This is a genomic window from Nonlabens sp. MB-3u-79 (genome assembly GCF_002831625.1).
In the GTDB taxonomy this organism is placed as follows: domain Bacteria; phylum Bacteroidota; class Bacteroidia; order Flavobacteriales; family Flavobacteriaceae; genus Nonlabens.
The window spans coordinates 1,906,201-1,963,871 of the sequence record NZ_CP025116.1; the positions used below are offsets into that span (position 1 = coordinate 1,906,201).

The 57,671-nt window shown below is 38.0% G+C and carries 45 protein-coding genes and 1 tRNA gene (2 of these 46 only partly in view); 23 read left to right on the forward strand and 23 right to left on the reverse strand.

Annotated features, from left to right (window positions below; genetic code table 11):
- Positions 1 to 1,658, reverse strand: the 5' portion of a protein-coding gene (locus CW736_RS08410; RefSeq protein WP_101013530.1) for a transglycosylase domain-containing protein. 691 nt of this gene lie to the left of the window's left edge; the window shows 1,658 of its 2,349 coding nt (coding positions 1-1,658); its start codon is at positions 1,656 to 1,658; the stop codon falls past the left edge of the window.
- Positions 1,659 to 2,385: 727 nt separating this feature from the next.
- Between CW736_RS08410 and CW736_RS08415 the strand changes: the two genes are divergently transcribed.
- Positions 2,386 to 2,766 carry a hypothetical protein gene (locus CW736_RS08415; RefSeq protein ID WP_101013531.1) on the forward strand — a complete coding sequence of 127 codons (381 nt, stop codon included), beginning with the start codon at positions 2,386 to 2,388 and terminating at the stop codon, positions 2,764 to 2,766.
- Positions 2,767 to 2,784: 18 nt separating this feature from the next.
- Here the strand turns inward: CW736_RS08415 and CW736_RS08420 are convergent, their stop codons facing one another.
- Positions 2,785 to 4,095 carry a dicarboxylate/amino acid:cation symporter gene (locus CW736_RS08420; RefSeq protein WP_101013532.1) on the reverse strand — a complete coding sequence of 437 codons (1,311 nt, stop codon included), beginning with the start codon at positions 4,093 to 4,095 and terminating at the stop codon, positions 2,785 to 2,787.
- A 219-nt stretch (positions 4,096 to 4,314) separates the two neighbouring features.
- Positions 4,315 to 4,917 carry a WG repeat-containing protein gene (locus tag CW736_RS08425; RefSeq protein ID WP_101013533.1) on the reverse strand — a complete coding sequence of 201 codons (603 nt, stop codon included), beginning with the start codon at positions 4,915 to 4,917 and terminating at the stop codon, positions 4,315 to 4,317.
- A 325-nt stretch (positions 4,918 to 5,242) separates the two neighbouring features.
- Here CW736_RS08425 and CW736_RS08430 point away from each other — a divergent pair, with 325 nt between their 5' ends.
- From CW736_RS08430 to CW736_RS08455, 5 genes are all read left to right on the forward strand, one after another.
- Positions 5,243 to 6,184: an aldo/keto reductase gene (locus CW736_RS08430; RefSeq protein WP_101013534.1), complete on the forward strand. Its 942-nt coding sequence runs from the start codon at positions 5,243 to 5,245 to the stop codon at positions 6,182 to 6,184.
- 765 nt (positions 6,185 to 6,949) lie between these two features.
- Complete coding sequence (locus tag CW736_RS08440) at positions 6,950 to 7,159, forward strand: hypothetical protein (RefSeq protein ID WP_101013536.1); 210 nt, start codon at positions 6,950 to 6,952, stop codon at positions 7,157 to 7,159.
- Between the two features lie 77 nt (positions 7,160 to 7,236).
- Positions 7,237 to 7,527 (forward strand): arsenate reductase family protein, encoded by a 291-nt coding sequence (locus CW736_RS08445; RefSeq protein WP_232735325.1) that lies wholly within the window; start codon positions 7,237 to 7,239, stop codon positions 7,525 to 7,527.
- A gap of 9 nt (positions 7,528 to 7,536) precedes the next feature.
- Entirely contained in the window at positions 7,537 to 9,645 is a 2,109-nt protein-coding gene (pta, locus tag CW736_RS08450) for a phosphate acetyltransferase (protein WP_101013538.1), read from the forward strand.
- A 14-nt stretch (positions 9,646 to 9,659) separates the two neighbouring features.
- Positions 9,660 to 10,847 carry an acetate/propionate family kinase gene (locus tag CW736_RS08455; RefSeq protein ID WP_101013539.1) on the forward strand — a complete coding sequence of 396 codons (1,188 nt, stop codon included), beginning with the start codon at positions 9,660 to 9,662 and terminating at the stop codon, positions 10,845 to 10,847.
- On the opposite strand, the gene CW736_RS08460 is transcribed toward CW736_RS08455, so the two are convergent.
- Together CW736_RS08460 and CW736_RS08465 are read right to left on the reverse strand one after the other, a co-directional pair.
- Entirely contained in the window at positions 10,840 to 12,807 is a 1,968-nt protein-coding gene (locus CW736_RS08460) for a heavy metal translocating P-type ATPase (protein ID WP_101013540.1), read from the reverse strand. The genes CW736_RS08455 and CW736_RS08460 overlap by 8 nt on opposite strands.
- 22 nt (positions 12,808 to 12,829) lie before the next feature.
- On the reverse strand, positions 12,830 to 13,030 hold the full coding sequence (locus CW736_RS08465) for a hypothetical protein (protein WP_157810913.1): 201 nt from the start codon (positions 13,028 to 13,030) through the stop codon (positions 12,830 to 12,832).
- A 269-nt stretch (positions 13,031 to 13,299) separates the two neighbouring features.
- Here CW736_RS08465 and CW736_RS08470 point away from each other — a divergent pair, with 269 nt between their 5' ends.
- The 9 genes from CW736_RS08470 (at position 13,300) to CW736_RS08510 (ending at position 25,639) form a co-directional block, all read left to right on the forward strand.
- Entirely contained in the window at positions 13,300 to 13,719 is a 420-nt protein-coding gene (locus CW736_RS08470) for an HYC_CC_PP family protein (RefSeq protein WP_101013542.1), read from the forward strand.
- Between the two features lie 144 nt (positions 13,720 to 13,863).
- Positions 13,864 to 17,664 (forward strand): efflux RND transporter permease subunit, encoded by a 3,801-nt coding sequence (locus CW736_RS08475; RefSeq protein WP_101013543.1) that lies wholly within the window; start codon positions 13,864 to 13,866, stop codon positions 17,662 to 17,664.
- 31 nt (positions 17,665 to 17,695) lie between these two features.
- On the forward strand, positions 17,696 to 18,142 hold the full coding sequence (locus tag CW736_RS08480) for a four helix bundle protein (RefSeq protein ID WP_232735326.1): 447 nt from the start codon (positions 17,696 to 17,698) through the stop codon (positions 18,140 to 18,142).
- Positions 18,132 to 19,427, forward strand: a complete 1,296-nt coding sequence (locus tag CW736_RS08485; RefSeq protein WP_101013544.1) for a TolC family protein — start codon at positions 18,132 to 18,134, stop codon at positions 19,425 to 19,427. Before CW736_RS08480 ends, CW736_RS08485 begins: the two co-directional genes overlap by 11 nt.
- Positions 19,428 to 19,437: 10 nt before the next feature.
- A complete protein-coding gene (locus CW736_RS08490; RefSeq protein ID WP_101013545.1) occupies positions 19,438 to 19,689 on the forward strand; it encodes a heavy metal-binding domain-containing protein in 252 nt (83 codons plus the stop codon).
- 210 nt (positions 19,690 to 19,899) lie between these two features.
- The gene (locus CW736_RS08495; protein ID WP_101013546.1) at positions 19,900 to 22,416 is read left to right on the forward strand and encodes a heavy metal translocating P-type ATPase; all 2,517 of its coding nucleotides are present in this window, start codon (positions 19,900 to 19,902) and stop codon (positions 22,414 to 22,416) included.
- Positions 22,417 to 22,428: 12 nt separating this feature from the next.
- Entirely contained in the window at positions 22,429 to 23,016 is a 588-nt protein-coding gene (locus tag CW736_RS08500; protein ID WP_101013547.1) for a DUF2911 domain-containing protein, read from the forward strand.
- A 1-nt stretch (position 23,017) separates the two neighbouring features.
- Positions 23,018 to 23,716, forward strand: a complete 699-nt coding sequence (locus tag CW736_RS08505; protein WP_101013548.1) for a PepSY domain-containing protein — start codon at positions 23,018 to 23,020, stop codon at positions 23,714 to 23,716.
- A 192-nt stretch (positions 23,717 to 23,908) separates the two neighbouring features.
- Positions 23,909 to 25,639 carry an efflux RND transporter periplasmic adaptor subunit gene (locus tag CW736_RS08510; RefSeq protein ID WP_101013549.1) on the forward strand — a complete coding sequence of 577 codons (1,731 nt, stop codon included), beginning with the start codon at positions 23,909 to 23,911 and terminating at the stop codon, positions 25,637 to 25,639.
- 98 nt (positions 25,640 to 25,737) lie between these two features.
- On the opposite strand, the gene CW736_RS08515 is transcribed toward CW736_RS08510, so the two are convergent.
- The 4 genes from CW736_RS08515 to CW736_RS08530 form a co-directional block, all read right to left on the reverse strand.
- A complete protein-coding gene (locus tag CW736_RS08515; protein ID WP_101015084.1) occupies positions 25,738 to 25,959 on the reverse strand; it encodes a DUF2892 domain-containing protein in 222 nt (73 codons plus the stop codon).
- Between the two features lie 138 nt (positions 25,960 to 26,097).
- On the reverse strand, positions 26,098 to 29,292 hold the full coding sequence (locus CW736_RS08520; protein WP_101013550.1) for an efflux RND transporter permease subunit: 3,195 nt from the start codon (positions 29,290 to 29,292) through the stop codon (positions 26,098 to 26,100).
- Between the two features lie 134 nt (positions 29,293 to 29,426).
- On the reverse strand, positions 29,427 to 30,503 hold the full coding sequence (locus CW736_RS08525; RefSeq protein ID WP_101013551.1) for an efflux RND transporter periplasmic adaptor subunit: 1,077 nt from the start codon (positions 30,501 to 30,503) through the stop codon (positions 29,427 to 29,429).
- Positions 30,504 to 30,560: 57 nt separating this feature from the next.
- Positions 30,561 to 31,871: a TolC family protein gene (locus CW736_RS08530; protein ID WP_101013552.1), complete on the reverse strand. Its 1,311-nt coding sequence runs from the start codon at positions 31,869 to 31,871 to the stop codon at positions 30,561 to 30,563.
- Positions 31,872 to 32,008: 137 nt separating this feature from the next.
- Here CW736_RS08530 and CW736_RS08535 point away from each other — a divergent pair, with 137 nt between their 5' ends.
- Positions 32,009 to 33,007 (forward strand): metal-dependent hydrolase, encoded by a 999-nt coding sequence (locus CW736_RS08535; RefSeq protein ID WP_101013553.1) that lies wholly within the window; start codon positions 32,009 to 32,011, stop codon positions 33,005 to 33,007.
- Between the two features lie 88 nt (positions 33,008 to 33,095).
- On the opposite strand, the gene CW736_RS08540 is transcribed toward CW736_RS08535, so the two are convergent.
- The 6 genes from CW736_RS08540 to CW736_RS14050 form a co-directional block, all read right to left on the reverse strand.
- Positions 33,096 to 33,350 carry a DUF202 domain-containing protein gene (locus tag CW736_RS08540; protein WP_101013554.1) on the reverse strand — a complete coding sequence of 85 codons (255 nt, stop codon included), beginning with the start codon at positions 33,348 to 33,350 and terminating at the stop codon, positions 33,096 to 33,098.
- A 38-nt stretch (positions 33,351 to 33,388) separates the two neighbouring features.
- Entirely contained in the window at positions 33,389 to 33,760 is a 372-nt protein-coding gene (locus CW736_RS08545; protein WP_101013555.1) for a rhodanese-like domain-containing protein, read from the reverse strand.
- Positions 33,761 to 33,876: 116 nt separating this feature from the next.
- Positions 33,877 to 35,283, reverse strand: coding sequence for an MBL fold metallo-hydrolase (locus CW736_RS08550; RefSeq protein ID WP_101015085.1), 1,407 nt, complete (start codon positions 35,281 to 35,283; stop codon positions 33,877 to 33,879).
- Between the two features lie 127 nt (positions 35,284 to 35,410).
- A complete protein-coding gene (locus CW736_RS08555) occupies positions 35,411 to 36,211 on the reverse strand; it encodes a sulfite exporter TauE/SafE family protein (protein ID WP_101013556.1) in 801 nt (266 codons plus the stop codon).
- 57 nt (positions 36,212 to 36,268) lie between these two features.
- Positions 36,269 to 36,895 (reverse strand): Crp/Fnr family transcriptional regulator, encoded by a 627-nt coding sequence (locus CW736_RS08560; RefSeq protein WP_101013557.1) that lies wholly within the window; start codon positions 36,893 to 36,895, stop codon positions 36,269 to 36,271.
- Positions 36,896 to 36,925: 30 nt separating this feature from the next.
- On the reverse strand, positions 36,926 to 37,147 hold the full coding sequence (locus CW736_RS14050) for a hypothetical protein (RefSeq protein WP_157810914.1): 222 nt from the start codon (positions 37,145 to 37,147) through the stop codon (positions 36,926 to 36,928).
- Positions 37,148 to 37,339: 192 nt separating this feature from the next.
- Here CW736_RS14050 and CW736_RS08565 point away from each other — a divergent pair, with 192 nt between their 5' ends.
- The 4 genes from CW736_RS08565 to CW736_RS08580 all read left to right on the forward strand — a co-directional run bounded on the left by CW736_RS08565 (position 37,340) and on the right by CW736_RS08580 (position 44,006).
- Positions 37,340 to 37,738: a hypothetical protein gene (locus CW736_RS08565; protein WP_101013558.1), complete on the forward strand. Its 399-nt coding sequence runs from the start codon at positions 37,340 to 37,342 to the stop codon at positions 37,736 to 37,738.
- A gap of 76 nt (positions 37,739 to 37,814) precedes the next feature.
- Positions 37,815 to 42,149 carry a CusA/CzcA family heavy metal efflux RND transporter gene (locus CW736_RS08570; protein ID WP_101013559.1) on the forward strand — a complete coding sequence of 1,445 codons (4,335 nt, stop codon included), beginning with the start codon at positions 37,815 to 37,817 and terminating at the stop codon, positions 42,147 to 42,149.
- A gap of 10 nt (positions 42,150 to 42,159) precedes the next feature.
- Complete coding sequence (locus tag CW736_RS08575) at positions 42,160 to 43,305, forward strand: efflux RND transporter periplasmic adaptor subunit (protein ID WP_101013560.1); 1,146 nt, start codon at positions 42,160 to 42,162, stop codon at positions 43,303 to 43,305.
- A 2-nt stretch (positions 43,306 to 43,307) separates the two neighbouring features.
- Positions 43,308 to 44,006: a VIT family protein gene (locus CW736_RS08580; protein ID WP_101013561.1), complete on the forward strand. Its 699-nt coding sequence runs from the start codon at positions 43,308 to 43,310 to the stop codon at positions 44,004 to 44,006.
- 147 nt (positions 44,007 to 44,153) lie between these two features.
- Here the strand turns inward: CW736_RS08580 and CW736_RS08585 are convergent, their stop codons facing one another.
- From CW736_RS08585 to CW736_RS08600, 4 genes are all read right to left on the reverse strand, one after another.
- On the reverse strand, positions 44,154 to 44,996 hold the full coding sequence (locus CW736_RS08585) for a M57 family metalloprotease (protein ID WP_101013562.1): 843 nt from the start codon (positions 44,994 to 44,996) through the stop codon (positions 44,154 to 44,156).
- A 585-nt stretch (positions 44,997 to 45,581) separates the two neighbouring features.
- Positions 45,582 to 45,657 (reverse strand) — tRNA-His (locus CW736_RS08590).
- A gap of 119 nt (positions 45,658 to 45,776) precedes the next feature.
- Positions 45,777 to 46,493, reverse strand: a complete 717-nt coding sequence (gene bshB1, locus CW736_RS08595; RefSeq protein WP_101015086.1) for a bacillithiol biosynthesis deacetylase BshB1 — start codon at positions 46,491 to 46,493, stop codon at positions 45,777 to 45,779.
- Between the two features lies 1 nt (position 46,494).
- Positions 46,495 to 47,652 (reverse strand): trans-sulfuration enzyme family protein, encoded by a 1,158-nt coding sequence (locus tag CW736_RS08600; RefSeq protein ID WP_101013563.1) that lies wholly within the window; start codon positions 47,650 to 47,652, stop codon positions 46,495 to 46,497.
- Positions 47,653 to 47,768: 116 nt separating this feature from the next.
- Here CW736_RS08600 and hutI point away from each other — a divergent pair, with 116 nt between their 5' ends.
- Positions 47,769 to 49,019: an imidazolonepropionase gene (gene hutI / locus CW736_RS08605; protein WP_101013564.1), complete on the forward strand. Its 1,251-nt coding sequence runs from the start codon at positions 47,769 to 47,771 to the stop codon at positions 49,017 to 49,019.
- A gap of 6 nt (positions 49,020 to 49,025) precedes the next feature.
- Positions 49,026 to 50,045 carry a formimidoylglutamase gene (locus CW736_RS08610; protein ID WP_101013565.1) on the forward strand — a complete coding sequence of 340 codons (1,020 nt, stop codon included), beginning with the start codon at positions 49,026 to 49,028 and terminating at the stop codon, positions 50,043 to 50,045.
- Between the two features lie 310 nt (positions 50,046 to 50,355).
- On the opposite strand, the gene CW736_RS08620 is transcribed toward CW736_RS08610, so the two are convergent.
- Both CW736_RS08620 and CW736_RS08625 read right to left on the reverse strand, forming a co-directional pair.
- Positions 50,356 to 52,173: a cytochrome-c peroxidase gene (locus tag CW736_RS08620; protein ID WP_198519311.1), complete on the reverse strand. Its 1,818-nt coding sequence runs from the start codon at positions 52,171 to 52,173 to the stop codon at positions 50,356 to 50,358.
- Position 52,174: 1 nt separating this feature from the next.
- Positions 52,175 to 53,641, reverse strand: coding sequence for an alkaline phosphatase PhoX (locus CW736_RS08625; protein WP_101013567.1), 1,467 nt, complete (start codon positions 53,639 to 53,641; stop codon positions 52,175 to 52,177).
- A gap of 261 nt (positions 53,642 to 53,902) precedes the next feature.
- Here CW736_RS08625 and CW736_RS08630 point away from each other — a divergent pair, with 261 nt between their 5' ends.
- Positions 53,903 to 54,697, forward strand: a complete 795-nt coding sequence (locus CW736_RS08630; protein WP_101013568.1) for an MBL fold metallo-hydrolase — start codon at positions 53,903 to 53,905, stop codon at positions 54,695 to 54,697.
- 240 nt (positions 54,698 to 54,937) lie between these two features.
- On the opposite strand, the gene CW736_RS08635 is transcribed toward CW736_RS08630, so the two are convergent.
- Together CW736_RS08635 and rplS are read right to left on the reverse strand one after the other, a co-directional pair.
- Positions 54,938 to 57,160 carry an NADP-dependent isocitrate dehydrogenase gene (locus tag CW736_RS08635; RefSeq protein WP_101015088.1) on the reverse strand — a complete coding sequence of 741 codons (2,223 nt, stop codon included), beginning with the start codon at positions 57,158 to 57,160 and terminating at the stop codon, positions 54,938 to 54,940.
- Positions 57,161 to 57,399: 239 nt separating this feature from the next.
- Positions 57,400 to 57,671 carry the 3' portion of a 50S ribosomal protein L19 gene (rplS, locus tag CW736_RS08640; RefSeq protein ID WP_101013569.1) on the reverse strand. The gene runs 82 nt beyond the window's last position, so 272 of the gene's 354 nt are visible here — the last part of the coding sequence; the start codon falls outside the window, past its right edge; the stop codon is at positions 57,400 to 57,402.

The window sequence follows — 57,671 nt, forward strand, 5'->3', positions numbered from 1 at the left end:
ACCTCTGGAATATCAGAGGTAATGCCCATTTTTATTGCTTTTTTGATCGTATTTGGAACACCTACCTGTAATTGCAATGCTGCCGATACGGTATTCACACTATTAGCCAGCGCACCGTGTAAACTATAGCTGCCGCCATAGCTGCCGTTGCTGTTTTTGGGTTGCCAGTCTTCGTATTTACTATATTTACGAAGGAAGTTGTCGTAAAAAGTGCAGGGATCAACACCTTGCTCCAAGGCCGTGAGATAGGTGATAGGTTTGAATGTAGAGCCTACCTGGTTTTTACCTTTAATGTTATCTATTTGCGAGAATCCATAATCAATACCGCCTAAATAGCCCATAATGGCACCGCTACGGCTGTTCATGGCAAGAATCCCCGTATGTAGACGTACTAGGGAACTTATCATACTATCTTGCACGGACTGTTGTCGCAGTTCAAATCCTTTTCCTATTTCCCAGTATTTTTTGGCTTCAGGTTTTTGGAGGTATTGGTTTATTTCGTTTTCTGTTTTCCCTTCTGCAAGCATTTTTTTTACAATGGGTTGAATGGACATAAGGTTTGCAATAAAAGCTTGTTTCCCACCTTGGGTGGTGGTGTTGGTCCAGTTCTTATCCATCAGTTTTTGCAATTTGGCCATTTGTCGTTCCATAGACTGCTCTGCATATTTTTGAATATGAGGCTGCAGCGTTGTGTAAACTTGTAAACCGTCTAGTTCCAGGTCATAGACTGCTCCGTCAGTTCTGGGGTTGTTTGCTGCCCAAGAATTAAATTCTGCTCTTACGTAATCTTTATAATATCCAGAAAGGGAGGAGTTTTTTTCCGCGGGACGGTATTTAAGAGTCAACTCTGTTTTTGCAGCATCAGCCTCCTCTTGAGTAATAGCGTTATTTTTTACCATTTGTGCCAGAACAACGTTTCTTCGGTTTGTCGAGTTGATAGGGTTTTTTCTTGGATTGTAATAGGTCGGTGCTTTAAGCACTCCTACCAGTGTTGCACATTCTGCAAGGCTTAATTTTGCTGGAGTCTTACTAAAAAACCGTTGAGCAGATTTCTCGATTCCGTATAGGTTTTCACCAAAGGATACGGTATTAAAATACAGTAACAGCAGTTCTTCTTTGGTATAAATGTTCTCTAAACGTTTTGCTATAATAAGTTCCCGCATTTTATTAATGGGCGTGCTCAATAGCCACATTTCTTTGCGTCCAAAAATATTTTTTGCGATTTGTTGGGTAACAGTGCTACCGCCGCCTTTTCCTTGTTGCATTAAAATAGACTTTACAAAAACTCGGGCATAACTTTTATAGTCGATACCTGAATGCTCGTAAAATCGCACATCTTCTGTGGCTACTAAAGCCTTTATTAGATAAGGGTTTAATTCTAAGGAGTCAATATTGCTGCGATTTTGAAGATAGAAATAAGCGATAGGCTTTTTATCACTACCATAAACTGTAGATGTTACAGGATTTTCAAGCTTGGCCAATTCCGTCTCATTGGGTACATGACCGAATATCCCTATATAAGTACCTGCAAATAAAATCGCAACAAAAGCAAATCCTGAAAGCATCAAATAGGCTAAGCACACAAATGGATGCTTTTTCAAATAATTGAAAAAGCTCGTTGCTTTAGCGGCTATTTTTTGTCGAAATGTTGTTGCCATAATTTGAAAGTTCTAAACGAATATTTAAAACGAATTTAGCTTGTTTTACGGTAATAAATTAAGATAATAATTCCTATTGTTTTTATTTAATATAGGAACTATTCAAATAAGAAGTATCTCCCTGTTTATATATAAATAAACCCTCCACTACCAACTAATTCAGGGTTTTAGATACCGTAAAAGAGAATCTTATTTCCTGATTAGCTAAACAACTAGACCTCTTAATCCAGCTATGGACTGATTTAAAGTAAGCTTATTACTACGCTGAAAGTGGCGACCTGCATACAGGAAGGGGGTCTTTTGGTTAGTCCATTAAATAATTACTAAGCACGGCTACGCAGATGGAGCTTTTTTTTTAAAATAATAATAATGGAGTACCTGTTTTTTCACATATTTTCTACATCTATCAATAATCTTAATTTCCATGATTTAAGTCATAGGTGCTCTTTTACGTAATAGCTAGCTTTACATATGAGGTGACAAAAAAAAGGCATCTAGTCACACGGCTTTTACTGCGCAGTATCAGCTCATTTATTAAGGGATAAAAATATAGACCGAAACAAACACTTAGCTCATGAGATTGATTTTCACCATTTTAATGTGACCTAATTGTTCACCTCTGGAAACATCCCTTTAGAAAATCAAATCACATACTAATTAAATTGGATAAATTCATAATAGACACGAGGGGAGTTGCTAGGTTGTAGAAATATAAAATATATAAAAAATGAAAGCACAAAAAACACTAGGCATTTGGATGGATCATGCTACGGCACATTTGATAGATTTAGAGTCTACAAAAAACAATCACTCGATAGTATCAGGTTTTACTTTTGATACACAAGAAGAGGCCTTGAGTAGAAGTGAAAATCTGATGCATAACAAAAGAAAGCAAATGCGTGAAGCTTACTACAAGGAAATTGCAGCTGCTATTTTAAAATATGACCATGTGCTTCTATTTGGTCCTACCAATGCAAAAACAGAACTGTACAATTATGTGAATGCCGACTCAGGTTTTAAGAATATAAAAATAGTAACTATAGCGGCCGATAAAATGACCGATAATCAGAAGCTTGCTTTTGTCAGAAATTATTTTCAACGGGCATAATACATTTGATCATATTACTTATTTGACATTTAATTTTGTCCCATAAAACTTGTCAAATATCAGGCATGCAGTCAAATCACCAGTGACATTAACTGCAGTTCTAAACATACCCAAAATACGATCAATGCCTATGATGACAATTAGGCCATCAATAGGAATACCGGCGCTCTGAAGCACCGATGCAAGAATAATCACGCCTCCTCCAGGAATTGCAGGTGTTCCTATAGAAGCTGCTACCACAGTAAAGGTGATGAGTAGAAGGCTCATTACAGACAATTCAATACCATAAGCTTGTGCCATAAATATAGTGGTTACACATTGGAACAATGCGGTTCCATCCATATTGATGGTAGCACCTACAGGGATGACAAAGTCGCTGATATGAGAGGACACTCCTAATTCTTCATCAGCTGTTTTCATAGAGATGGGCATTACTGCTGCAGAGCTTGCTGTAGAAAACGCGAGTAGTTGTGGCTCTTTGATTGCTTTTAAAAACAATAGCGGATTTTTCTTAGTGACTGCCGATACTAGTATCAAATAGAATAGCAATAATACGAGCAGGCCTATAATAACCACCATCATGTAATACCCCAAGCCTAGGAATATTTCAATACTGGTTCTGGACAGTAAAGCTGACATTAAGCCAAAAACAGCGTAAGGAACGAGCATCATAGCCCAAGAGACTACGATCATGCATATTTTTTGAATAGCTTCAGAAAACCGAATGATGGGTTTTGCTGTTTCTGGTCGAAGTTGAGTAATGGCTACTCCTATAATGATAGTAAAAATGACCACACCCAGCATTTCTCCCGTTAGTATAGATTCCATCGGATTACTAGGAATAAGGTTGGATATCGCGTTCGGAATATTCCCGATAATGTCAGTTTGTTCGTCAGGTACTATTGGATTTTGACCACTATTAGGAAATCCACCTAGTTCAAAAACATATTGACCAGGTTTTAAAATCAGCGTTAGTAAGACTCCAATTACTATAGCTATGGAGGTGGTAAAAATGAAATAGAACAACAGCTGGAGTCCAAAAGTTTTGAGATTATTTGATGTGTTTCCTACAATTCCAGTAATTATGGATGTAAAGATTAGTGGAATCATAATCATTTGAACCATCCTCATAAAAATTTTACCAGGAAGGTCCAACCAATCAGCAATCAGCAAACTAATGTTTTCTGGAACTATTCCTGTCGATGGATTGAGTAGAACTCCAATTCCAGCCCCTAATAGGAGTCCGATAATTACTTGAAGCCATAAACGACCTTTAATAAGTTGATCTAAATGAACGGATAGGTTATTAAGAGATCTGAATTCTATCATATTTTTATTCTTCTTGTTTGATAACAGTATCAAAACATCCGTTTTTACATGAATTCGGATTGGAATCACTTCCCAAACAGTCCTTGTAAGAATTAGTGCGACAGACTTTTAACTCCGTTTTACTAATAATATTTTCATCTTTAGAGGTTGGCTATTTCCGCTTTCGCGAAAGCGAAATAAACAACAGATAAAGAGATCCTTATCACCTTTTAGTTATCCTTATTCTATTTTTAAAATACTAAACTTGTCATTATCCTCTCTAACCAATATGAGGTGAGAGGAAATAAATTTAGAGTGAATAACGGGTATGTCTTGTTGTGATTTTAATTTGTAATACAATAAGTTATGGGGTCCACGGATGTGCATTGCCATTTTGTTGGTAGTAGTGATAATTAATTCATGATAACTATAACTCACTATATTCTTACCTAGTACGTTGGTGCCAATGACCTCTGTTTTGTAAGGCTTAATAACCCTTGCAAAACCATGTTCAAAGGCTGTGGCAACTATATATTCTGTCGGGATAAGGGTTTCACCTTTGGTATTTATATAACCGTAATAAAAGATGTTTTCTCGTTCTTCTTTAATCAGGCAAAGGCCGTTACTAAATATCGGAGATTGCTCAGGGGTAGCCGCAATGTCTTTTCTAAAGTCGATGACTAGTGTTCCATTGCTATCTATAAAACCCCAACTATTATTTTTGCTTACAGCCATAAGTCCTTCATGAAAATCACCTATTTTCTCTATATTTTCAAGTTGTTGTGCACTGGTAGAGTCCACTGAACAGAAAAGGAATACCAACATTAATGTAAGAGCTCTCATATTTTTATTTTTAGTGTTTCTATTTGGGTGAAATTAAGACGCTATCTGATCTAATAAAATGAGGAATATCAGTTGGATTTAGGGAAATACGTTATTTAGTGAACAGGAATGGGATGTTAAAAACGGCTGTTTAGGGGGCTTATACACTATTTATATGCGTTTCGGTGATGTTGGTAATGCTGTTTACAAGAGTACGCAGCACCTTTTGAAATAGGCATGTTTTTCTAAAGAGGAAAACTATATAAATTAACAATTAACTTTGTTTCTTCTTTCACTTGATTTAAAAACGCTAAGCACCTCTTATAAACCTTAACCTTAGGCAAAAATGAAATACAATACCTACACCAAAAAGTCTACATTAGTTTCTGAAATTGGTTTAGGAACCTGGCAATTAGGTAAACATTCTGGTTGGAAAAGTATGTCTGAAAAACAAGCCATTGATCTGGTACGTTCCTCTGTAGAATTAGGAGTGAATTTTTTTGATACGGCACCCAATTATGGTCTTGGGACAAGTGAGATAAGGCTTGGAAAAGCCTTACATTCTTTTGATAGAAGTAAAATAGTGATCAACACAAAATTTGGCCACAGCGTTTCAGGAAAGACCAATTACAATTCCAATTATATCCGTGAATCAGTAGAGGGAAGTTTGAAAAGATTGCAAACAGATTATATAGATTCTGTGATCATGCACAGCCCTCCTTCTGAATATTTAGATGGAAATAAAAACCCTCATTATGAGGTGTTAGAAGATTTAATGGAAGAAGGTAAAATCAATGCGTATGGTGCTTCCCTTGATACCTACAAGGACATGAAGCTATTTATGGATACCACTAACGCTAAAGTTATTGAGGCATTTTTTAATATACTGCATCAAGATACGGCTTCCGCATTTGCTTTGGCGCAAAAAAAGGAGGTTGGAATTATCGCAAAAATCCCTCTAGATTCTGGATGGCTTTCAGGGAAATATAATGCAGCAAGTACCTTTAGCGGTATCAGAAGTCGGTGGTCAAAAATGGATATCACCAACAGAAGTGATTTGATACAAAAAGTAAAACGTATCATAGACCGTGAAAATCCTTTAGCACAGTCAGCGCTTTCATTTTGTCTGGCACATGATGCTGTTTCAACCGTTATCCCAGGCAATACTTCCATTGATCAGTTAAAAAGTAATTTAGAAAGCGTCGATCAACCCATGCCTAAAGAATTGGTTAAAAAACTGGAGGATTTTTATCAAAATGAAGTGAAGCCTCTTCATCTTCCCTGGTAAATAGAAGGAGACTTGTTGGAGTTCTTATTTTTTCTAACAATAATAGCAGCCTACGGGTTGTAGAGTAGATAAATTAATATCGCTATAAATACACTAAGCCATTTAGATTCATGAGTTGGTTATCAAAAAAAACATATTGATCGAGTACACCAAGATAATACTATAGAAGAACTATTGGAATACATATAAGGGATGGTTCCCTTACCTTATGTGATATATGTCATATGATAGGGTAAAGGTTGCTGCTACATTTACTGTCTAAAATGTCATATGATGAATGATTTCAGAAATATATCAAAAGACAATTATAGTCAAGAAGGTGCCTGGCAAAAACTATACGTTCTATCAGAACAATGGAAATCAAATCTTTTGTTTTATAAAGATGATATTAGATTTTTACACCACCTTATCGATACATATTCCCTGTGGATTTCAAAAAATGCCCGTATTGAAAGGATGCAAGAAATGTAGGTCAACTTACTTAAAGTAGATCAAGAATGTGCTTTATTATTGGAAAGAACCATCTGTCAATTACAATATCTCGCCCAATCTAATGATGATCCTTTTAGACATGATTCACATCAATTTAGAGTCGAACATAAATTTTTTTAAGATGAGCTTGTTCCATTGTTAAAAGACTGTAAAACGAATCGGAAATAAGTTTTAAGATTACAGAATATATCATTGAGGGAGAAGAACTGCTGAGGCAACTTAGCATCATTTCTCAATAAGTTTTATCCATAAACTATTAATATACGCCTAGCTATGAAAAATCTTCATCATCTACTATTAGAAATAACAACACTTACGACTAAAATTGAAACAAATTATCCAGAGCTCTATCGTTCTTTAGATGAAAACCCTATGACTCTTGCCAACTCTAGTCATCCTCATGTGGATCGGGAGGCAATGGAAGAGTATTTAGAAAGTCTAAAGCAATTACTTCGACATCATGTAGAGACTCATAAAAATTGATCATGGGAGAAATAGCAAAATCAAACCGGCAAATAACACTGTTCTTTAGCTCAAATTCTTCGAGAGCAAAACAAACTTTGGCATATGCTAAAGCAGAAGGATTGCCCATTCAAGAAATTGATATTCTAAAAACAAAACTCACTGGAACCCAAATAGTCGAGCTTGCCAGTAGACTGCATCTAGAAGTAGCAGACCTCGTTAACCAAGAACATCCAGCATATTCATCTATTTTTGAACATCACAAATTATCTACAGACGATTGGATTAAAATGATACAGCATAATCCCCAGATCATGAAACAGCCTATTGCTTTACGAGGAGATACTACCATCTTAGTAGAAACCCCCGCAGATATCATTAAAATCTAGATCGAGTACATGACGAATAAAGCAACTAACAAAGCTATTTATATTGCCACCACATCTTCTAATAGTGGGAAGTCCATTGTATCTATAGGATTGATGCAATTACTCTTAAAGAAGGTCGTTAAAGTAGGCTATTTTAGACCGATAATTGATGATGTGGAACCTGGGAAGCTAGATAATCACATCCATACGATCACCTCCTTTTTTAACCTAGACATTAAATTTGAGGACGCGTATGCTTTTCAACGAAGTGATGTATTACGTAAAATAAATGAGGATAAAGATGATGAAATCATCAGTACTATTATTGATAAATACAAAGCTATTGAAAAGCGTTTTGATTTTGTCATTTTAGAAGGGACCAGTTTTTCTGGACAAGGATCTATGATAGAACTGGATATTAATGTAGTTATTGCAAAAAACTTAGGTATTCCAGCGATTATTTTGGCTAGTGGAGAAGGAAGCACTCTGGAAGGATTGGTCAGTGATCTTAAAATTACTTATGACTCTTTTAAGGACAGGGATGTGGAAGTTTTATCTGTGATAGCTAATAAAGTAGAGCCAGAAAATCAAGCCGTTATAGTAGCCGAATTAAAAAAACAGTTGCCTTCTAACGTCATCGTAAATGCGATACCATTAAACCCTATTCTTTCTAATCCGTCTATCAAAGAAATTGTCGATGAGCTCCAGGCCAGGGTTCTTTTTGGAGCATCTCACATCAATAATCAAGCAGGAAGTTTTAGTGTAGGAGCCATGCAATTGCGTCATTATCTCACGCATCTAAAGGAAAATACTCTGGTGATTACACCCGGTGATAGAGCCGATATTATACTGGGAGCTTTGCAAGCAAATAGTTCAGTTAATTATCCTTCGATATCAGGCATCGTACTTACAGGTGGCCTTTTACCAGAAGAGTCGATCATTCAACTGATCGAAGGCCTTGCAGAAGTAGTTCCCATCATTTCAGTACAAGGTGGCACTTTCTCGGTAGCCAATCGTATAGGTACTATAAAATCACAAATCTACGCTCAGAACACACAAAAGATTGAAACCTCTATAAAGGATTTTGATACGTATGTACAAGAAGATGCGCTGGTAGAACGTCTCATCACCTTTAAAACAAAAGGGATTACTCCAAGGATGTTTCAGTACCATTTATTAAAAACGGCAAAGTCTAACAAAAAACATATTGTACTACCAGAAGGGCTGGATGAACGTATTTTAAGAGCAACAAAACAACTTATTGATGCAGATGCAGCATTCATTACTTTACTGGGGGATAAAAAACAGATAGAAGATAAAATAGCCTTACTGGATATAGACTTAGATCTGGATCAAGTGACTATTATTAACCCTGCAACATCTGTTGATTTTGACGCTTTCGCGAAAGCTTTATACGTACTGAGAAAACACAAAAATGTAAATCTTGCGATGGCAAAGGATTTGATGGAAGATGTGTCTTATTTTGGGACCATGATGGTCTATCAAGGCAAGGCAGACGGGATGGTATCAGGAGCTGCACACACCACCCAGCACACCATTATGCCAGCACTTCAATTTATAAAAACAAAACCAGAAGCCTCTATTGTGTCCTCTGTGTTTTTTATGTGTTTAGAAGACCGTGTTTCGGTATTTGGAGACTGCGCAATCAATCCCAACCCAACAGCAGAGCAGCTGGCAGAAATAGCAATTTCTTCTGCAGCTACAAGTCTGGCATTTGGTATAGAGCCTAAGATCGCAATGCTGTCCTATTCATCTGGAGTTTCAGGAAAAGGCGAAGATGTAGAGCGTGTACGTAAAGCGACAGAATTAATTAAGCAAAAACGCCCAGGTCTTAAAGTAGAAGGTCCTATACAGTATGACGCAGCGGTAGATATGAAAATAGGAAAAGCAAAAATGCCTGACTCTGAAGTAGCAGGGCAGGCTAATGTGTTTATCTTTCCTGACCTCAATACAGGTAATAATACCTACAAAGCGGTACAACGAGAGACAAAAGCTCTTGCTATAGGACCTATTATTCAAGGCTTAAATAAACCAGTGAATGACTTAAGTAGAGGTTGTACCGTAGAGGATATTTTTAATACGGTTGTGGTTACTGCCATTCAAGCCCAAGGAGTTTAAATTAAAAATCAAGCATGAATATATTGGTTATCAATGCCGGAAGTTCTTCTATTAAATTTCAAGTGCTACAAATGCCTTCTGAGCAGGTGATTTGTAACGGAATTCTAGAACGTATAGGCAGTATTGATGCAGTACTTACCTACAAGACACCTAGTAGTGAGATTACTGAAACAGGAACTATAACAACTCATAAAGACGGATTTCATAAAATTGTAAATTTATTATTGCATAAAGATAAAGGCGTTATAGAACGCATAGAAGATATCAATGCTGTGGGTCATCGTGTGGTACATGGCGGGAAGTTGTTTTCAAATACAACTATAATTACTGCTGAGGTGAAGAGTAAAATCAAAGAGTTTTCCTCTCTTGCCCCTTTACATAACCCAAATAATCTGGAGGGAATTCTTATCGCAGAAGAGCTTTTTCCTTCTGCAAAACAAATAGCAGTATTTGACACAGCCTTTTATAAAAGCCTACCCGAAAAGGCTAAAAAGTATGCGATACCCAATAAATTTTACAAAGAAGATAACATACAAGTCTATGGTTTTCACGGGACAAGTCACAAATATGTTTCTGAAAAAGCAATAGAATACCTAGGCTTAAAAGAGTCTAAAATCATAAGCATTCACTTAGGCAACGGTTGTAGTATGACAGCAGTTAGAAACGGGAAAAGTGTGGATCATAGTTTGGGTTTTGCGCCTTCTAATGGTCTTATAATGGGTTCCAGAAGTGGTGATATAGACCATGCTATTATCTTTTATCTAATCAACCATTTAGGATACGACTTACAAGAAATCCAGCGTATTTTAAATAAAGAAAGTGGTATGTTAGGACTCACTGGTTATGCGGATTTAAGAGATGTACAACAAGCAGCCGAAAATGGAAATAAAGACTGTATACTCGCTCTAGAAATGAATGCCTACCGAATTAAAAAATATATAGGAGCTTATGCAGCTGCCATGAACGGTCTGGACGCTGTAGTTTTTACTGCGGGAATAGGGGAGAATTCTAGTGTGCTCAGAAAAAAAGTTTGCACAGAAATGCAGTACTTCGGAATGGATCTGGATAACGTAAAAAATGAACAACGTTCCAATGGTATTAGGGAAATCAACACGGCTGTTTCCAAAGTAAAGATACTCGTGATACCAACCAATGAAGAGTTGGAAATTGCAAAACAAACTTTTAAGTTACTTCCTATTTAAAACGAAGTAACCTTAGCGCATTGAGAACAACTACTAGGGTAGAGCCTTCGTGAAAAACAACAGCTAAACCAATATTTGTAAGTCCTAAAATAGTCGCAGGAACTAACAAAACGACCACGCCCAAACTGATCCAGATATTTTGCTTGATGACACGTTTAGACGCCCTACTGAGTCCTATTACAAAAGGTAAGTTCTCAATTTTATCAGACATCAATGCCACATCAGCAGTTTCTAGGGCTACATCGCTACCGGCGGCTCCCATGGCTATACTAACAGTACTTAAAGCCATTGCTGGGGCATCGTTGACACCATCTCCTACCATGGCTATTTTACCATCCCGAACTAATAGGGATTTGATAGCGTCTACTTTATCTTCGGGTAGTAAGTTACCTCTTGCTTCGGTCAGGCCAATTTGTTTAGCAATAGCATCCCCCACATTTTGATGATCTCCAGTAAGCATGATCATGCGTTTTATACCGATTTCCTTTAAGCTTTTAAGAGTGCTAGCCGCTGTTTTTCTCGGTGTATCCATCACACTTATTAACCCAGCGACTTTGTTTTTATAAGCAACTATCATCACGGTATGTCCGTTTTTTAACAGTTGTTCCATTTTAGAAATTAGTACTTGATCAACCTCTATAGCAGCACTTTCCATTAAGCTCCTATTTCCAATAAATACTTTTTCTCGATGATAGGTAGCTTGAATTCCCTTTCCTTGAACGGCATTTACTTCAGAGGCTTTATTGGTAACTTCTATATGATACTGGCTTTTAATGTCTTTTGCTATAGCTTTGGCTAGTGGATGGTTGCTCAAGCTCTCTACTTCCAGCACTAATTGCACAAAATCTTTTTCATTAAAGTCATTCAGTGGTATCACATGAGTAAGCTTTGGTTTTCCTTCTGTTAGTGTTCCTGTTTTATCAAATGCTATAGTGGTAATTTCTCCTAAACGCTCTAACGCTTTCCCTCCTTTTATGAGTACTCCCTTTTGTGCAGCTCTTGCAATACCACTCAAGACCGCGCTAGGTGTTGAAATGGCAAGTGCACATGGGCTTGCCGCTACTAAAACCGTAATTGCTCTGTAGAGGCTGCTGTTAAAACTCTCGTCAATAATTAAATATGCAAAACACAATAACACGACTACTAGAATAACCAATGGGACGTACCATTTTTCAAATTTTTTGGTAAGTCTTTGAGTAGGCGATTTTTGAGTTTCCACGTCACTGACCATTTTAATAAGCCTAGAAACCGTAGAATCTTTACTCAACTTGAGTACCAGCACATCGAGGCTACTGTCGCCATTAATGGTTCCTGTAAAAACGATATGTTTTTTGTCTATTTCATCAAATGAGGGAGAGTTAGTACCGTATTCCATAAAGGTTTTATCAACCGGCATACTTTCTCCTGTAATTGGGGCTTGATTGACGCTGCTACTTCCATTAATAATCACTCCATCTGCAGCAATTTTGGTATTTGGTTTTACAACGATGATATCATTGATGCGCAAGTCTTTTATGGCGACTTCTTTTAGTGAACCTTCCTTCTTTAAAAGAGCTGTTTTTGGGGATAATTCACCTAAAGCCTCAATAGATTTTTTGGCTTTATCCATCGCATAATGTTCTAAAGCGTGACCTAAACTAAAAAGGAATAACAATAAAGCACCTTCTGGCCATTTATCAATATAGGCAGCTCCAGCAGCAGCAGCAATCATCAAAAAATCAATATCAAAACCACCTTGTATGATTTTTTTTGAGGCTTCTATAGAAATAAAATAGCCTCCAAAAAAGTAAGAGATGATATAACTTGATAAAGATACCCATGTGGGCAAAACAACGAGTTGTTCTATCAAAAAACCTATTGACAGAAAAACACCACAGAAAAGGGCAAAAAACAGTTCTGTTTTATTACTTGGATGGGAATGATGACTGGGAGTTTGAGACTCTTCTTTTTGTTCTACCATGTAAAATGACTTTCGATTCAATTTAATACTTTAATTTGTAAGTCATTCCAAAAAGATCATTTTGTAAAAACATCCTAGTTCCATCAACCCTCAACTTTTTGCTAGCAAGAGGCAATTCAATCGTTCCTACTTCTTGACCTCGTGGCTCTACTAGATCTTGGAGTATTGGGGTAGTTGGATCTGTGATAGGTGTGAATAGCATCGCTATAAGAAGTATTAACATACACAACTTACTTCTGCGTTACGGTATATTCCACGATCTTTTAGGTAAGATGTCGAGGCGTTTTAATGTAAGATTTCTGGTCCAAATAACCCATAATTATAAACAGCATCTGTGATATGGTTAATATTGTTCAGAGGACCAAACAAGCTCTTATTTGGATTCTTTTTATAGTGTAGACCTCTCTTATGAAGTGGTGTCACCCCTTCAAAAAAAATCACAATACGTTAAATATCATCTATATGATAAAAAAAAATTATATTTGTAGAAGAATGAAACAATTATTCCACAGATCAATAGCAATGTGTATGGCCATTGTAGTGCTTATGACTACAATGTCATTCACTATAGATATGCACTATTGTGGTGATACTATGGTGGATTACTCTTTCTTCCATAACGCATCTACTTGCAAAATGGAAAAGGCTATCCTAACTGCCAGCTGTGGGAATCCAGAAATGGAAAAACAATCTTGTTGTTCAGACGAGCAGTTAATTATCACGGGACAAGATGATTTAAAAGATAATTTTTCAAAACTTAGCTTTGAGCAACAAGTATTTGTGACCTCATTCACCTATTCTTATATCAGTCTATTTGAAGGAACAACATCTAATGAAGTTGCTTTTGTAGATGATTCACCTCCCTTTATCAAACGCAATGTGCAGGTACTGCACCAGTCGTTCTTAATTTGATTTTTAAACACTAGCCCAGTCCAATTTACAATTGGGGTGGGGAAGAAGCCCTGGAATTCTTACACTTGGGGTAGAATATATGGTACTTTTTTTTCTGTAAATCAGGAATTTAATCCTCTTATAACTGTTTAATTATCCAACTATATGCTTAATAAAGCGATAAAATTCCTAATCGAGAATAAACTCGTCGCCGTTTTAATGCTCACCCTATTTGTAGGTTGGGGTATTGTCAACGCACCCTTTGGTTGGGATACAGGTTTTTTACCTTCTGATCCCGTTGCAGTAGATGCCATTCCCGATATTGGGGAGAATCAGCAAATTGTTTTTACCAAATGGCAAGGCCGATCTCCACAAGATATTGAAGACCAGATTACATATCCTTTAACGACCTCATTACTGGGTATTCCTGGAGTAAAAACAATTCGTAGTTCTTCTATGTTTGGTTTTTCCAGTATCTACATCATTTTTGAAGAAGATAAAGAGTTCTATTGGTCTCGTAGCAGGATTTTAGAGAAGTTAAATTCGCTGCCAGCTAATTTATTGCCAGATGGTGTAAATCCTTCCTTAGGACCAGATGCGACAGGTTTAGGTCAAATATATTGGTACACTTTAGAGGGTCGTGATGAAAAGGGGAATGTAACCGGTGGCTGGGATTTACAAGAACTGCGCAGCATTCAGGATTACTATGTAAAATATGCTCTTTCTGGTGCAAGCGGGGTTTCAGAAGTAGCTTCTATAGGGGGGTATGTTCAAGAATATCAAGTAGATGTGGACCCAGAAAAAATGCGGCAATACAAGATAGGCCTCAACCAAATTGTCAAAGCAGTAAAAGAAAGCAATCAAGATATAGGAGCACAAACCTTAGAAATTAATCAAGCAGAATATTTAGTTCGCGGTTTGGGGTATATCAAGTCTATAGCCGACATAGAAAATGCGGTAGTTGCTTCAGAAAATTTTACCTCATTGCGCATTAAAGATGTGGCAAAGGTACATTTAGGACCCCAAGCCAGGCGTGGTATCCTGGACAAAGAAGGCGCTGAAGTTGTCGGAGGAGTTGTGGTAGCGCGTTACGGTGCAAACCCTATGGAGGTCATCAATAATGTAAAAGCAAAAATTGAAGAACTCAAAGGTGGACTGCCTTCAAAAGTATTGGCAGACGGGCGTACCTCCCAACTTACGGTAGTTCCTTTTTATGACCGTACAGAGCTTATTGAAGAAACCTTGGACACACTAAGTGAGGCACTGACGCTAGAAATCCTTATTACCATTTTGGTTATTATCATCATGCTCTTCAACCTAAGAGCTTCTATTTTGATTTCTGGACTCTTGCCCGTAGCTGTTTTGATGGTTTTTGTCACTATGAAAATATTCAATGTAGATGCTAATATAGTTGCACTTTCTGGTATCGCCATCGCCATTGGTACTATGGTCGACGTGGGCGTCATTCTAGCCGAAAATATGATTCGGCATATGGATGATGAGAAGTTACGCTTTAGCGAAAGCGGAGTGGAATTCACTACAAATGAAATTATATACAATGCTACAGCTGAGGTTTCAGGAGCTATTTTAACAGCTGTTCTGACGACCATCATCAGTTTTGTGCCCGTCTTTACGATGATAGGCGCCGAGGGTAAACTGTTCAGGCCCCTAGCATTTACAAAAACCATGGCACTTTCGGCCTCTTTAGTCATTGCCTTGTTTATCATACCGCCATTAGCTGCGTATTTATTTAAGAAGAAAAACATTAAAAACTCCTTCAATTATGTGTTGAATATTTCACTGATCGCAGTGGGTCTTTTCGCTATCATTTACGGATACTGGTTGGGATTGATTTTAATTGCATTCGGTAGTACAGCACTGTTAACTTTGAGGAATACGCTTTCGCGAAAGCGTGCCAATCTTATAAACATCATTATAGCATCAGCTGCTATAGTGGTATTACTGGCAACCTATTGGAGACCACTAGGCTTTGATAGAAGCATTCTTATAAATCTAATTTTTGTCTCCATCATTTGCTTTGGAATTCTAGGGGTATTCTCTGTATTGAGAAGGTATTATGGTCAGATTTTAAGATGGGCATTAGCAAACAAGCTTTTGTTTTTAGTGATTCCTGCAGCCGTACTTGTTTCTGGTGTATGGATCATGAATAACACAGGAAAAGAATTCATGCCGTCACTTAATGAAGGCTCCTTCCTCTTAATGCCTACTTCTTTACCACATGCTGGTGCCGAAGAAAACAAACGCGTACTCCAGCAATTGGATATGGCAGTAGCTAGCATTCCAGAGATAGAAACTGTAGTGGGTAAATCTGGTCGAACGGAAAGTGCGCTAGATCCAGCACCGCTTTCTATGTATGAAAATATGATTCAGTACAAGTCTGAATACATGCGCAATGAGGATGGAGAGCGACAGCGTTATAAAGTGGATGCAAACGGACTTTTTATAACAAAAGGCGGCCTTCTTGTCATCAATCCTAATACCGATATCGCGGCTGATAATAAGGAATACGATGCTTCAAAATTAAGGGATCCATTTAACATAGAAGATAAACATCTGGTGCAAGATGAAGATGGTGAATACTATCGCAACTGGCGACCTGATATTAATAGTCCAGATGATATATGGAATGAAATCGTCAGGGTGACCAAGTTGCCAGGGGTGACCTCTGCTCCTAAATTACAACCTATTGAAACCCGACTGGTCATGTTGCAAACAGGAATGCGTGCACCTATGGGAATCAAAGTGAAAGGTCAAGATTTAGCACAAATTGAAGCTTTTGGGTTGCGATTAGAAGACATTATCAAACAAGCCGAAGGTGTGAAAGAACAAGCGGTTTTTGCAGACCGTATTGTAGGCAAGCCTTATTTATTAATCGATATCAAACGCGAGCAATTAGTACGATACGGTATATCGGTTATGGATGTTCAGCAAATTTTACAAGTGGCTGTTGGTGGAATGCCATTGACACAAACGGTAGAAGGTCGAGAACGTTATGGGGTGCGCGTGCGTTATCCAAGAGAATTGAGGAGCAATCCAGACGATCTTAAAAAGATTTATGTTCCAGTAGAAAATGGCAGCCCTATTCCTTTGGGAGAGCTGGTAGACATACGTTATGAAAAGGGTCCACAAGTGATTAAAAGTGAAGATACTTTTTTGATAGGTTATGTGCTGTTTGATAAGCTCGATGGATTTGCCGAAGTAGATGTTGTAGAAAATGCCCAAGCTTTAATCCAACAAAAAATAGCTACTGGCGACTTAATCGTGCCTAAAGGAATCAGTTATCAATTTACAGGAACTTACGAAAATCAATTGCGTGCAGAGGAGACACTTTCAGTGGTGGTCCCATTAGCACTGATCATTATTTTCCTCATACTTTATTTCCAGTTCAAATCTGTAGGTACTTCGCTTATGGTGTTTTCAGGTATAACAGTAGCTTTTGCCGGTGGTTTTATAATGATATGGCTCTATGGTCAAGATTGGTTCTTTAATTTCAGTTTTTTTGGCGAGAATATGCGCGACCTATTTAACATGAAAACCATCAATTTAAGTGTGGCTGTTTGGGTTGGTTTTATAGCCTTGTTTGGTATAGCGACTGATGACGGTGTGGTTATGGCAACCTACCTCAAGCAAACCTTTGACCGTGAAAAACCAGTGGATATAAAAGGCATACGTCACGCGGCATTAGAAGCTGCTCAGCAACGTATCCGTCCTTGTTTGATGACTACAGTAACTACCATCCTTGCCTTACTTCCAGTATTGACCTCAACTGGAAAAGGAAGCGATATCATGATCCCAATGGCGATCCCAATTTTTGGAGGAATGGTAATCGATATAACTTCCTATTTCTTGGTGCCTGTTCTTTACAGTTGGAGAGAAGAATTTTTTCTTTCGCGAAAACTCCCTAAAATTGAGGAATCAATAATCAAGACTAAAGAATTAAAGTGAAAAGTTTAAAGTGAAAAACTAAAAGTGAAAAGTGAAAAGTGGAAAGTGGAATGTGGAAGTTGGATGTTGGAAGTTGGAGGTTAAAGAATCGATAATTAAAATTTTAAAAATGATACAATCGTATAAAGATTTAGAGGTGCATAAAATGTCTTTTGCTTTGGCAATGGAGATATTTTGGGTCACTAGAAAATTTCCGAAAGAAGAAGTTTATTCTTTGACGTCGCAAATTGTTCGGTCGTCTAGATCTGTAAGCGCCAATATTAGTGAAGGCTGGGCAAAACGGGTTTACGAAGGTGTTTTTAAACAACATCTGATACATTCTTTAGGTTCCAATTCTGAAACTGAAGACTGGCTGAATTATGCTTCGGAATGTGGATGCCTGACCAAGGCTTCACACAATGAGCTAATTGAGAAGAACAATTCAGTTGGCAGAATGCTGACCAAGCTCCATCAAAACTGGAAAAGCTATGAAAAATAGAATATCAAATAAGGAAGGAAGTAACGAGTGGAAGTTGACGAAAAATCAATTTCCAGCTTCCAGTTTCCAGCGGCTAATAGCGCTAATCATTGTAACAGCGCTTCAAAACATCGCTTCAGCGCAAACCTTAGAACAATACATCAATACAGCCCAACAAAACAATCCAGAAATCCAGGCTTACAACCTCCGCTACAATATCGCTGAAGAAAAAGTAAATGAAGTGGACTGGATTCCCAATACAGAATTGAGCGCAGGCTATTTTGTAAGCGAGCCAGAAACCAGAACAGGAGCTCAGCGCGCTAGATTTTCAGCAAGACAAATGTTGCCTTGGTTTGGTACAATTACCGCGAGAGAAAATTATGCAAGCTCCATGGCAGATGCCGAATTTGTTGAAATAGCCATTGCAAAACGCAAATTGGCGCTAGCTGTTTCTCAATCCTATTACAGTCTTTATGAAATTAGAGCAGAACAAAGTGTTCTCGATGAAAATATCCAACTCTTAAAAACCTACGAACGTCTGGCGCTTAACTCTATAGAGGTGGGTAAAGCAACAGCGGTAGATGTGTTGCGATTACAGATCAGACAGAATGAGTTGCAACAGCAAAAGGAAGTTTTAGAAGAAGCCTATTTAGGAGAACAGGCTGCCTTTAATAAGCTGCTCCATCAAGAGGGTGCCAAAATGATAACAGTACTTGAAGAGTTGTTGTTACCTGAAGAAGATATAGCTTACGCAGTAGATGTCTTAAGTCTTCATCCGGAGTTACTCAAGTACGATAAGCTCTATGAATCCATCACTCAATCAGAGTTGTTGAATCAAGCGGAACAAAATCCTATGATAGGCATTGGAGTGGATTATGTACCTGTTTCTGAGCGTCCTGATATGAATTTTAGCGATAACGGTAAGGATATATTCATGCCTATGTTATCGGTCTCTATTCCTATTTTTAATAAGCAATACGATTCCAAAAGCAAACAAAACGAACTACGTCAGTTAGAAATCGCAGCTCAAAAAGACAACCGATTGAATGTGTTAGAATCCGCTTTCGCGAAAGCGATATCACAACGCAATCAAGCTCGAATCAAATTTAATACACAACAAAAAAACTTAAAACAGGCCCAAAGTGCCGAAGAAATTCTCATCAAGAATTACGAGACCGGAACCATTGATTTTAATGACATTCTTGATATACAAGAGTTGCAATTGAAATTTCAGATCAATCAAATAAAAGCAATAACCATATACTACAGGCAGAGTGCAGTAGTTAATTATTTAATAATTCAATAAATCAAAAACAATGAAAAATTTAAAATCAATCTTAGGAGCAATGCTCCTCATGGCAACTATTTCAATCGTGTCTTGTAAAGAAAACGAGGCAGAGGCAAAACCAGCAACCGAAGTAGATCAAGGAGATGAATACACTTCTGCTTACGTATGTCCTATGCATTGTAAAGACAGCGGTAGTGATAAAGAGGGTACTTGTGATTCTTGTGGCATGACACTCATAAAAAATGAAGAACATACCGCAAACGGTCATACCCACGAATAAAATAGCGGTCTATAAACTTAATTATAAAACCAGCGGTCTTCTTGTAAAGCAATTCAAATCCTTGACAAAGATGTATAGGATTACTTGCCAAAACATGGAGGTTAGGAACAGTATGCTTTGATCAAATGTAGTTAAGGTTACCCTTAACTGGAACAAAACATGCTGTTTACACTGCATAATTTAGTATCTTAAGAACAAAAGAATGCTCCAATGAAACACACCTATCACATACACGGAATGACCTGTAATGGTTGCCGTAGTCACGTTGAAAAAACACTTTCTGAAGTGGATGGTGTGAGCAACGCATCTGTCAACTTGGAAAAAGAGGTGGCTATAATTGAAATGGAATCGCATATTCCTATAGAGACCTTTCAAGAAGCCTTGAAAAACGATGGCGGTAGCTATTCCATTCATAAATTGGGGTATCAACCAGATGTAGTTGATCAACCGGATGAGGTTTCGGCCTCCACGGGAACTAAAGGAACTGGAACTTTCTATTGTCCCATGCACTGCGAGGATGACAAAACCTATAACAAGCCAGGCGACTGTCCGGTCTGTGGGATGGATCTCGTAGAAGAACAAAATTTATCAGTCACTACGAGTGAACAGTGGACTTGTCCTATGCACCCAGAAGTGGTGAAAGACGAATCTGGAGCTTGTCCTATTTGTGGTATGGACTTAGTCCCAATGCAAGCAGATAGTTCTGCAGAAGAGAAGACCTATCAAAAGTTATTGAAGAAATTCTGGATCGCACTTGGGTTGACCTTGCCCATTTTTTTGATCGCGATGAGCGAGATGATTCCTGACAATCCGCTCTATGAGGTGATGGAACAAAAAGGGTGGAACTGGATCCAATTTGGCCTCTCCATCCCTGTTGTGTTTTATGCAACTTGGATGTTCTTTGAGCGTGCCTATAGAAGTATAAAAACCTGGAATCTTAATATGTTTACCCTTATTGGTATAGGTGCTAGTGTGGCGTGGTTATTCAGTGTTTTTGGAATGTTGTTTCCAGACTTTTTCCCAGAGCAGTTTAAAACAGCATCAGGAGCAGTGCACGTTTATTTTGAAGCCGCTACCGTGATTCTGACCTTAGTATTGATGGGTCAGGTATTGGAAGCGCGTGCGCATAGCAAAACCAACTCTGCAGTCAAGGAATTATTAAAGCTCGCGCCTAATAAAGCAGTGCGTGTTGTGGATGGAAATGAAGAAGAGGTATCCATTGACCAAATTCAAAAAGGGGATATGCTAAGGGTGAAGCCAGGCGATAAAATCCCTGTGGATGGTGTAATTACAGAAGGAAAAACTACGGTGGATGAATCCATGATCTCTGGAGAGCCTATTCCTGTGGACAAAGCTAAGGACGACAAAGTCACTAGCGGTACCATTAACGGCAATCAATCCTTTTTGATGAAAGCCGAAAAAGTAGGAAGTGATACCTTACTTTCTCAAATCGTAAAAATGGTAAACGATGCCAGTCGCAGTCGTGCACCTATTCAAAAGTTAGCCGATACTGTTTCTGGATACTTTGTTCCTGTAGTGGTGGTAATTTCTCTGATCACTTTTGTTATTTGGGCGATTTGGGGTCCAGAGCCAGCCTATGTATATGCCTTAGTCAACGCTATTGCAGTGCTGATTATCGCCTGTCCTTGTGCGCTAGGATTAGCAACCCCCATGTCCGTTATGGTAGGAGTAGGTAAAGGGGCACAAAATGGAGTGTTGATTAAAAATGCAGAAGCCCTTGAGAAAATGGATGAGGTAGATACCTTGATCATTGATAAAACAGGAACCATTACGGAAGGGAAACCAACGGTGGAGAAAATAGGGGTTTTTGGAGATCGTCCCGATAGCTATAGGGACGAAATAACCCAACTTATAGCATCCCTCAACAGTTCCAGCGAGCATCCACTTGCTGAAGCTACGGTGAAATATGCCAAGGAAAAGAAAGTCGAACTCTCAAAAACCGAAAACTTTAGTGCCGTTACGGGTAAAGGAGTCGAAGGAAGCGTTGATGGTAAAAAACTGGCGTTAGGAAATGCCAAAATGATGGAATACGCAAAAGCTTCCATAACGTCAGAAATGGAAACTGAGGTACAGTCCTTTCAGAAACAAGGGAAGACCGTTTCTTACTTGGCTATAGATGGTGAGCTGTCTGGATATGTGGTCATAGGTGATAAAATCAAAGCAACTAGCGCTAAGGCTATCAAAGAGCTGCAAGAAAAAGGTATTGCCGTGATCATGCTCACTGGTGACAACCACGATACGGCTCAAGCGGTCGCCAGCGAACTCCACCTAGCCGATTTTAAAGCAGGTATGTTACCAGAAGACAAGCTCCGAGAAGTTACCAAATTACAAGAACAAGGTAAAGTGGTTGCCATGGCAGGTGACGGTATCAACGATGCACCGGCACTTGCTAAAAGTGACGTAGGTATTGCGATGGGGACCGGGACTGATGTTGCCATCGAAAGCGCTATGATTACCTTAGTAAAAGGCGATTTACACGGGATCCTAAAAGCAAAAAACTTAAGCCATGCAGTGATGAAGAACATCAAGCAAAACTTGTTTTTTGCACTGATTTATAACACATTGGGAGTGCCTGTAGCCGCCGGAGTATTATTTCCTTTTTTCGGAATATTATTATCGCCTATGATTGCAGCGCTAGCGATGAGTTTTAGCTCTGTTTCAGTTATTGCAAATGCCTTAAGACTCAAATCAACATCAATTAATTAATCTATACTTATTATGAAATACACAATTATTTTTCTAAGCCTTGTACTAATGAGTGCTTGTAAAGAAACCTCAAAGGAGGTGGACGTTGCACAAGATAACCAAGTACCGCAGCAAGAAACTACTCAAGCTGAGCCTGTCAAGAAAAAACCATTGAGTCCGCATACCAGCGCGATGGCTATGATAGGTGATGCACACATCCATTTCGACTATTCATCACCTGGAGTTCGCAATCGTATTGTTTTTGGAGGCTTACTTCCTTATGATGTGGTATGGCAGGCAGGCGCGCACCAAGCAACCTGGATGGAGACCAATAAAGACCTAAGTATTGCCGGTAAGGATTTGAAAGCAGGTAAATATGGTTTTTTTGTAATTCCGAATGAGAAAGAATGGACCCTTATTTTCAATAGCAACTGGGACCAACACGGCAAGGATGAATACGATGAAAAAGATGATGTATTGCGATTTAAGATCACTCCTAAAACTGCCGAAGCTATTCAAGAACATTTAGAATACAAAGTGACCAAGACCAGCGACAGCTCAGGTATAATAGCTTTGAGTTGGGAAAAGATCCATATCGAATTTCCTTTTGAAGTAAAGTAACATGGTAAAAAGAAAAACAGCACTTAAAATTAGAAAAGCACATCGGTATTTAGGTATCTTTTTAGGGATTCAGTTTTTAATGTGGACCATTAGTGGCCTGTATTTCAGCTGGACAGATATTGATGAGATACATGGCGACCAATTCAAAAAGGAAGTGCCAAATCAAACTGCATTTTTAGATTTGTTGGGAAGCTCTGAGTTGAAGATCCAAGAGCCTATTCGGTCCTTGGAATTGCTAGATATCGCAAATTCACCTTATTACTGGATTAATGAAACAGTACTTTACAATGCCCGTACAGGAGCAAAGAAAATAGAACTAACCGCAGATGAGGCCATCAAAGTAGCAGAGCGCTACATGCTCTCAGACTTAGAGTTGGATCACATACAACGTATTGAAACTGTAGATGATCACCACGAGTACCGTGGCAGACCTTTGCCGGCTTATGAGATCACCTACAAGAGCGATGAAAACCTTAAAGCTTACGTAGCTATAGAGAATGGAGCTTTTCAAACTGTTCGTCATCGGGATTGGCGGTGGTTTGATTTTTTATGGATGACGCATACCATGGACTATCAAGGACGTGATGATTTTAATACCATCGTCCTTAGGGTATTTTCTCTATTGGGATTAATTACCGTGTTCAGTGGCTTTTTACTCTGGTTTACCAGTTCGCCGACGATTAGAAAAATTAAAAAATAGAATTGGATAATAGAAGGAATTCATAAAAGCACATTTATGGAGTATAATGACAAAATGAAGAAAAATAACTAGTAGTATTTGGGCGCCCGAGCGCGCTTTCGGCTCTATCTTTTTTATGCCTAAAAAGTCACAAAAAAGGATGCCACCTCAATCCCTGGCGCAGGTTTGTGCTGACCATGAAAATTAAAAATTATGAAAAAGAATATTTTATATATAGGAATTGCAGTAGTCGCAGGCTTGTTGGCGGGGTGGCTCTTATTTGGAAATAATAGTACTGAGACAAGTTCAAGTACAGAGGTGTCTGATACTCACGATCATTCTAGTGAAACAGCACAACAAATGTGGACCTGCTCCATGCACCCACAAATCATGCAGTCAGAACCAGGAGATTGCCCTATTTGCGGTATGGAGCTTATTCCAGCCCAATCCAGTGCAGAAGGTCTTGCAGCAAATGAAATCAAAATGACCAAAAACGCCATGGCACTCGCTAATATTCAAACCACAAAGGTAGGTAGCAGTGTGGCTTCTGATGATGAGGGAATGATGTCACTGTCTGGGAAGATTGCTGCTAACGATGAAAACAACACTGTTCAGTCCAGTTATTTTGATGGTCGTTTGGAACAACTGAATATAAGTTACGAAGGCCAGCAAGTAAGTCGGGGACAATTATTAGCCACGATATATGCACCTCAACTGGTAGCAGCTCAACAAGAATTAATTACAGCAGCTTCTTTAAAAAAATCTCAACCAGAATTGTATCAAGCGGTAAGAAATAAATTAAAGAATTGGAAACTTTCAGAAAGTCAAATTAACGCTGTAGAGTCCTCAGGGAATGTAAGAGAAAATTTCCCGGTTTACGCAACGGTTTCAGGAACAGTGGCGCAAGTCATGGCTGCAGAAGGCGATTATTTAAAACAAGGACAACCTATTTTAAAACTAAATAACTTGAATTCGGTTTGGGCAGAATTTGATGCTTATGAAAGTCAAATAGCTAGACTTAAAGTAGGACAACAAATAAAAGTAACCACCAATGCATATGCTGATAAGGAATTTGATGCCACCGTATCTTTTATAGATCCTATGCTTAACAATGCTACTCGTACGATTACCCTAAGAGCAACACTTAAAAATACAGAAGGTATTTTTAAGCCGGGAATGTTTGTTACTGGCAAATTAAAAGGAGAAATAAATAGGAATGATGCATCACTTACTGTTCCTGCAAGTGCTGTGATGTGGACGGGAGAACGTTCCTTGGTTTACATTAAAACAAATCCCAACGAACCTGTTTTTGAAATGCGTGAAGTGAGCATTGGTAGTCGTAGTGGTGAAAATTATACAATTACTGCCGGCCTTCAAAATGGCGATGAGATTGTTACCAACGGTACGTTTACGGTGGATGCAGCTGCTCAATTACAAGGTAAAAACTCCATGATGAACCAAGGGAAGCAAGAGGTCTCTGAAGTGCCCTTGTCTGAAATGAAAATGAAATTCTCAGAGAGTTTTCAAAAGGACTTTAAAAAGGTTCTACAATCTTATTTGCAAATGAAAGATGCTTTTGTGAACAGTGATGCTGAAAAGGTTTCCGCTTTCGCGAAAGCGACATCAAAATCTTTAAAGGCTGTAGCTATAGGAAGTCTGGGACAAATGGAGCAATCTCATATTAAGAAAAGTATTGAAATGCTCAATGCTATTGCTAAAAATGAAAACCTAGAAAACCAGCGAGATCATTTTGTTGTGCTTAATGAGAACATGGTAGTTATCGCAATGAATGTAGAAGGAGCAAGTCCCATATACGTTCAGAAATGTCCTATGGCTAACAACAACAAAGGTGCTGTCTGGTTGAGTACCGAAAAAGACATAAAAAATCCGTATTACGGAGATGCGATGTTGACCTGTGGGAGTGTGATTGAAGAGATCAATTAATACACATAGCAAAAGCTTAGAACCCTATAAAAGGAACCACATATATGAAACCACGCTATAAAAACAGCGTGGTTTTTTGGTTGTTTTCTTTTTAGTGTCTATCCTTTAGAAGACGGAACAGCACAGCTAGCCGCTTCTTTTTTTATACCTAACTTCATCAAGATGGTTTCTAATAAGCACCACTTTGTAAAAGCAGATTGTATCAAGTTTACTCCTATAAAAACCGTAAACCACATCCAATTCGGGTTGACATAAACCGTTAGTACAACACTCAATAATACCATGGTACCTGCGATTATTCTAAAATATTTGTTTAACATAATTCTTGTTTTTTTTTTTTGAAATTTATTTATAAGAACAGCTGTTAGCTTAACAGGGTCCTGACTTTTAATGAGGTATGCAACTCTAATATCCGTTGATAGTTCCAGCGCAGCTGGAACGCTCAACTTTGCAAATTGCTATTTATAATTTTTCTTTTCTATCATGTAATACACCAGTGGCACGACCAATAAAGTGAGCACTGTAGAAACAATAGTTCCACCCATTAAGGAGATGGCCAGTCCTTGGAAAATAGGGTCAAATAATATGACAAAAGCCCCAATAACCACGGTTCCAGCTGTTAATAAAATAGGTGTCGTACGTACAGCTCCAGCTTCAATAGCGGCTTGTTTTAAAGGCACGCCTTCGTCAGTTCGTAAATTGATAAAGTCAATAAGCAACACCGAGTTCCTGACCATAATTCCCGCCAAAGCAATCATTCCAATAAATGAGGTAGCGGTAAAGAAAGCACCCATCAACCAGTGACCTAAAATAATACCGATTAAGGATAATGGTATGGCTACCATCATCACTATAGGCGCTTTGAAATTTTGAAACCATCCTACAATTAAAATATAAATCAAAATGATAGCACCCAAGAAGGCGATACCTAGATCTCTAAATACTTCTAGCGTAATTTGCCATTCACCATCCCACTTGACCGTGTAATCATCTTCAAAGTCTGGTTGTCCCAAGTACATTTCGTTAATTGCATATCCTTCTGGCATAGGTATGGCTTTTAACTTTTCTTCCATCCCTAAAATAGCATAGGCGGGACTTTCTAGTTCGCCGGCCATATCGGCCATGACATAGACTACTCGTTTTTGATTCTTACGATAGATGCTTTTAGCACTTGTGGTTTTTGTAATATCAACCAAATCAGCAATAGGTATCATATCCCCTTGATTTGATGTCACACGTAATTGTGAAATATCTTGCACGGTGGATTTTTCTTTTTCGTCAAGCGCCAAGACAATTCCTATTTGTTGCACCGCATCTTCATCGTAGAGCGAAGTGATCGGACGGTTAGACAAAGCTAAATTCATGGTTTGAGCAATTTGTTGAGGAGCTACTCCATACAACATTGCTTTTTCCTTGTTAATAGTGAATTGATATTCTATTTGGTCGTCTTCAACCATCCAGTCTATATCCACCACATCATCAGTGTTCTTCAGGATGTTTTTAACCTCCTTAGCTACCGCTATTTGCCCCTCGTAGTTAGGTCCATAGACCTCAGCAACAATAGTAGATAATACAGGTGGTCCTGGTGGAACTTCTACCAGCTTGACATTAGCGTTATACTTAGCCGCAATCTTTTTAATGTCTGGTCGGAATAGGCTTGCAATGTCATGACTCTGTGCATCACGTTCCCCTTTATCAATCAGGTTGACCTGAATGTCTGCCATATTACTACCACCACGTAAATCATAGTGACGGACCAATCCGTTAAAAGTAATAGGCGCAGAGGTACCTATATAGTTTTGGTAGTTAACTACTTCAGGTCTTGAAGACAGGTATTGAGCAATTTCTTGAGTGACCACACCAGTGCGCTCTAGCGTAGTTCCTTCGGGCATATCAATGATTACTTGAAATTCGTTTTTGTTATCAAAAGGAAGCATTTTTACAGCGACAGAATTGGTGAAAAACAAGCCCATAGTAGCTAATAAAATTACGAAGGTACCCCCTAAGAACAACCAACGTGTGGAGCGACTTTCCATCAAAGGACGTTGGAATTTAGCATACAACCTGTAAATCAAAGTTTCTTCTAGTGGTTTTTCTGCTTTTTTAACAGCTCCTTTTTTCTCTTTTTCTCTTAAGAAAATATATCCCAAATAAGGGGTAATCGTAAGGGCTACAAAGAGTGATAATATCATAGCAATAGACGCTCCTATAGGCATAGGAGCCATATAAGGTCCCATCAGTCCAGATACAAATGCCATAGGTAATACCGATGCGATCACCGTAAACGTGGCAAGTATGGTAGGGTTTCCAACTTCGTTAATGGCGTATAGTGCTGCCTCCTTAAAGGGTAGGCGTTTCATTTTAAAATGCCGGTGCATGTTCTCTGCAATAATGATGGAGTCATCCACCACAATACCCGTCACAAAAACTAAGGCAAAAAGCGTGATCCTGTTCAAGGTATAATCCAATGCGTAATAGCTTAATAGGGTCAATGCAAAGGTGATAGGTACTGATAAAAACACCACTAACCCACCGCGCCAGCCCATAGCAAGCATCACTACAAATGTTACGGCAAAGATAGACCCGATGAGGTGCAGGAGTAGTTCAGATACTTTTTGAGAAGCTGTTTCACCATAATTTCTAGTGATTTCTACATGAACATCGTCAGGTATAAGGGTCTTGCGTAAATGCGCCACTCTATCTATAATAATATCTGCAATTTTCATGGCATCGGCACCTTTGCGTTTTGCAACAGATAAAGTCACGGCAGGATATTCAGATAGGTAATCTGTTTTTTTATCACTTCCTTGACCAAAACCTATGCTCACGTAACTCTGTGGTACTTGTGGACCGTCTATGATTTGAGCTACTTGCTTTAAATAAATGGGTTGATTTTGTTGCACTCCGATCACCAGGTTTTCTACATCGGTGACACTCGTAAGGAATTTGCCTGTGTTGACCGTAAATTCGGTATCATTTCTATCAAAAGTACCGGAGTTTAACTGGGCATTATTTGCCTTGATCATTTTAGAAACCGACATAAAATCCAGACCGCTGGCAGCTAATTTATTCTTGTCCAGTACTACGCGCAACTGACGTTCACTGCCACCTATTTTATGTGTAATGGCAACATCGTTTACTTTTTCAATTTCGGCTTTTAGTTCTTGTGCCATTTGTCCCAATTGAAAACCGTTATAGTTTTCACTCCACAGGGTTAGTCCTAACATCGGGACATCATCTATGGCACGTGTTTTTACCAGCGGCATACTAACCCCTTCTGGCATCTGATCCATATGTTTGTTGATCTCGTTGTAGAGCTTCACAAAACTACGTTCAATATCTTCTCCTACATAAAACTGTACAATGACCATTCCTTGTTCTTTCATAGAAGTAGAATAGACATATTCCACTCCTTTGATGTTTGAAATGAGTTGTTCCAGAGGTTTGATCACACGGGATTCTACCTCGGTAGGGCTGGCGCCAGGGTATCCCACAAAAATATCGGCCATTGGGACGTCTATTTGTGGTTCTTCTTCTCGCGGTATTAAAAACGAGCTGTACACACCTACGACCATAAATACGATCATTAAAAGCACTGTCAGCTTTGAATTCATAAAGACTTTGGCAATTTTGCCGGCTACTCCTTCTTTCATTAGGTATATTTTTTGAGCGTTTTAAATGGCTTGTCGATTTCTGTCGAGAGCTGTCTGTCTTTTTTGGCGCTTTTCGCGAAAGCGAAAACAATTATAAAAAAGAGGTTGACGGCTATGCTTAACGCGGTATTTAGTTATTGAATGGACACTTTTGCCCCGTTGAAAAGTTTGCCGTTTGCAGTGAGAATAAAGCTCTCCTCTACATTGAGTCCAGATAGCACCTCTACCTGATCACCTACATTTCTACCCAATCGCAACCATCTTAACAAGGCTGTATTGCTCTCGCTTACGGTGTAAACGCCAGAGAGCTGCCCGTTGGTGACCAGTGCAGATGTAGGGATCAACATACTGTTGTTGGTGGCCTTTCTCTCTACAGGGAAATTTACTGTAGCAAACATTCCTGATAGTACTGGCACCTCTGTTTTGTCTAAGGCAATTTTCACTAAGTACTGACCGCCGGTTTGCTGGGCAGAAGTGCTTACTTCTTTCACGCTACCAGCAAGTGTTTTATCGATAGAGCTGATCATCACATTCACTTTAGTGCCTGATATGATTTGCGATATTTCGCTTTCTGGAACTAGTGCCATCACTTCAAAATTGCCCGGAGCTTCTATGGAAATAAGCGGCTGTCCTGGATTTGCCATATCGCCTTTCTTCACATTCTTACTGGTAATAACACCGCTAAATGGTGCAGTTATATTGGTATAAGCAAGTTGTGCATTGATTTCATTTTTCATTTGCTTTGCACTTTCTAATCGTGCTTTTGCCATATTAAAATTGGCCGTCATATCATCCAGTTCCTTTTGTGATGCGCTATTCTCAGCAAACAAGTTTTTAAAACGATTGTAGTCTTTTTGAGCATTGTTAAAGGCGACGGTAGCTTCTGTGATACCCGCATTTATTTGGGCTCTTTGGGCCTGTAAATCGGTATTGTTGATGGAAATCAATAATTGTCCTTCATTCACTTGATCACCAACATTTGCAGCAACGCTGTTGACATAACCCATCATACGTGTGCTTAATTGTGCGCTGTTTGCAGCTTGTACTTTACCGCTTACTGCTAGAAAAGAACTGTTGGTGTTATCGGTAACAGCTTGCACTGTGACAGGAATTGCTTCCGTAAGGTTTTCTATAGTGGAAGCCTTTTTGTCACCACAACTTGTGGCGAGTAAAGCAATAAGTATGCTGCTTATGATATATATGTTTTTCATTCTTTTTGTTTTATAGTGAGCTAGTATCTAAATGTTTTATGGGATCGTCGATTGATATTATGTTGTTTTAGTCAAAAAGTTGAGGTAGGCTTGTGCATAATTGAACTCAAAAATGGTTTGATAGTATTCCATCTGTTTTTGAGCAAATTGTGTTTCGGCACCTAATAAGTCTGAAGTTTTTTCAAGACCTTCTTTAAATCGATTGGTACGTATGCGCAATGATTCCTGAGACTGTTCTAAAGCGAGTTCAGATAGTTTTAATCTGTTACCGGCATCGGTAAGCATGCGCAGTGCTTTGTTGAGCTCGAGTTTGCTTTGTGATATATATCGCTCATATTCCAGCTTTGATTTCTCTAGTGTGGCTTTACTTTTTTGGGCTTGACCTATGCGTTGAGATCCTTTAAAAAGATCCCAACTCAATTGTGCCCCAACCACATAGCCATTGGTACTAGCTTGAAAGAGGTTGTCATCATATAATTCGTAAGATCCAAAGGCGTTCAATCTAGGTAGAAAAGCCATTTTATCTGCTTTGTTTGCAGCCTCGTAAGCATTGGTAGCCAGCTGCATTGCTCTGATATCTGATCTGTTTTCTGAGAAGTCATTTTCTTTAACCCTAATGGTTTGCACAGCGAGACTATCGCTAGGTTGATATACGACATAACTTTCATCATTCATTAAAAAGGATAAGTAGTTAGAAGCGTTTTGAACATTGCTTTGCGCGGTTTGTAGCTGGTTTTGAACTTCTGTAACACGCACCTCGACGTTAAGTACATCAGCACGTTGTAAATAACCTTGCTTAAATCTGTCTTGAGCAAGTTTTAAATTTGCTCTGGCAGCTTCTTCTGCTTTTTCTAAGACTGCGACTCCTTTATAAGCCAATTGCAATTGCATATATGCTTTTTCGACTTCAAAAGAGAAGTATTCCTCCGTACGTTGTCTTTTTAATGACATGGCTTCCATAGAAGCTCGAGCTGCTTTGCGCTGATACAAGCCGTCTAAGTTGATCAATGGCTGCTGCACCTCTAATACCGTAGCAAAGTTTTGAACGCGGTCTGGATTGTTTAACAAGTCTGGATTAAAATCATTTTGGGTTAAAACCCCTTGATTCAGTTTAGATCCAAATGCCATCAATGGATTGGTTGTTAAAATTCCGGTATGGCTGGCAGTTATATTGGGTAAAAACACCGCCTTGGTCTGATTGAAATCAGCTTTTGCCTCCATAAATTCCTGTTGCGAAATTTTAATAGAGCTGTTGTTTTTAGTGACCTTTATAGCAACTTCTTCTTTAGAAATCAAGACCGTTTGTTGTGCAAACACTTGTGATACAGTCGCAATACTGACTATTATAAAAACTATAATTTTCTTCATTGTTATAAATTGATAGACAAAAGTAGCTCACCTAATTAAAGTTTTATGTGACCTATGTCACACAGCTCTAAAAAAAATAGTCCAATCCCAATTTTATAAGATTCGTTTGAAGTGCATGCCTTAAATTTACGGATTCTATGGATTCACTTACTCAAATAGTATTAGGGGCAGCTGTTGGTGAAGCTGTTTTAGGAAAAAAAATAGGGAACAAAGCGATGCTCTATGGAGCTATTGCTGGAACTATACCGGACTTAGATGTAGCGGCTTCCTACTTTACAGATACGGTAACCGCTCTTTCCATACACCGCGGATTCACACATTCTATTGTGTTTTCGGTACTTTTTGCACCCATTCTAGGTTGGTTGGTTTCTCGTTATGAGACCTATAAAGATTTTAAAGGTTGGTCGTGGTTGTTTTTTTGGGCATTTGTAACTCATCCCATATTAGATGCACATACCACTTGGGGAACACAATTGTTTTGGCCATTTGATTTGAGGCTGGCTTTTAAGACCATATTTGTTATCGATCCGCTGTATACACTCCCGTTTCTAGTGTTTTTAATATTGACGTTAAGACAAAAACGAAGCTCTAAAAAAAGATCTTTTTATAATAGAATCGGGCTCTTAGTTAGTTCTTTGTATTTACTCACTACCTTCTTTTTAAAAGCCAGTGCTTTTTCCCAATTCGAAGCTGCTTTAAAAAACCAACATATTGATTACTTAAAAATAGACACCAGACCAGCTCCATTAAATACGGTACTATGGAGCGCCAATGTAGAAACAGAAAAAGCTTTCTTATTGGGTAATTATTCTTTTTTTGACACCCAACCCATCACTTTTGAAAGTTATCCTAAGAACCATGAGCTACTAGGGGGCCTCATTGAAAATGAATCTGTACAGCGCATGATTGCTATTACAGAGAATTGGTATACGATCACCAAAAAGAATGACCAGCTTTATTTTAACGATTTGCGATTTGGAACTTTAAGTATGGCACCAAAATCACAAAACTTTGTATTTCAATACAAAATAGAGGTTGATCCTACTGGAAACATCAACTTTACGGAGGTAGAAAAAGACACCAGTGACGGTAAAAAGTTGCTAGCTGACTTGTGGAATAGGGTAAAGGGGAACTAGATATCAACTGCTTATGCTAGTGATACTAACAAAATCATAAGCATTAAAACGGCAGGCTGATTTATTTCTGTTTTCTTATTTGAGAAAATTAATAATATTTCTTAATTCCTTTTTTTACATAAAAAAACCTGAGCAAGCCTATTAAAAATAGGAGCGGAGCTATACTGATCAGTATAAAACCTACCCATCTGATATCTGTTAAAATATCTAGTTCGATTATGGCAAAACCAGAACTTATGAATACGATGAATGTTCTGAAATAGGCTAAAAATGTGCGTTCATTAGCTAGATTTGTTCTGTCAATAGCTAATTTATCTGTAAGAGATAGGTCTGACTTTTCCATAACATATTTTATTTTTTCTAAGGCGCCACTTCAACTAATTAGTTCCAGCCTAAGTACCCACCTTTTAAATCATAGATTTCTTGGAACCCAAGACTTATGAGTTGCTTTGCGGCTTTATTGCTGCGACTTCCAGAACGGCAGTACAGGTATACAGGCATTTCTTTGTCCAGTTTATGGATTCCTTCTATAAAAAGCTTAGATTTTAAAAAGTCAATATTTACAGCCCCTTTGATATGGCCGCTCTGAAATTCAGGTGCGGTTCTAACATCTAGCAATTGAACACTGTCCTTAGAAATAGCTTGTTTAAATTCGGTGGCAGAAAGTATCTTAATAGCAGTGTTATCTTGAGCTGTTGCACCAAAAAGGCTGCTTAAAAAAGACAATATTAGTAGTGTTTTAGTTAGGGGCATGGAATTATTTTTTTAAATGAAGTGTCTAATTGATACCGCAGTCTCACAGGTATTACTGCATTAGAAAACGGTCAATTTCTTCTCGCTTGTACCAAAGGGCAATATCATCAATCCTTTTAAAGTGTTGACGGGCATACATAATCTGTTGTTTTTATCCCGGTCTCTTTAATGGCTTTAAAGCCTCCTTTAACATCAATTAAATTATGAACACCTCGACTCTTTAAAATAGAGGCCGCTATCATACTTCTATACCCACCAGCACAATGCACAAAAAAGCTTTGTTCAGGAAAGGAAGCTATATGATCATTAAGAAATTCAAGAGGTGTGTTTTTTGCATCTACCACATGTTCAGAAAGGTATTCACTCTCGTTACGCACATCAAAGACGGGCAAATGTCTTTCATTTTCTTCTTTTTCAAATTGGCTAGCTGTTATAGATGCTACTGTATCGTATTCCATCGCAGCTTTTTTCCACGTCTCAAAACCACCATCTAAGTAGCCTATACTATGGTCAAAGCCTACTCGAGAAAGTCGTGTGAGGGTTTCTTTTTCACGACCTGGTGCAGTAACTAGGAGTAAGGGCTGTTTCACATCGGCAATAAGAGTGCCAACCCAAGGGGCAAAACTACCGTCAAGACCTATAAAAATAGACCTAGGAATATGTCCTTGAGCAAACTCATCTTGAGAACGTACGTCTAAAATAACAGCGCCAGTTTCGTTAGCAGCAGCTTCAAAAGCTTTAGGTGAAAGCGCTTGAGTTCCTCTTTTTAGTATTTGATCAATGTCTTCATAACCCTCCTTATTCATTTGGACGTTAAGCGGGAAATATGGTGGAGGTGCTACTAATCCATGCGTAACTTCATCGATGAATTCCTCTTTGGTCATGTCTGCTCTTAAGGCATAATTCATTTGTTTTTGATTGCCCAAAGTGTCTACAGTTTCCTTCATCATGTTTTTACCACAAGCCGATCCAGCACCGTGGGCAGGATATACAATAACATCATCTGCAAGAGGCATTATTTTATTGCGCAAGCTGTCATAAAGAAAGCCTGCTAAGTCTTTTTCGGTAAGCACCCCTGTTTTTTGAGCTAAATCTGGTCTGCCCACATCACCTAAAAACAAGGTGTCACCACTAAAAATAGCATGGTCTTTACCCTGCTCATCCCTCAATAAATAAGTGGTGCTTTCCATGGTATGACCAGGTGTGTGCAGCGCTATAATGCTCACATCGCCTAGTGGGAACTCTTGTGCATCCTTTGCAATTATCGCATCAAAAGTTGGGTTTGCATTTGGGCCAAAAACTATAGGAGCACCAGTCTTTTTGGAAAGGGTCACATGACCACTAACAAAATCGGCATGGAAATGGGTTTCAAAGATATATTTGATTCTTGCATCATCTTTTTTTGCCCTGTCGAGATAGGGAGTGACCTCTCTTAATGGGTCAATAATAGCAACCTCTCCATTACTTTCTATATAATAAGCACCTTGTGCTAGACAACCCGTGTAAATTTGCTCTATTTTCATTTTCATTTATTTTAATCCGTCGCAAGCTGGAGTGTTTTTTCACTTTCGCGAAAGCGAAACACAACACAGAAAGCGAAAGGAATACTATAAAAGTAGTGCATAGAAGCCTTTTTATCAGTAACTAATGTTACATAATGAGCTCTTTATAAATAATATAGAGGCCCATGATGAGGACAAACCAGCCAAAAGCTTTTTTTAGCTTTTTACCGTCAATAAATTTATTGAGCCAAATGCCAATAAATATTCCAACAATGGAAATTGCGGTAAAGGAGAGTAAAAAAGTCCAGTCTATTTCTAGGTTTTTCACATCACCTAAAAAGCCTATAAGTGATTTAATAGCGATGATAAATAGGGAAGTAGCTACTGCTTTTTTCATAGGTAATTTAGCGAGTAACACCAAGGCAGGAATGATTAAAAAACCACCGCCAGCACCTATAACTCCCGTAATGACCCCTACTACAAGACCTTCTATAATGATGAGTGGGTAATTATAGACAATACTACTTTCTTCCTCAGGCTCTTTGCGTCTGTTGCGTATCATCGATACAGATGCCAGCAGCATGATGAATGCAAAAAATAGCATTATAGCAATATTTTTGGTGACCAGAAAGTCGTCCCATGTAAAAAGTTGTTCAGGAATCGCAGGAATTAAATAAGCTCTAGTGAGGTATACCGCTATAAATGCGGGAACTGCAAAAATGATAGCTGTTTTAAAGTCTACCATTCCTTTCATCATATTTTTAACAGCGCCTACTAGTGATGTAGCTCCTACTACAAAAAGAGAATAGGCGGTGGCTAGCACAGGATTAAATGCTAGGGCGTAAACTAAAATAGGAACGGTAAGTATGGAACCACCACCACCTATGAGCCCCAAAACAAGTCCTATAAAAAGAGCTCCTATATATCCAAGTATTTCGATGCTTTCCATTAAAGAAGTTTATTGTTTAAAGGTAATGTCTATAAAAGCAATGCTTCGTAACAAAAGTTACAAGACCTCAATAAAACTGCGGTGCAGTTCTATTTTACCTATATTTTCCATCTTTTTAAGTAACCTGGATATCACGACACGACTGGTGTTCAAGTCTGCAGCTATATCTTTATGGGTGGTGTAAATATGCTTGCTGTTCAAGATTTTAATTTTATCGTTGAGGTAGTTTTCCAGACGCTCATCCATATTATTAAAGGCAATATTATCTATACTTTCAAGAAGTTCCATCATGCGAGTATGGTAGCTAGCAAAAACAAAGTTGCGCCATGTCTTATACTTGCTCGACCATTCTTCCATTTTAGCTACAGGAATCATGAGTAATTTTACAGGGGTCTCTGTTACTGCGTGTATTTCACTTTTAGTATTTCCTACACAGCAAGTCATTGTCATGGCGCAGGTATTGCCACGTTCTAGATGGTAAAGTAATAGTTCATTGCCTTCCTTATCTGGTCGCATGATCTTAATGCTTCCAGAAAGTAGTAGGGGCATGGATTTGATATACTGACCTGGCTTCATTAAATCCTGGCCAGCAGGAACTTCCATAAAGGTAGCTACATTATTAATTTCTTCTATAAGCGGCAGTTCAAACTGTGATCCGTAATATTCTTTAAGCTCTTGTATCATTAGTAATTTTCAGCTATCTGCGGGTGGTACTTAAAATTGAGATGTGCTCATACGGATTTGTATACAGCTACTATCGCGATAAAGATAGTCAAAGGAGGATTTGCCTGCCCTAAAAGAAGTAACATAATCATAAGTAGCCTCTGTCAATACAATGCCTACAGCATAAAAAACCTTGACGGGTTCCATATAGAAACGAAATGCTATACTGTATTCCAATTCACACCTTGGGTAGCGTTCTCGTACCTTATTCATCTTTGAAATTTTATAGGTGTGGGTCTCTAGAAAGTTCCGTTTGAGGTATTGTGGGTATTTATAGAACAGCTTGCTATGTCATATTGATGTTTTGAACATTGCTTCTACTTTAGATAACTTCAAAGATTTAATAATTACTTAAAGTAATTTTGGTTGCTTATTGGAACATTTTAAATTTGTTATATTTGTTGAGTGACAAAGATATTTTCCTTTTCTATTTCGTTAATCATCCTGATGCAAAGCTTTGGGATTCATGCTAATGATATATCTCAGATAGATGAACTTATGGAGCATGCACAATTTCATAACGAGCAATATGGCGACGGGATACTGGTATTTATTGCAAAGCATTATGGAGAACTAAAGGCAGACCACGCTATAGATCACCAAGAAGAAAAAGAAGATCACGAGCAATTGCCATTCCAGCACCAATGCCACCTTTCTTCCATTTCCAGTTTTATTTTAAATTCTTTTAATGAGGAATTTAAAAGTATGGAACTTCCAGAATTTAATGAACATAATTTCTATTACCAAGAACCTTCCTCATCCCTACACTTAGAAGGACTTTTCCAGCCGCCGAGGCTTTCATAAATTATTCTGGATTATTTTTAAGATCCCTAACATCCTCGTGTTATGGTTATATTCATGTGTATTATATTATGACAAAATGCTTTCACATATTATTAATTTTAGTTTAAAGAACAAGTTTGTTGTTCTTTTATTTACCGCCTTTATTGTAGGATTTGGGCTGTATTCTTTATCACAAATTCCTATAGGTGCCGTGCCAGATGTTACCAACAATCAGGTACAGGTCATCACCACCTCCCGCAATCTTTCTACTCAGGATATGGAGCAATTCATTACTTATCCTGTAGAACTGGAAATGGCAAACTTACCTGGAGTAAAGGAAATCCGTTCGGTTTCTAAGTTTGGTTTATCAGTGGTTACCATTGTCTTTGAAGACGATATGGGAACCTATTTACCCAGACAACTCATAGCCGAAAAAATCAAATCGGCTTCAGATAAAATACCTGAAGGTTTTGGAACACCAGAAATGGGGCCTATCACCACAGGCTTGGGCGAGATATATCAATATATTCTTGATGTAGAACCAGAATTTAAAGATCAATATACCGCCGAAGATCTGAGGACTATTCAAGATTGGATCGTAAAACGCCAACTCTCAGGGATACCAGGGGTGGTTGAGGTGAACACTTGGGGCGGACTTTTAAAACAGTACGAAGTCGCTATAGATACTGAAAAGTTAAATGCTATGGAGATCTCAGCACGAGATGTTTTTACGGCTTTGGAGATGAATAATAGTGTTTCTGGTGGTGGGTATATTGAAAAGGTAAATCAAGCTTTTTTTATTCGAGGTGAAGGACTTGTTTCCTCCTTAGAAGACATAAGGAACATCGTTGTGATCAATAAAAACGGCATTCCTATCTATATTAAAGATGTGGCATCTGTAGGTTTTGGAAATGCCATACGCTTTGGAGCGATTACAGGAAATGGCGAAGGTGAGAAAGTCCTAGGTCAAGTAATGATGCTTAAGGACGCTAATTCTAAAAAGGTGATCGACGCTGTAAAAGAACGCGTGGCTTCTATTTCAAAATCATTACCAGAAGGTGTTTATATCAATCCCTTTCTAGATCGAAGCGAACTTATAGCAAAGACCACTTTTACCGTCAGTGAAAACCTAATCTTAGGTTGTCTGATTGTGATTTTTGTGGTGGTATTACTCTTAGGTAACTTCCGTTCGGGACTGGTGGTAGCTTCAGTTATTCCTTTGTGTTTGCTTTTTGCCTTGTCTTTAATGTATGTTTTTGGGGTAGATGCTAACTTGATGAGTCTGGGCGCTATTGACTTTGGGATCATTATAGATGGCGCGGTGATTATTGTTGAGTTTATAGCTTTTGAAATCACTAGAAAGAAGGCTGAGATTAACGCTTTCGCGAAAGCGGGACAACAAGAATTAAAAGATAAAATCACATTTAATGGCGCGTCCAAAATGATGAACTCTGCCATTTTTGGACAGCTGATCATTCTGATCGTATTCATTCCTATTTTATCGTTGGATGGCGTAGAAGGAAAAATGTTCAAGCCTATGGCTTTGACCTTTAGTTTTGCATTGATAGGGGCGATGATTCTTTGTTTTACTTATGTTCCTGTTGTAGCGTCTATATTCTTAAAACCATCTACGGCAACAGATAAAAATATATCTGTTAGACTAATGAAGTGGCTCAATAAAGTATATGAGCCTGTGATCCATTGGGCTTTACAAAGTAAAAAAATAGTAATGGGAATTGCGATAGGTTTATTAGCCTTCTCCATCTTTCTGTATTCGACTATGGGAGGGGAGTTTGTTCCCACATTAGACGAAGGTGATTTTGTGATTCAGCCCATATTGAAAACAGGAACATCATTGAGCAAAACCATAGAAATAACTACAGAAATAGAACAGATACTCATCAAACAATTTCCTGAGGTCAAGCAAGTAGTCACCCGTATAGGCGCTGCTGAGGTTCCCACAGACCCTATGTCTATGGAAGAAAGTGATGTGATTATTGTATTAGAACCTAAATCAGAATGGACCTCTGCTTCTTCAAAAGATGAGTTGGCAGATAAGTTTAAAGAGGCCCTTGCCGTGATTCCTGGAATGGAAGTAGAATTTACACAGCCTATTGAGATGCGCTTCAATGAATTGATTACAGGAGTGCGAGCAGATATTGCTGTAAAGATTTTTGGTGAAGATTTAGAAATTCTTGCTAAAAAAGGAAGTGAAATAGGTGCCTTAATTGAAAATGTGCCAGGTGCAGCAGATGTTTCTGTGGAGAAAGTAGCTGGGTTACCAGAAATGAGTGTGCAATACGATCGTGCTAAAATCGCCAGATACGGACTTAATATTCAAGAGCTGAATGATATGATATCTATGGGCTTTGCTGGAAAAATAGCAGGAAGTGTTTTTGAAGGTGAAAAGCGATTTGATCTTGTAGTACGACTTGATAAAAACAAACGTCAAGATATAGACAATCTTAAAAACTTGTATGTAGATGTGCCGGCTGGTGGTAAAATACCCTTGAGTGAACTGGCAGATATCAGTTACCAAAAAGGAGCTGCTAAAATATCTAGAGATAATACCAGACGTAGAATAGTAGTAGGGATCAATGTGCGTAATCGGGACCTGCAATCTGTAGTTGACGACATACAAAAACTCATCAATGAAAACGTAAAGTTGCCCGTGGGGTATTCTATCACTTACGGTGGCCAATTTGAAAACCTTCAAAGTGCTAAATCACGATTAATGATTGCTGTACCTATAGCGCTTGTCTTAATATTTGTGCTTTTATACTTTGCGTTCAAATCAGTGAAAGAGGCTTTGATGATCTACTCGGCAATACCACTTGCCGCTGTAGGAGGTATTTTATTATTATGGATAAGAGATTTGCCATTTAGTATCTCTGCTGGAGTTGGTTTTATCGCCTTATTTGGTATTGCGGTATTGAATGGAATTGTACTGATAGAGCATTTTAAAGAATTACAAAAAGAAGGGTTTGAGAGTATGGAAGCTTTAATAAAACAAGGGACTAAAGATAGGCTTAGAGCAGTATTGTTAACCGCTTCTGCAGCTGCATTAGGATTTTTGCCAATGGCAATTTCTACAAACGCCGGTGCTGAGGTACAACGTCCACTAGCCACCGTGGTTATAGGCGGTTTAATAACTGCTACTTTACTCACCTTAGTTGTACTGCCCGTATTGTACGCCTATCTCTATACACCACCTAAAGAAAAGAAGAAAGGCTCTTCTCAAAAGGCTATCGCTGGTGCAAGTGTCTTGGTTTTATTGTTTTCATTGAATGTACAAGCACAGCAACAACCTAAAACTCTAGAAGAGTTGATACCGCTTGCGATTCAAAATAATGAAGGGTTAAAAGCGAGCGCTTTACAGGTAGAGCAATCTGATGCCTTGATCAATAGCGCTTTTAGTTTTGATAAAACCGAAGTTTATTATCATTTTGATGAGAACAACTTAGCTTTTAATGATCAGCCGTTACGAGTTTTTGGAATTCAGCAAAATTTCAGTTTCCCAACGGTTTATTTTTCTGAAAAGAAACGGAACGAAGCCAATTCTACCCTTGTGTTAAACGCATACGATATCAAGGAAAAGGGAATGAAACGTCAAGTGACAACGGCTTATTATAATTATCAAATCTCTAAAGAAAAGGAAGATACCTATAAGCAATTAGATAGTTTATATACTAATTTTTCTAGGATAGCAACCAGACGATTTGAGCTGGGGGAGACCAATTATCTTGAAAAAATTACTGCGACCTCTAAACAAAAGCAAATCCATCTGGCTTACACACAAGTTCAAAAAGAGGTCAGTCTTGCCTACCGCAGTTTACTAAAAGTAATTCAAGTAGATGAAGCTATTGCTATCGCTAGAGAGCCCACTCTCAAGGTAAGTATGCGTACTCTAGAAATAGGGAAGAGCCCAGAAATCAGTTTTTATGAGAGTAGAATAGCCTTGTTAGAAGCAGAAAGCCGTTTTGAAAAGCAAAAATTGCTACCTGATATCAGTCTGAATTATTTTCAAGGTTCCAATTCTCAATTGAATGGCAATCTATATGGGTATCAATTTGGTTTGAAAATCCCTATACTTTTTAGTGGACAATCTTCTCGAATTCAAGCAGCAAAAATAGCAGAAGATATCGCCACAGCAGAATCTAGCGAATATGAAATCCAATTAAGTGCCAAGCTGGATGCGTTACAAGTGAATCTCACCCAGCTTCAAGAGGCTTTAGATTATTATGAGAAGGAGGGCAACATGCTTTCTGAAGAAATTTTAAAAACAGCTGATGGTAGTTTTAGAAATGGTGAAATAGATTTTTACCAGTACATCCAAAGTTTAGAAAGTGCTTATGATATCAAACTAGGCCATCTCGATAAACTCAAGGAATACAATCAAACCATTATTGCCATTAATTACCTAACCCTATAAATAACACGTTATGAAACGTCATATATATACCATAATAACTTTTAGTCTAACTCTTGCCCTTTACAGTTGTGGCGAGCAAAGTAACCCATCTAACCTAGCAGAAGTCGAAAGCACTGCTGCTATTGATAACCGCATTCAGATCACGCAAGCGCAATTTGAACAAAGCAACATGATCTTAGGAGTCCTAGAAGAAAAATCATTTCCTAATATTGTTTCTGTCAACGGTATGATTGATGTACCTCCAGAAAATAGAGCCGTAGTGAACGCTACTATGGGCGGCTATATTAAAACAACCTCTTTATTAGTAGGAGATGTAGTGCGCAAAGGCCAAGTACTCGTAACCTTAGAAAATCCAGAGTTTATAAGGTTACAGCAAGAGTATATGGAAGTGAATGAACAACTTTCCTATCTCAAATCGGAGTATGATAGACAAGTACGTATGAAGGCTGAAAATATTACTTCTCAAAAAAGCTATTTAAAAGCAGAAAGTGAGTACAAAACTGCCGTAGCAAAGCATACAGGCTTAGATAAACAGCTGAGAATGCTGAATATCTTACCATCGAGTGTGCGTGCTGGAAACATCAGTTCTGTGGTGAGTATTTATGCGCCTATTTCAGGAAGTATTACTAAGGTGAATATTTCAAAAGGGAGTTATCTTTCACCAGCCACTGAAATTTTAGAAATCATCGATACAGACCATATTCACTTAGAGCTTTCTGTCTTTGAGAAGGATATCCTGAAGGTAAAAAAAGGACAAGAAATTGACTTTAAAATTCCTGAAGCATCATCAGATACCTATAAAGCAGAAGTGCATTTAGTAGGTACATCCATTGAAGAAAACAGAACGATTAAAGTACACGGTCATCTAGATAATGAAGAGAAAACCCATTTTTTAACGGGTATGTTTATAGATGCAAGTATTATTACAGATTCCGCTTTCGCGAAAGCGGTACCTAATCAAGCTGTAGTAGAAGTAGATGGCGTGTTTTATGTTTTAGTCTTAGATCAAAAGGAAGGCGACACCTATTATTTCAATCAAGAAGAAGTTGAAGTAAAAAGCAGTTATAATGGTTTTACGGTAATAGAAAATAAGAGTAGCTTTGATTCAGACACAAAGTTCTTGACCCAAGGCGCTTTTAATTTAATAGGAGATTAATTATGCATGAGCAAACAATAGAAAAGCATTACATGAATCGCAGCGGCTGGCTAAGAGCAGGAGTCTTAGGAGCTAATGATGGTATACTTTCTACCGCTAGTATCATAATAGGTGTTGCAGCAGCTAGTAGTGCACGGGATCCTGTTTTACTGGCAGGAGTTGCAGGTTTAGTGGCGGGTGCCTTATCTATGGCAGCAGGAGAATATGTGTCCGTTAGTTCTCAGACTGATGTAGAAAAATCTGACCTAGCTCGAGAAAAACAAGAACTTATAGATACGCCTGAGGAGGAGCTTGTAGAACTGGCAAAAATCTACGAGGGAAGAGGCTTAAAGACCGAAACAGCACTGGAAGTCGCTCGACAGTTAACAGCCCATAATGCACTAGAAGCGCATGCAAGAGATGAACTTGGGATACATGAAATGACTGAAGCAAAACCCTTGCAGGCAGCACTTTCTTCTGGAGTTGCTTTTACAGTAGGCGGCTTTTTACCTGTACTAGTAGCTTTTCTAGCACCTTTAAAAGGTATGGAATACATACAGTACGCTTTTGCTATTTTATTCCTAGCAGTGCTCGGCATCGTAGCTGCAAGAGCGGGGGGATCTAACCCAATAAAAGCAGTACTTCGGATTACCTTTTGGGGAACGCTTGCTATGGGATTAACGGCACTTATAGGTCATTTGTTCCAAGTAAATCTCGCCTAAAAAGATAAAAGGGATGAGGACTATTGAGATGGACTACCATAACATGTTGTAGTTGGGGTTTCCTGAGGGTTTCATTAAAAGTTTAAAAATTAAAAAAGCTCTATCAATATTGATAGAGCTTTTGATTTGAAGAGGTTACTTAAAAAATTAATACATGTTTTGCAATGCAATAACGTCATTGTTATTGAACTCTCCGCTAGTACTTCCAGAAAAACAAGCATTCATTAAACTAGAAGGATCCCATCCAGTTGCAGTTCCAGGAATATATACAGCACCTGCCGTACCGGCAGCTTCTCCACTTTGTCCACAAGACTGACGAGAGAAATAATCACTGTGACGGAAACCTATAGAGTGTCCTATCTCATGAGTAATAACATGCTCATTTACATTAGTGGAAAAACCTTCTAAATTATAAATTTGTACAAATTTATTTGGCACTCCAGAGTTACTAGGAAAACCAGCAACACCACCACTACTAGAATTACTGCTAGAAGTATCATAAACCACCATATCTGCAGCTTCAAAATTAGTTCCAAAAGTAAGTCTCAGATCTAATGAAACACCACTAAGTCTATTGTAATTAGCTACCGCCCATGTCAGTCCAGTTTGTGCCTTACTGGATAATCCGTTGGCGTTATTTGCGGTATATCCTAAGATATCAATAGTTCTATTAGTTCCAGTAACCAGGTTAAAGGTGCGGTATTGCTTTTCTAAAGTTTGAATTTGTTCCAAACCAAAGAATTGCTCTTCTGTTAATGCAATATCGTCTTCAATAAAGATGCGTTCTCCAGTTTTTCCGTTAGGAAAATAAAAATCGCGAATTTCAATATCGTCTGGATTGTAACCGATTTTTTCGGCGTGTTCTTTAGCAAGTTCTAAGGTGCTTTTTGTCTGGTCAACTGTAACTTCTTGATCTTGCTCACAAGAGGTAAGAACTATTGCAATGGATGCAATTCCTAGTAAAGAGACTTTGAATAATGATTTTTTCATAATTATAGATTTAGGGTTAATTATTTATTGATTTAAAACTAGAGTAATTTTACAAATTTGTAATAGCGCAAATTATATCATTCAACCATGAATAAGACCATTTAAAGAGTTAAATCCAGTTGTAGCCGATGTTTATTAAACATTAGTTACTTATATAATATTTTTATTATTCGATGAATTACGTTAAAACAGTCGTTTTTTGATGTATTTCACAGATCTGTTTTAACAAATGATAATTAAATAAACGATAAACCCTATCATTTTAATAGGGTTTACGGTCTGGTATTGTAGGAAATAAGCTAGTGAGAGCTATGGAGTCAATTATTTGGTTACTAGTTGTTTTTTAATACAGCCTATTTTATGGATGTATTTGCTGTTCATAGCATATCTAGTGTATAAATACGTCAGCACTTTTATTAAAGAGTGCCGTGAAGCCTAAAATCATAAAAAATAAAATTCTCTTAAGTAACTAAGATAAAGTACAGGACTAACTGCAACGGGATCAGCAGGAAGTTTTAATCCCTTGTATATAGTTTTAAAATTAGGGCATAAAAAAAGGTCTTAGTAAAAACTAAGACCTTTAAAGGGTGAAGGACGGGGCTCGAACCCGCGACTTCCGGTACCACAAACCAGCGCTCTAACCAACTGAGCTACAATCACCATATCGATGTGAGTTTTATTTAAGTGGATCTCAAGAATTCAACCACTCGCCTTTAGCGATTGCAAATTTAATATATTTCTGAAAACTGGGTGTAAAATTATAGTTTTTTTTCAATTTATTTAAATCAAATCAAAAACACTCTTTATTGCGGGAGGTCGCTCGCTCGTAAAGCCCTCAGCATGTTCCGTTCCTATAAGTCTACCGAAGTTAGCACTGCGGTATTTTATAGATTCTAAAAAGTTTTTTGAGTTGATAGGTGTTTGAGGGCCTTTATCTCCTGGTTGATAGAATTGGCTTTTATAAGCCTGTACAGCAGCCATTTTATCATCTATATAGCCAGTAATGTCCACCACAAAATCAGGTTCTATATCCAGCCACTGTATGTAATGGTATACTTGTTTAGGCCTCCAAGGTTCCTGAAGTTCCCCGTCTAAACTAGTTTCTATACGTTGTAGGCCAGATAGAAAACAGCCGACACTAGTTAATTCAGATGCCTTTGCATGATCTGGGTGTCGGTCTTTAATAGCGTTGCACAGAACTATTTCTGGACGGTACTTTCTGATCATTTTGATCATTTCTAATTGGTGGGCCTCGTCATTTACTATAAAACCATCTTTAAAGGCTAGATTTTCTCTAATAGAAAGTTTAAGGATTTTTGCAGCAGCAGCAGCTTCCTGATCTCTTATTTCGGCACTACCTCGCGAGCCTAACTCGCCTCTAGTTAAGTCTAGCACTCCAGTTGTTTTACCTAAGGATTGTTCTTTAAGTAAGACTCCGGCACAGCTCAATTCTATATCGTCTGGATGCGCTCCTACGGCGAGTATGTCTAATTTCATATTAGTTTTTTTTACGACTTTTTCCGATCGCATTTTCTAAATCAGCGATAAGAATTTCTGTTTCTTCAATACCTACAGAAAACCTTAATAGGCCATCAGAAATACCTTGTTCTTCTCTTTCTTGTTCAGTCAGCAGGCTGTGTGAAGTGGTGCTAGGGGCAAGAATAGTACTTTCTACACCTGCAAGACTTAAAGCAGGCATAATCACTTCTAGTTCTTCTAAGAAAGCAGTGTAATTGATGTGTTTTTTTAGTTCAAAGGACATCATACCACCGTAGGCATTCATTTGCTTTTTAGCGAGTTCGTGTTGTGGATGCGATTTTAATCCTGGATAATTTACTTTTTCAATATCTGGATGTTGATCTAAGAATTTAGCTAGTTTGTGAGCATTTTTAGACTGTCTTTTTACTCTTAAAGCTAGCGTCTTAATACTTCTTTCTAATAGCCATACCGTTTGATCACTTAAGCTACCACCATAATTTTTGGCAGTTTTCCAGAGTCTATCCATATGTTCTTGGCTACAACTAACGGTGCCCGCGCAAATATCGCTGTGACCGCCTAAATATTTAGTTGCACTGTGTATAACGATATCAATTCCAAAATCGGCAGGAGTCTGGTTGATAGGTGAGGCAAATGTATTGTCTATAGCGGTTGTTAAGGAGTTCGCTTTCGCGAAAGCGGAAACCAATTCCATATCCGTAACCTCTAATAAAGGGTTGCTGGGAGTTTCTATATACACCATTTTGGTGTTGGGTTTCAAACTTGCTTCCAGACTTTCTTGATCTACATGCTCGATCATGGTGTATTGAATACCTACATTTTCAAACTCTGCTGCTGCAAAATGGGCAGTACCACCGTAAATAGCTCGTTGCATGATCACGTGATCTCCAGTTTTAAGAAAAGCCATAAATACCGCGCTAATGGCTGCCATTCCACTACCGAATATCATTCCAGCTTCTGTATGTTCTAAAGCTGCCATCTTTTTACCAAGAGCAACTTGATTAGGCGTATTAAAATATCGCGGATATAAATTGGTGCCTTCACCTCTGTAATCATAAGCAGTGGATGTGTAAATAGGAGCCGTCGCTCCACCATAAACCTCATCTTTTAACTGTCCTGCATGTACACAAACATAGTTGGGATTTCTATTTTCTTTCATGTTGCCGAAATTAGTAAGATTGTAATGATTAAAAGTAAATTATATGTGAAATATAACACTTACAAATGCTGGTCTTAATTTCCGTTTATTGTTCAGGAGTTAATTATCTTCACGATATGAGCAAGCTTTTTACAAATATTAAGGAATTAATTCAAGTTAGGGAACAAACAAATCAACCATTACGAGGCAAGCAAATGGATGAATTACCATCGATCAAAAACGCTTATTTGTGGCTGGAAGATGGTTTGATTAAAGATTACGGCAGTATGGATAATTACCATCCTCATCCCGCCGAGGAGGTTTATGACTGCACAGGTATGATTATCACGCCAGGTTATGTAGATAGTCATACCCATCTGGTTTTTGCCGGTACTCGTGAGAAAGAGTTTGAGGATAGGATTCACGGACTTTCTTATGAAGAAATCGCTGCAAGAGGTGGTGGTATATTAAATAGTGCTGCTGCTTTAGAAAAAATGACGGAAGAGGAGCTCTTTGAACAAGCGCGTTGTCGACTGGATCAAGTAGTTGCTCAAGGGACTACAGCCATTGAAATAAAAAGTGGCTATGGACTCAGTGTAGAAAGCGAATTAAAAATACTTAGAGTAGTGTCTCGCTTGCGCGAAAGCGGTACAAATAGCCATCATAAAATCCCAATAAAGTCGACTTTTCTAGGAGCACATGCTCTTCCAGTGAACTACAAGGAGGATCGGGAAGCCTATATCAACCTCATTATTGATGAGATGTTACCTAAAATAGCAGAAGAGCATCTTGCAGATTATATAGATGTTTTTTGTGAGCAAAATTATTTTACAGTAAAGGAGATGCTGCGTATTATAGAAGCAGGAAGTGCTTATGGCCTTAAAGCAAAAGTGCATGTGAATCAGTTCAACTCTATCGGGTCGATAGAAGCTGCAGTTCGAGCAGGAGCGGTAAGTGTAGATCATCTCGAAGTTATGGAGGCTTCAGATTTTACTGCCCTTTCCGGTTCAACAACCATTGCAACGGCCTTACCTAGTTGTTCTTTCTTTCTGGGACTTGATTATGCGCCAGTGAATGAAATGATAGATCGGGATATTGCCGTGTCTTTGGCGAGTGACTACAATCCGGGAAGCACGCCTTCTGGTAATTTGAATTTTGTTTTTTCTTTAGCTTGTATAAAAATGAAGATGACACCACAACGCGCTTTTAATGCCCTTACGATAAATGCTGCTCATGCACTAGAACTTGAAAAGGAGCTGGGAAGTATCACTATAGGTAAAAAAGCAAATCTTATGATTTTTAAAAATATAGAGAGTATTGCTGCCATACCATATAACTTTGGTCAAGTTGTTATCGATAAGGTAATTGTTAATGGTCAATTTATTTAGAAAGATATGAGGGATCATTTTCAACTATTCACCAAGGAAAAACGAGCGCATTATGTTTCTATTCGCTGCGATTTAAATAAGGAAAACTTTGTAAAATCTGAAGATGAGGCTGCTTCCTTTGCGCAGTCCATTGAAGTTTGTGAAGATTTAAAGGAACTTGCTAAGTTAAAGGCAAAATACCTTATTATAGGTATTCCTGAAGATATAGGTGTAAGAGCTAATCTGGGTCGAGCAGGAGCAAGTGAAGCTTGGGAATCCTTTTTAAAATTTTTTTTAAGTTTACAACAGACTTCTTTAAATGATGTCAGCCGATTCTGTGTTTTGGGAAATGTCACTACTAAAGATTTAATGTTACAAGCTCAAAATCTGGTAGCATCTTCTCATAAAGATCGAACGCAGTTGAGCGGTCTAGTAAAATTACTGGATCAACGGGTAAGTGAAATTGCTTCTTTAATAATAGCATCAGGAAAAACACCTATAGTTATAGGCGGGGGACATAATAATAGTTATCCGCTATTGAGAGCTAGTGGGTATTCTGTTCCAGTAGATTCTATCAATATAGATGCGCATACTGATTTAAGAGCTACTGCTGGCAGGCATAGTGGTAATGGTTTTAGTCATGCGATTCAAGAAGGCTATTTGAAGTCTTATTATATGATTGGAATTCAAGAGAACTATTTGAGTCAGCCCATGATTGATTTGATGGAACAAAGTGATGCGATAGATTACAGTCCTTATGATTTTGAAAATTTTGAAATTCAACAAGAAGTTCTAAAAGCTATAAAGCATGTAGACACGACCAATTTTGCGCTAGAAATAGATATGGATGTGGTGGCTCATTTCCCTTCCAGTGCGCAAGCGCCAGTGGGTTATTCTTTTCAAGAACTGAGGAATATGATGAACGGGATTCTTAAAAAGGCTTCCTCATTTCCAAAGTATATTCATATTTGTGAGGCAGCACCAAAATACGGTTATGAAAACCAAGTAGGTAAAGCGCTGGCTACTTTAGTAAATGATCTTCCTTAAAATGAGCTGGCAGTTGACTTTTCTTCCTGTTTTTCTAATTGTTTTCTGGTTGCTTTTGGTGCTTAAGAACCTATCCTCTTTTAGGAAGGAGTTTCAAAAGATGGATAGGAAAGAGCGTTCTACAGAGTTAGGTAAATTATTTATTAAGTATTTACAAAAAAAGTATTTATGGAGATCTATACTGGCAATGATCTTTTGTTTTGCAATTTATGTACTTGTTTATTTTATAATAAGAGCCTAAAAAACACTAAAGCGCACCTAAATAAGGTGCGCTTTAAGAATTTTAAACAGTTAGCTGATAAATATTGTCTTACTGATTTACAAACTCCGCATCTGTTAAGGTTTTCATGAAATTAATAAGATCTGTTTTTTCTTGGTCTGTTAAGTTTAAAGGATCTGTTGGTAGTGTTTGGTATTCTTGATTTGTGATCCCTATCCCGTAGCCACCACCTAAATTGTAAAACTCAATAACTTCTTCAAGAGTTTTATAAACACCGTTGTGCATGTATGGGCTGGTTAAAGCTATGTTTCTTATGCTAGGTGTTTTAAAGAAGTGTTTGCGATTCTCTGTTTTGTATATTTCAAACCTACCTAGATCTGTATCAATCCTTGCATTATTTGTTACGGCTGCTTCTGGCACTCCTAAATGCTCCATTTCAGTTTCCATAAAATCTGGTGGTACAGTTCCATTAAAAACAGGTGCAAAATGGCATGTAGCACATTTTGCTTTACCGTTAAAAAGGTTAAAACCATTTATTTCTGAAGCAGTAAGTGTGTTGATCTCATTTCTGATATTTTGATCCCATTTAGAATTCCAATAGTTGAGACTACGCACATAATCAGCAATAGCATCCCTAATACTGTTTTGATGAATAGGAGTTGCATAAGCTATTTCAAACTCTTTTATATAAGAAGAGTCTTGGTCTATTAGTGAAGCAAAACTTTTAAGATCAGAATGAAACTCCTGTGAGTTGTTAATTACTGAAACGATCTGACCTTCTAGACTACCAGATCTTTTATCATAGAAAAAGCCTTGTTGATAAGCGCTATATGTTAGACTAGGACTATTGCGGTTCAATCCGTTGGACTTTGTTAACCCATCAGTAAACGCCAGGTTACTTTTATGGCAAGTTGCACAACTTACTGTTTGAGAAGAAGAAAGACTTTTGTCATGGAACAGTCTTTTTCCTAATTGGATTTTATCCTCACTAAGCGGCGTTACTTTCCTACCTGCAAAAAAATCTAATGACAAAGCTTCTTTTGAGAACAAGCTGCTTGCATTATTATCTATTGCCATTTGCAAAGGAAAGCTTACTTGCCAATCTTTCGCTGTCTCTACCCATAACACCAGCATGGGGTCTATGTGTGATTTTATAAACTCGTACCTATTAAAATTTTCAAAATCACCCTCTGTTAGGTAGGATTTTGCTCTGCTAAACTTGTCCTGCCATAAAGCTTTCAATGGCTCCTTTTTAAAGTTGTGATCGTAGAGGTTTAAGATTTGTTCCGCTTTCGCGAAAGCGGTAACCGCATCCATCAAACTGCTTTCTAAAACGGGAGAGTCAAAACCAGTAACACCAGTCGTCGCGGTGCGTATTAATTGTTTGCGTACGATCCAAAGTACGTGATAGGGTTTTAAATAAGCTACATCTGTATTTCTTAAAAGCACTTGTAATCTAGAGTGAATTTTACCAGCTGTTTTATGAACAGCATCTATATCTGGCGCATCGCTGAATATATTTTCTTCCAATGTTTGAAAGCTGCTGGGTTCATTTATCTTGATATCGGTCAAGTCTTCTTCTTCTACTTTAAGAAGGTTAGGTGCATTGAGGAAACTGTAGTTATTCTGGTCTTGAAAGGAAAGCACTGGTTCTACTTTTTTAAATTGTGTTCGTGCTTTTTTAAAATAGAACTTTAAACTATCCACTTCAGAAGTACGCGTTAACGCACCGACATAATCAGCACAACTCTGAAGATCTACTAGGTACATATTCTGTAAAGCGATGGAGGGCTGCAGATCTATTTTTTCGACATATTCTTCAGGACTGCTTTTACAAGAGATCAAAAACAAAAGAAGACCTGTAAGGGTACAGATCTTCTTTATTATATTTAAAATAGGCAAGTTCATCTTATCTATCTAATCCAGTTAGAACGTATAAGATACTTCCTTCTTTTCTGCTGCTTGCTATGTCTATTACTGCATTAGGGTCAGAGAAAGCGCTGCCGTCTGCTGGTTCCCAACCGTGATTTTGTGTAGCAACCATAAAAGTACCTTCAATCCCTACCTGGTCAGAGATGTCTATCATTCCTGTTATTTCCCAGATACTGGTCTCGCTACCTATTCCCGCTGCTGCTGCCGCTACTTGGTCACATTCTAGAACAGTTTTTACAACTCCTGTGGTCAAATTGTATTGATACAATCTCGCGTAATGAGTTCTTGCAGGATCGTCAAAATAACCGTTAGGATCTTCTTGAATATAAGCATAGTTTTCAGTGACTAGGATATTATCAGGACTGTGAAAACCCCATGCTTTACCACCTATTTTATCTCCATCTAGTACACAAGTAATTTTTGCAGGTCCTGTTGGGTCATTTTCATTTAATTCGACTTTGTATATACGTCCGTACTGTGCCCCTTTACCAACTAATGCATCTCTCTTGCGGCCAGTAACTGCAAAATATACTTCTCTTTGGTTGTTGTCACTACCACGTCTCCAGTCGATATCTTCTAGTCTAGAGAAGCCCATAACTCCTTTAGTTTTAGCTTCAGCATCTAACAGGTCTATGTTTTTTTCATTCAGTTCCACAAAAGAGGCATCATAAGATTGTCCTTCTTGCATGTCCATTTCAAAATTAATTCCTGCTGAGGTTACTTTTAATCCATAAAGTGTTCCATTATAAAGATCACCTCGATCTCCTACATACATTCCTAATTGTCCAGAAGGGATGTTATTGTCAGCATGATCATCACCTATAAAAACGACAGTTTTATCGTCATAAGCGTCTTTTCCTATCGCAACAGCATTTTCAGTACTCCACTGTCCCATAGCGGTAAGCATTTCTGGAAACATTCTAGAAGAAGCATCTTTAGTCACCTCAGTAGCAAAAACTCCTTTTGAAGCGCCACCCCATTCTCCACCAGAAAGATAAAGAGGTCCAAAGCCATGTTCTTCAGGAGTAATTAACGAACCAGAACATTGAGCTGTGGATCCTGTAGCTTGTTCATTTAAGATATATTCACCTGCAATAGGTTGAAAGGTTTTGTCTAGTGTAATGCGAGCTATGGAATAATCTGCTTCAAGATTATTGATTACTGTATAGTTTTGTTCATTTGCGTTATAAATCAATCCGCATCCATCTGCCATGGAACCGTAGACAAAGTTAGGCGTATCTTGCAATTGGTCTTCACTAGAAAGGATAGGGTATACATTTACCGAAGAGAACTCTGAAGTAGTTTTTAAAAAGTTAGGAGTTATGGAGTGAGCTCTAAGCACCACATCATCTGCTTGTGGATTTAACCTAGGTGACTCGTCATTATTACATGCTGTTAATGTTAATAAACCAGCTGCAGCAAAAAGTAGAATTTTAGTTTTCATATTTGTATTTTTACGTTGTGACAAATCTATTTCTAAGTTCTTTAAACAAAGGAAATTAAAGAATAACCTTGTTTTACAATATTGTTAGTAACGAGGCTTTATAAAGTTAGAGAAAGGTTACCTATTTTAATTTAAGGTTTAGAAACCAAATTCAAGTAATTGTATTTAAGATGGTTAACAGTTATTATTAGAGTTTAGTTTTATTTTATGTAAATATAAAATGGAGGTAATTAAATTTAAACACACTTAAAATCAAATAAAATGAAAAAAGTATTTATTGCCTTATTTGCTATTTCTATGATGAGTATTTCTTGTAAAGACAACAAGGGAGAGACTGTAGAAGAAGAACTATCAACTACCGAAACAGTAGAAGAGCAAACATTGCCAGAGCCTAACAATATAAAGGTAACACCTATATCTCACGCGACATTTGTATTGGACTGGAACGGTCAGATTATTTATGTAGACCCTACAGGAGGAGCTGCTGCTTTTGAAGGTATGCCTGCAGCTGATGTAACTTTGATCACAGATGTACATTATGATCACTTGGATGAAGAAACGCTTGCTGCCGTAAAAGGAGCTAGTAAGATAATTACTCCACAAGCTGTAGCAGATAAGATGGTAGGTTTTAAACCTTCTAACATTATCAACAACGGAGAAACTAAAACGATCTCAGGAATAGAAATTACAGCTGTCCCTATGTACAACCTCACAGAAGGTAGATTAGAGATGCATGTTAAAGGCAGAGGAAACGGTTATGTATTAGAGAAAAACGGTTATCGTGTTTACATCTCTGGAGATACAGAAGATATCCCAGAGATGAGAGCATTAAAGAATATAGATAAAGCGTTTTTATGTATGAATTTACCTTACACTATGGATATCGACCAAGCGGCAAACGCTGTTCTTGAGTTTCAACCTAAGCAGGTAATCCCTTATCATTACAGAGGTACCGAAGGGTTTCAAGATGTAGAAAAATTCAAGAAAATGATTGATGATACCAATAGTGGTATTAAGGTAGCCCTTATGGACTGGTATCCTGCTAAGGCAGAATAATCATTCCAGCATCCAAAGTTAAAAGGGGAATACTATGATAGTATTCCCCTTTTTTTTATGTGTTAAATTCTTGGTATTATCTCCTTCGTAATGAATCAAATCCAACATCAACTTTTGTTTTGATAAAAAAGAGAAAACGAGATGTGATTATATGAGGAATACATTTGCCTAAAAGAAGGATAAAAAAATTCCCAATATCAGATTTGATATTGGGAATTTAAATAGTTGATAATTATTTAATTACCCTATAATTTCATTAAAAGTTTTACTTGGTCTCATGGCAGCTTCAGTCTTAGCGGGATCTGGCAAATAGTAGCCACCTATATCCATAGCCTTGCCTTGTACAGCAATAAGTTCACTAGTAATTTTCTCTTCGTTTTCCACAAGCTTGTTAGCTAGCGGAGTAAATTGTGCAGCAAGTTCTTCATCAATATCTTGATCTGCTAGCTCTTGTGCCCAATAGGTAGCAAGATAGAATTGAGAACCTCTGTTATCTAGTTCATTTACTTTACGGGAAGGAGACTTTCTATTGATTAAGAATTTCTCTGTTGCTCTTTCCAGTGCATCAGCGATGATTTGTGCTTTTTCGTTTTTATAAGAAATAGCAAGATGTTCTAATGAAACGGCAAGTGCAAGAAATTCTCCAAGAGAATCCCAACGCAAATGATTTTCTTGCTCAAATTGTTGAACGTGTTTTGGAGCACTACCACCAGCACCAGTTTCAAATAATCCACCACCATTCATCAATGGAACGATAGAGAGCATTTTTGCGCTCGTTCCTACTTCAAGAATAGGGAACAAGTCTGTGTTGTAATCTCTTAATACATTTCCAGTGACAGAAATGGTGTCTTCTCCATCTTTCATTCTTCTCAGCGTACGTTCCGTAGCTTTTATAGGAGAAGCTATCGTAATATCAAGTCCTTGAGTATCATGATCCTTAAGATAATGAGTTACTTTTTTGATGATTTGAGCATCATGTGCTCTGTTTTTATCCAACCAGAAAATAGCAGGATCATTAGTAGCTCGAGCTCTTGTTACAGCAAGCTTTACCCAGTCCTGAATAGGTGCATCTTTAGTTTGACAAGCTCTCCATATATCTCCAGCTTCTACATTATCCTCTAAATATACCGTACCATCAGCTGCATCAACTACTTGAACTTTTCCGCCAAAGGCGATTTCAAATGTTTTATCATGAGAACCGTATTCCTCAGCTTTTTGTGCCATAAGGCCTACATTAGGAACAGTCCCCATTGTAGTAGGGTCAAAAGCACCATTCTTCTTACAGAATTCAATAGTAGCATCGTAAACTCCAGCATAAGAGCTGTCTGGAATAACCGCTTTTGTGTCTTGAGACTTACCATCTTTATTCCACATTTGTCCAGAGTTTCTGATCATCGCAGGCATAGAGGCATCAATAATAATGTCACTAGGCACATGGAGGTTAGTAATACCATGGTCACTATTTACCATAGCCAGTTGAGGTCTATATTTATACACTTCGCGCAGTTCATCTTGAATCTTTTCTCTTTCCAATTCAGGAAGTTCGTGAAGTTTGCTCAATAGGTCACCTAGTCCGTTATTAACATCTACACCAATTTTATTAAATACGCTGCTGTATTTATCAAATAAGGGTTTGAAAAATATTTTTACTGCATGGCCAAATATGATAGGGTCGGAAACCTTCATCATTGTCGCCTTCATGTGTAAAGAAAACAGCACATCTTTTTCTAAAGCATCGTCTATTTGCTCCTCTAAGAATTCCAATAAGGCTGCCTTACTCATGTAGGTAGCATCAAGAATTTCTCCTTCTAATAAAGAGAGTCCTTTTTTGAGAACATGAACTCTACCTGCCTTATCGATCAATTGTATATCGACAGTAGTTTCTTTTTTTGTAGTAAAGCTTTTCTCGTTATGGGCAAAATCTCCAGCAGTCATTGTGGATACATGAGATTTAGAATCTTTACTCCAAGCACCCATGGAGTGAGGGTTGTTTCTTGCGTATTGCTTGACAGGTTTAGGAGCACGACGGTCAGAATTACCTTCACGTAAAACTGGATTTACCGCACTACCTTTTATTTTATTATAACGTGCTTTAGCCTCTTTATCTTCTTCTGTTACTGGCTCCTCCACATAGTGAGGAATGTCATATCCTTTTGCTTGCAACTCTTTAATAGCTTCGATCAGTTGTGGTAAAGAAGCAGATATATTAGGTAATTTGATGATGTTTGCATCAGATTGCTTTACAAGCTCACCTAATTCAGCAAGTGCGTTTTCTTGTTTTTGGTCTTCCTTTAATCTTTCTGGAAAAACAGCAAGTATTCTACTGGCAAGTGAGATATCTCTGCTTTCAATATCAATTCCTGCTGGTGCGATAAACTTTTTTACAATAGGTAAGAAAGAAGATGTTGCTAAGGCTGGTGCCTCATCTGTTTTAGTATATATGATCTTAGGTTGATGTGACATGTTGAATTGAATTTTAATTTGTAATAAAACGATAGGATACGTCATCGTCTACGATCTGTTTGATCAGCTCGCAAATATAAAGCAACGAGGCTATTTTTAAAAGATTTTCACTAAGGCTTAGCACTTAAAGTGTCAAATTTTGAAAGAAACACCTATTATCAATATATAAGTTTATAAAATTTTAGCGCATAAAAAAAGCTGCCCGATAAAGGGCAGCTTTTTTATATAATTGAAAAGGATTACTTTCTGCGCGCTTCTTTGATACGTGCTTTCTTTCCAGTAAGTTCTCTGAAGTAGAAAATACGTTTTCTACGTACCGCTCCTTGCTTGTTTATTTCGATTTTTTGAAGAGCTGGAAGGTTTAAAGGGAAAATACGCTCTACACCTATACCACCAGACATTTTTCTAATAGTGAATGTTTTTGTTAAACCAGTACCTCTTAATTGAAGAACAACTCCACGGAAGAACTGTGTACGGCTTTTTTCACCTTCTTTGATCTCATAAAATACAG

What these genes read in the sequence shown, in the direction of transcription:
- CW736_RS08415 (WP_101013531.1), top strand. Translation starts at nt 2,386, where the DNA reads ATGAAAGCACAAAAAACACTAGGCATTTGGATGGATCATGCTACGGCA.
- CW736_RS08420 (WP_101013532.1), bottom strand. Translation starts at nt 4,095, where the DNA reads ATGATAGAATTCAGATCTCTTAATAACCTATCCGTTCATTTAGATCAA.
- CW736_RS08425 (WP_101013533.1), bottom strand. Translation starts at nt 4,917, where the DNA reads ATGAGAGCTCTTACATTAATGTTGGTATTCCTTTTCTGTTCAGTGGAC.
- CW736_RS08430 (WP_101013534.1), top strand. Translation starts at nt 5,243, where the DNA reads ATGAAATACAATACCTACACCAAAAAGTCTACATTAGTTTCTGAAATT.
- CW736_RS08440 (WP_101013536.1), top strand. Translation starts at nt 6,950, where the DNA reads ATGAAAAATCTTCATCATCTACTATTAGAAATAACAACACTTACGACT.
- pta (WP_101013538.1), top strand. Translation starts at nt 7,537, where the DNA reads ATGACGAATAAAGCAACTAACAAAGCTATTTATATTGCCACCACATCT.
- CW736_RS08455 (WP_101013539.1), top strand. Translation starts at nt 9,660, where the DNA reads ATGAATATATTGGTTATCAATGCCGGAAGTTCTTCTATTAAATTTCAA.
- CW736_RS08460 (WP_101013540.1), bottom strand. Translation starts at nt 12,807, where the DNA reads ATGGTAGAACAAAAAGAAGAGTCTCAAACTCCCAGTCATCATTCCCAT.
- CW736_RS08465 (WP_157810913.1), bottom strand. Translation starts at nt 13,030, where the DNA reads ATGTTAATACTTCTTATAGCGATGCTATTCACACCTATCACAGATCCA.
- CW736_RS08470 (WP_101013542.1), top strand. Translation starts at nt 13,300, where the DNA reads ATGAAACAATTATTCCACAGATCAATAGCAATGTGTATGGCCATTGTA.
- CW736_RS08475 (WP_101013543.1), top strand. Translation starts at nt 13,864, where the DNA reads ATGCTTAATAAAGCGATAAAATTCCTAATCGAGAATAAACTCGTCGCC.
- CW736_RS08485 (WP_101013544.1), top strand. Translation starts at nt 18,132, where the DNA reads ATGAAAAATAGAATATCAAATAAGGAAGGAAGTAACGAGTGGAAGTTG.
- CW736_RS08490 (WP_101013545.1), top strand. Translation starts at nt 19,438, where the DNA reads ATGAAAAATTTAAAATCAATCTTAGGAGCAATGCTCCTCATGGCAACT.
- CW736_RS08495 (WP_101013546.1), top strand. Translation starts at nt 19,900, where the DNA reads ATGAAACACACCTATCACATACACGGAATGACCTGTAATGGTTGCCGT.
- CW736_RS08500 (WP_101013547.1), top strand. Translation starts at nt 22,429, where the DNA reads ATGAAATACACAATTATTTTTCTAAGCCTTGTACTAATGAGTGCTTGT.
- CW736_RS08505 (WP_101013548.1), top strand. Translation starts at nt 23,018, where the DNA reads ATGGTAAAAAGAAAAACAGCACTTAAAATTAGAAAAGCACATCGGTAT.
- CW736_RS08510 (WP_101013549.1), top strand. Translation starts at nt 23,909, where the DNA reads ATGAAAAAGAATATTTTATATATAGGAATTGCAGTAGTCGCAGGCTTG.
- CW736_RS08515 (WP_101015084.1), bottom strand. Translation starts at nt 25,959, where the DNA reads ATGTTAAACAAATATTTTAGAATAATCGCAGGTACCATGGTATTATTG.
- CW736_RS08520 (WP_101013550.1), bottom strand. Translation starts at nt 29,292, where the DNA reads ATGAAAGAAGGAGTAGCCGGCAAAATTGCCAAAGTCTTTATGAATTCA.
- CW736_RS08525 (WP_101013551.1), bottom strand. Translation starts at nt 30,503, where the DNA reads ATGAAAAACATATATATCATAAGCAGCATACTTATTGCTTTACTCGCC.
- CW736_RS08530 (WP_101013552.1), bottom strand. Translation starts at nt 31,871, where the DNA reads ATGAAGAAAATTATAGTTTTTATAATAGTCAGTATTGCGACTGTATCA.
- CW736_RS08535 (WP_101013553.1), top strand. Translation starts at nt 32,009, where the DNA reads ATGGATTCACTTACTCAAATAGTATTAGGGGCAGCTGTTGGTGAAGCT.
- CW736_RS08540 (WP_101013554.1), bottom strand. Translation starts at nt 33,350, where the DNA reads ATGGAAAAGTCAGACCTATCTCTTACAGATAAATTAGCTATTGACAGA.
- CW736_RS08545 (WP_101013555.1), bottom strand. Translation starts at nt 33,760, where the DNA reads ATGCCCCTAACTAAAACACTACTAATATTGTCTTTTTTAAGCAGCCTT.
- CW736_RS08550 (WP_101015085.1), bottom strand. Translation starts at nt 35,283, where the DNA reads ATGAAAATAGAGCAAATTTACACGGGTTGTCTAGCACAAGGTGCTTAT.
- CW736_RS08555 (WP_101013556.1), bottom strand. Translation starts at nt 36,211, where the DNA reads ATGGAAAGCATCGAAATACTTGGATATATAGGAGCTCTTTTTATAGGA.
- CW736_RS08560 (WP_101013557.1), bottom strand. Translation starts at nt 36,895, where the DNA reads ATGATACAAGAGCTTAAAGAATATTACGGATCACAGTTTGAACTGCCG.
- CW736_RS14050 (WP_157810914.1), bottom strand. Translation starts at nt 37,147, where the DNA reads ATGAATAAGGTACGAGAACGCTACCCAAGGTGTGAATTGGAATACAGT.
- CW736_RS08570 (WP_101013559.1), top strand. Translation starts at nt 37,815, where the DNA reads ATGCTTTCACATATTATTAATTTTAGTTTAAAGAACAAGTTTGTTGTT.
- CW736_RS08575 (WP_101013560.1), top strand. Translation starts at nt 42,160, where the DNA reads ATGAAACGTCATATATATACCATAATAACTTTTAGTCTAACTCTTGCC.
- CW736_RS08580 (WP_101013561.1), top strand. Translation starts at nt 43,308, where the DNA reads ATGCATGAGCAAACAATAGAAAAGCATTACATGAATCGCAGCGGCTGG.
- CW736_RS08585 (WP_101013562.1), bottom strand. Translation starts at nt 44,996, where the DNA reads ATGAAAAAATCATTATTCAAAGTCTCTTTACTAGGAATTGCATCCATT.
- bshB1 (WP_101015086.1), bottom strand. Translation starts at nt 46,493, where the DNA reads ATGAAATTAGACATACTCGCCGTAGGAGCGCATCCAGACGATATAGAA.
- CW736_RS08600 (WP_101013563.1), bottom strand. Translation starts at nt 47,652, where the DNA reads ATGAAAGAAAATAGAAATCCCAACTATGTTTGTGTACATGCAGGACAG.
- hutI (WP_101013564.1), top strand. Translation starts at nt 47,769, where the DNA reads ATGAGCAAGCTTTTTACAAATATTAAGGAATTAATTCAAGTTAGGGAA.
- CW736_RS08610 (WP_101013565.1), top strand. Translation starts at nt 49,026, where the DNA reads ATGAGGGATCATTTTCAACTATTCACCAAGGAAAAACGAGCGCATTAT.
- CW736_RS08620 (WP_198519311.1), bottom strand. Translation starts at nt 52,173, where the DNA reads ATGAACTTGCCTATTTTAAATATAATAAAGAAGATCTGTACCCTTACA.
- CW736_RS08625 (WP_101013567.1), bottom strand. Translation starts at nt 53,641, where the DNA reads ATGAAAACTAAAATTCTACTTTTTGCTGCAGCTGGTTTATTAACATTA.
- CW736_RS08630 (WP_101013568.1), top strand. Translation starts at nt 53,903, where the DNA reads ATGAAAAAAGTATTTATTGCCTTATTTGCTATTTCTATGATGAGTATT.
- CW736_RS08635 (WP_101015088.1), bottom strand. Translation starts at nt 57,160, where the DNA reads ATGTCACATCAACCTAAGATCATATATACTAAAACAGATGAGGCACCA.